The sequence below is a fragment of the Oricola thermophila genome, assembly GCF_013358405.1.
Lineage (GTDB): Bacteria > Pseudomonadota > Alphaproteobacteria > Rhizobiales > Rhizobiaceae > Oricola > Oricola thermophila.
Window position 1 is genome coordinate 1,070,450 of the sequence record NZ_CP054836.1, and the last position, 57,671, is coordinate 1,128,120.

Annotated in this window: 45 protein-coding genes, 4 tRNA genes and 1 pseudogene (2 of these 50 running past the window's edge); 27 read left to right on the forward strand and 23 right to left on the reverse strand. The window is 63.7% G+C overall.

Translation table 11 applies throughout. The features are described 5' to 3' along the window. Together HTY61_RS05170 and HTY61_RS05175 are read left to right on the forward strand one after the other, a co-directional pair. A protein-coding gene (locus HTY61_RS05170) for a 4-oxalomesaconate tautomerase (protein WP_175275791.1) crosses the window boundary here: on the forward strand, positions 1-811 show its 3' portion. It extends 245 nt beyond the left edge of the window; 811 of the gene's 1,056 nt are visible here — the last part of the coding sequence; the start codon falls outside the window, past its left edge; its stop codon occupies positions 809-811. A gap of 131 nt (positions 812-942) precedes the next feature. Then, positions 943-1,230 carry a hypothetical protein gene (locus HTY61_RS05175; protein WP_175275792.1) on the forward strand — a complete coding sequence of 96 codons (288 nt, stop codon included), beginning with the start codon at positions 943-945 and terminating at the stop codon, positions 1,228-1,230. Between the two features lie 43 nt (positions 1,231-1,273). Here the strand turns inward: HTY61_RS05175 and HTY61_RS05180 are convergent, their stop codons facing one another. The 3 genes from HTY61_RS05180 to HTY61_RS05190 form a co-directional block, all read right to left on the reverse strand. After that, on the reverse strand, positions 1,274-1,927 hold the full coding sequence (locus tag HTY61_RS05180; RefSeq protein WP_175275793.1) for a YiaD family glycine zipper/OmpA-like lipoprotein: 654 nt from the start codon (positions 1,925-1,927) through the stop codon (positions 1,274-1,276). 91 nt (positions 1,928-2,018) lie between these two features. After that, a complete protein-coding gene (locus HTY61_RS05185; RefSeq protein WP_175275794.1) occupies positions 2,019-3,533 on the reverse strand; it encodes a hypothetical protein in 1,515 nt (504 codons plus the stop codon). Positions 3,534-3,587: 54 nt separating this feature from the next. After that, positions 3,588-4,406, reverse strand: coding sequence for a TrmH family RNA methyltransferase (locus HTY61_RS05190; RefSeq protein ID WP_175275795.1), 819 nt, complete (start codon positions 4,404-4,406; stop codon positions 3,588-3,590). 170 nt (positions 4,407-4,576) lie between these two features. Here HTY61_RS05190 and HTY61_RS05195 point away from each other — a divergent pair. The 13 genes from HTY61_RS05195 (at position 4,577) to HTY61_RS05255 (ending at position 21,688) form a co-directional block, all read left to right on the forward strand. Next, positions 4,577-4,661 (forward strand) — tRNA-Tyr (locus tag HTY61_RS05195). 23 nt (positions 4,662-4,684) lie between these two features. Then, a tRNA-Gly gene (locus tag HTY61_RS05200) sits at positions 4,685-4,758 on the forward strand. Between the two features lie 446 nt (positions 4,759-5,204). Then, positions 5,205-7,790: an autotransporter outer membrane beta-barrel domain-containing protein gene (locus HTY61_RS05205; protein ID WP_175275796.1), complete on the forward strand. Its 2,586-nt coding sequence runs from the start codon at positions 5,205-5,207 to the stop codon at positions 7,788-7,790. A gap of 202 nt (positions 7,791-7,992) precedes the next feature. Further along, positions 7,993-10,056 (forward strand): autotransporter family protein, encoded by a 2,064-nt coding sequence (locus HTY61_RS05210; protein ID WP_175275797.1) that lies wholly within the window; start codon positions 7,993-7,995, stop codon positions 10,054-10,056. A 202-nt stretch (positions 10,057-10,258) separates the two neighbouring features. Then, positions 10,259-12,472: an autotransporter outer membrane beta-barrel domain-containing protein gene (locus HTY61_RS05215; protein ID WP_175275798.1), complete on the forward strand. Its 2,214-nt coding sequence runs from the start codon at positions 10,259-10,261 to the stop codon at positions 12,470-12,472. A gap of 199 nt (positions 12,473-12,671) precedes the next feature. Continuing rightward, positions 12,672-13,193 (forward strand): CoA-binding protein, encoded by a 522-nt coding sequence (locus HTY61_RS05220; protein ID WP_175275799.1) that lies wholly within the window; start codon positions 12,672-12,674, stop codon positions 13,191-13,193. A 110-nt stretch (positions 13,194-13,303) separates the two neighbouring features. Beyond that, a complete protein-coding gene (locus HTY61_RS05225; protein ID WP_175275800.1) occupies positions 13,304-14,587 on the forward strand; it encodes an O-acetylhomoserine aminocarboxypropyltransferase in 1,284 nt (427 codons plus the stop codon). Between the two features lie 159 nt (positions 14,588-14,746). After that, a complete protein-coding gene (locus tag HTY61_RS05230; RefSeq protein WP_175275801.1) occupies positions 14,747-15,031 on the forward strand; it encodes a hypothetical protein in 285 nt (94 codons plus the stop codon). A gap of 83 nt (positions 15,032-15,114) precedes the next feature. After that, a complete protein-coding gene (locus tag HTY61_RS05235; protein ID WP_175275802.1) occupies positions 15,115-16,215 on the forward strand; it encodes an NAD(P)/FAD-dependent oxidoreductase in 1,101 nt (366 codons plus the stop codon). Positions 16,216-16,367: 152 nt separating this feature from the next. Further along, complete coding sequence (locus HTY61_RS05240; RefSeq protein WP_175275803.1) at positions 16,368-17,003, forward strand: ATP-dependent Clp protease proteolytic subunit; 636 nt, start codon at positions 16,368-16,370, stop codon at positions 17,001-17,003. Positions 17,004-17,273: 270 nt separating this feature from the next. After that, positions 17,274-18,560 carry an ATP-dependent Clp protease ATP-binding subunit ClpX gene (gene clpX / locus HTY61_RS05245; RefSeq protein WP_175275804.1) on the forward strand — a complete coding sequence of 429 codons (1,287 nt, stop codon included), beginning with the start codon at positions 17,274-17,276 and terminating at the stop codon, positions 18,558-18,560. Between the two features lie 239 nt (positions 18,561-18,799). Further along, complete coding sequence (lon, locus tag HTY61_RS05250) at positions 18,800-21,229, forward strand: endopeptidase La (RefSeq protein WP_175275805.1); 2,430 nt, start codon at positions 18,800-18,802, stop codon at positions 21,227-21,229. A gap of 183 nt (positions 21,230-21,412) precedes the next feature. Continuing rightward, on the forward strand, positions 21,413-21,688 hold the full coding sequence (locus HTY61_RS05255; RefSeq protein WP_175275806.1) for an HU family DNA-binding protein: 276 nt from the start codon (positions 21,413-21,415) through the stop codon (positions 21,686-21,688). 109 nt (positions 21,689-21,797) lie between these two features. On the opposite strand, the pseudogene HTY61_RS05260 reads toward HTY61_RS05255, so the two are convergent. Both HTY61_RS05260 and HTY61_RS05265 read right to left on the reverse strand, forming a co-directional pair. Beyond that, a pseudogene (locus HTY61_RS05260) lies at positions 21,798-22,625 on the reverse strand (D-alanyl-D-alanine carboxypeptidase family protein); the annotation flags it as partial. A 180-nt stretch (positions 22,626-22,805) separates the two neighbouring features. Then, entirely contained in the window at positions 22,806-23,771 is a 966-nt protein-coding gene (locus tag HTY61_RS05265; protein ID WP_175275808.1) for a LacI family DNA-binding transcriptional regulator, read from the reverse strand. 104 nt (positions 23,772-23,875) lie between these two features. On the opposite strand from HTY61_RS05265, the gene HTY61_RS05270 reads away from it, so the two are divergent. Beyond that, positions 23,876-24,886, forward strand: a complete 1,011-nt coding sequence (locus HTY61_RS05270) for a phosphotransferase (RefSeq protein ID WP_175275809.1) — start codon at positions 23,876-23,878, stop codon at positions 24,884-24,886. Further along, positions 24,883-26,193, forward strand: coding sequence for a phosphopyruvate hydratase (gene eno, locus HTY61_RS05275; protein ID WP_175275810.1), 1,311 nt, complete (start codon positions 24,883-24,885; stop codon positions 26,191-26,193). Before HTY61_RS05270 ends, eno begins: the two co-directional genes overlap by 4 nt. Before the next feature lie 42 nt (positions 26,194-26,235). On the opposite strand, the gene HTY61_RS05280 is transcribed toward eno, so the two are convergent. From HTY61_RS05280 to HTY61_RS05320, 9 genes are all read right to left on the reverse strand, one after another. Then, complete coding sequence (locus HTY61_RS05280) at positions 26,236-27,861, reverse strand: FGGY-family carbohydrate kinase (RefSeq protein ID WP_175275811.1); 1,626 nt, start codon at positions 27,859-27,861, stop codon at positions 26,236-26,238. A 12-nt stretch (positions 27,862-27,873) separates the two neighbouring features. Continuing rightward, positions 27,874-30,255: an aldehyde dehydrogenase family protein gene (locus tag HTY61_RS05285; protein WP_175275812.1), complete on the reverse strand. Its 2,382-nt coding sequence runs from the start codon at positions 30,253-30,255 to the stop codon at positions 27,874-27,876. Between the two features lie 10 nt (positions 30,256-30,265). After that, the gene (gene deoC, locus HTY61_RS05290) at positions 30,266-31,225 is read right to left on the reverse strand and encodes a deoxyribose-phosphate aldolase (protein ID WP_175275813.1); all 960 of its coding nucleotides are present in this window, start codon (positions 31,223-31,225) and stop codon (positions 30,266-30,268) included. Further along, positions 31,218-32,189: a ribokinase gene (gene rbsK, locus HTY61_RS05295; protein ID WP_175275814.1), complete on the reverse strand. Its 972-nt coding sequence runs from the start codon at positions 32,187-32,189 to the stop codon at positions 31,218-31,220. The genes deoC and rbsK overlap by 8 nt, the downstream gene beginning before the upstream one ends. Before the next feature lie 3 nt (positions 32,190-32,192). Beyond that, positions 32,193-33,299 (reverse strand): aldose 1-epimerase family protein, encoded by a 1,107-nt coding sequence (locus HTY61_RS05300; protein ID WP_175275815.1) that lies wholly within the window; start codon positions 33,297-33,299, stop codon positions 32,193-32,195. Beyond that, complete coding sequence (locus HTY61_RS05305; protein WP_175275816.1) at positions 33,296-34,306, reverse strand: ABC transporter permease; 1,011 nt, start codon at positions 34,304-34,306, stop codon at positions 33,296-33,298. The genes HTY61_RS05300 and HTY61_RS05305 overlap by 4 nt, the downstream gene beginning before the upstream one ends. A 14-nt stretch (positions 34,307-34,320) precedes the next feature. Then, a complete protein-coding gene (locus tag HTY61_RS05310; protein WP_175275817.1) occupies positions 34,321-35,298 on the reverse strand; it encodes an ABC transporter permease in 978 nt (325 codons plus the stop codon). A gap of 9 nt (positions 35,299-35,307) precedes the next feature. After that, the gene (locus tag HTY61_RS05315; protein WP_175275818.1) at positions 35,308-36,804 is read right to left on the reverse strand and encodes a sugar ABC transporter ATP-binding protein; all 1,497 of its coding nucleotides are present in this window, start codon (positions 36,802-36,804) and stop codon (positions 35,308-35,310) included. Positions 36,805-36,900: 96 nt separating this feature from the next. Further along, entirely contained in the window at positions 36,901-37,947 is a 1,047-nt protein-coding gene (locus HTY61_RS05320; RefSeq protein WP_175275819.1) for an autoinducer 2 ABC transporter substrate-binding protein, read from the reverse strand. Positions 37,948-38,168: 221 nt separating this feature from the next. Here HTY61_RS05320 and HTY61_RS05325 point away from each other — a divergent pair, with 221 nt between their 5' ends. Then, positions 38,169-38,906: a DeoR/GlpR family DNA-binding transcription regulator gene (locus HTY61_RS05325; RefSeq protein WP_246272937.1), complete on the forward strand. Its 738-nt coding sequence runs from the start codon at positions 38,169-38,171 to the stop codon at positions 38,904-38,906. A gap of 186 nt (positions 38,907-39,092) precedes the next feature. Here the strand turns inward: HTY61_RS05325 and HTY61_RS05330 are convergent. Then, positions 39,093-39,168, reverse strand: a tRNA-Val gene (locus HTY61_RS05330). Between the two features lie 188 nt (positions 39,169-39,356). On the opposite strand from HTY61_RS05330, the gene HTY61_RS05335 reads away from it, so the two are divergent. Continuing rightward, positions 39,357-39,433: transfer RNA gene (locus tag HTY61_RS05335), tRNA-Asp, on the forward strand. Between the two features lie 51 nt (positions 39,434-39,484). On the opposite strand, the gene HTY61_RS05340 is transcribed toward HTY61_RS05335, so the two are convergent. Beyond that, entirely contained in the window at positions 39,485-40,765 is a 1,281-nt protein-coding gene (locus HTY61_RS05340) for a polysaccharide biosynthesis/export family protein (protein WP_175275821.1), read from the reverse strand. Positions 40,766-41,115: 350 nt separating this feature from the next. Between HTY61_RS05340 and HTY61_RS05345 the strand changes: the two genes are divergently transcribed. Further along, positions 41,116-41,496: a hypothetical protein gene (locus HTY61_RS05345; RefSeq protein ID WP_175275822.1), complete on the forward strand. Its 381-nt coding sequence runs from the start codon at positions 41,116-41,118 to the stop codon at positions 41,494-41,496. Next, the gene (locus HTY61_RS05350) at positions 41,496-42,581 is read left to right on the forward strand and encodes an NAD(P)/FAD-dependent oxidoreductase (RefSeq protein ID WP_175275823.1); all 1,086 of its coding nucleotides are present in this window, start codon (positions 41,496-41,498) and stop codon (positions 42,579-42,581) included. The genes HTY61_RS05345 and HTY61_RS05350 overlap by 1 nt, the downstream gene beginning before the upstream one ends. A gap of 20 nt (positions 42,582-42,601) precedes the next feature. Here the strand turns inward: HTY61_RS05350 and HTY61_RS05355 are convergent, their stop codons facing one another. Both HTY61_RS05355 and HTY61_RS05360 read right to left on the reverse strand, forming a co-directional pair. Next, positions 42,602-44,005: a polysaccharide biosynthesis/export family protein gene (locus HTY61_RS05355; protein WP_175275824.1), complete on the reverse strand. Its 1,404-nt coding sequence runs from the start codon at positions 44,003-44,005 to the stop codon at positions 42,602-42,604. A gap of 12 nt (positions 44,006-44,017) precedes the next feature. Continuing rightward, complete coding sequence (locus HTY61_RS05360; protein WP_175275825.1) at positions 44,018-44,890, reverse strand: glycosyltransferase family 2 protein; 873 nt, start codon at positions 44,888-44,890, stop codon at positions 44,018-44,020. Between the two features lie 335 nt (positions 44,891-45,225). On the opposite strand from HTY61_RS05360, the gene HTY61_RS05365 reads away from it, so the two are divergent. Continuing rightward, a complete protein-coding gene (locus tag HTY61_RS05365; RefSeq protein ID WP_246273008.1) occupies positions 45,226-46,410 on the forward strand; it encodes a glycosyltransferase in 1,185 nt (394 codons plus the stop codon). Here HTY61_RS05365 and HTY61_RS05370 read toward each other — a convergent pair. Next, complete coding sequence (locus tag HTY61_RS05370; protein WP_175275826.1) at positions 46,391-47,536, reverse strand: glycosyltransferase family 4 protein; 1,146 nt, start codon at positions 47,534-47,536, stop codon at positions 46,391-46,393. The genes HTY61_RS05365 and HTY61_RS05370 overlap by 20 nt on opposite strands. Before the next feature lie 318 nt (positions 47,537-47,854). Here HTY61_RS05370 and HTY61_RS05375 point away from each other — a divergent pair, with 318 nt between their 5' ends. Together HTY61_RS05375 and HTY61_RS05380 are read left to right on the forward strand one after the other, a co-directional pair. Beyond that, complete coding sequence (locus HTY61_RS05375) at positions 47,855-48,838, forward strand: glycosyltransferase (protein ID WP_175275827.1); 984 nt, start codon at positions 47,855-47,857, stop codon at positions 48,836-48,838. 195 nt (positions 48,839-49,033) lie between these two features. Continuing rightward, positions 49,034-49,960, forward strand: coding sequence for a hypothetical protein (locus HTY61_RS05380; RefSeq protein ID WP_175275828.1), 927 nt, complete (start codon positions 49,034-49,036; stop codon positions 49,958-49,960). Positions 49,961-50,044: 84 nt separating this feature from the next. On the opposite strand, the gene HTY61_RS05385 is transcribed toward HTY61_RS05380, so the two are convergent. After that, positions 50,045-51,157, reverse strand: coding sequence for a glycosyltransferase family 4 protein (locus HTY61_RS05385; protein WP_175275829.1), 1,113 nt, complete (start codon positions 51,155-51,157; stop codon positions 50,045-50,047). 167 nt (positions 51,158-51,324) lie between these two features. Between HTY61_RS05385 and HTY61_RS05390 the strand changes: the two genes are divergently transcribed. After that, on the forward strand, positions 51,325-52,113 hold the full coding sequence (locus HTY61_RS05390; RefSeq protein WP_246272938.1) for a glycoside hydrolase family 16 protein: 789 nt from the start codon (positions 51,325-51,327) through the stop codon (positions 52,111-52,113). Positions 52,114-52,208: 95 nt separating this feature from the next. Here the strand turns inward: HTY61_RS05390 and HTY61_RS05395 are convergent, their stop codons facing one another. Continuing rightward, a complete protein-coding gene (locus tag HTY61_RS05395) occupies positions 52,209-53,330 on the reverse strand; it encodes an acyltransferase family protein (RefSeq protein WP_175275830.1) in 1,122 nt (373 codons plus the stop codon). Positions 53,331-53,350: 20 nt separating this feature from the next. Next, complete coding sequence (locus HTY61_RS05400) at positions 53,351-54,850, reverse strand: oligosaccharide flippase family protein (protein ID WP_175275831.1); 1,500 nt, start codon at positions 54,848-54,850, stop codon at positions 53,351-53,353. A gap of 295 nt (positions 54,851-55,145) precedes the next feature. Here HTY61_RS05400 and HTY61_RS05405 point away from each other — a divergent pair, with 295 nt between their 5' ends. Both HTY61_RS05405 and HTY61_RS05410 read left to right on the forward strand, forming a co-directional pair. Next, positions 55,146-56,402, forward strand: coding sequence for a polysaccharide pyruvyl transferase family protein (locus HTY61_RS05405; protein WP_175275832.1), 1,257 nt, complete (start codon positions 55,146-55,148; stop codon positions 56,400-56,402). 510 nt (positions 56,403-56,912) lie between these two features. Beyond that, a complete protein-coding gene (locus HTY61_RS05410) occupies positions 56,913-57,635 on the forward strand; it encodes a Crp/Fnr family transcriptional regulator (protein ID WP_175275833.1) in 723 nt (240 codons plus the stop codon). On the opposite strand, the gene HTY61_RS05415 is transcribed toward HTY61_RS05410, so the two are convergent. Next, positions 57,632-57,671, reverse strand: partial view of a hypothetical protein gene (locus HTY61_RS05415; protein WP_175275834.1) — the end only. The gene runs 1,433 nt beyond the window's last position; 40 of the gene's 1,473 nt are visible here — the last part of the coding sequence; the start codon falls outside the window, past its right edge — the gene reads right to left on this strand; the stop codon is at positions 57,632-57,634. The two genes, HTY61_RS05410 and HTY61_RS05415, sit on opposite strands and share 4 nt — an antisense overlap.

Here is a 57,671-nt window from a genome sequence, read left to right on the forward strand (position 1 = left end):
CGTCGACCAGGCGATCGTCACGGACGCCCAGAACTGCGGCAACATCCTTGCCGGCGTCGGCCCCTTCGCCATCGAGCGCGGCCTGGTGGCGGCTCAGGACGGCACGACCGACGTGCGCATCTACATGGAGAACACGGGCCAGCTGGCCATCGCCACGGTCTCGACGCCCGGCGGAAAGGTGAACTACGAGGGCGATGCGCGCATCGACGGCGTGCCGGGCACCTCGGCGCCGCAGCCGATCATCTTCGAAGACACGGCCGGTTCGTCCTGCGGCGCGCTGCTGCCGACGGGCAACGAGAGCGACACCATCGACGGCGTCGAGGTGACGATGATCGACAATGGCATGCCCTGCGTGATACTGGCGGCCGAGGCCATGGGCATCACCGGGCAGGAGACGCCGCAGGAGCTGGAGGCCAACGAGGAGCTGCGCGCAAGGCTCGAGGCGATCCGGCTGAAGGCGGGGCCGCTGATGAATCTCGGCGACGTGAAGGAAAAGTCGGTGCCGAAAATGACCATGGTCAGTTCAGCCCGCAATGGCGGCTGCATCTCGACGCGGACCTTCATCCCGCATCGCTGCCACAAGGCCATCGGCGTTCTCGGCGCAGTTAGCGTCGGCACGGCCTGCCTGCTCAAGGCCGGTCCGGCGGCGCGGCTGGCAAATATCCCCGACGGCAATCCCAAGACGCTGTCGGTCGAGCACCCCACCGGAGAGTTCTCCGTGGTGGCGACGCTGGACGGCGACGGCAACGTGGAATCCGCCGGCGTGCTGCGCACCGCGCGCAAGCTGATGGACGGTTTCGTCTTCGCCTGAGCGATCTAGCGCCCGCATCGGTCGGCCCCGCGCGGGCCGATGCGAGGGCCGGGTAGGGGCGCCCGCTTGCCGGGCCTCGCGGCGCGGGCTAAGCAGGTTCGGGCCGCTTCCCCGACGCCAGGAGACTTGCCATGTGGTTTTCCCGCTTTCTCGCCGAACTTCTCGAAACGCTCAACCCGGCGATCGCCGCCGTCCTCGTCGGGGCCGGGAGCTACCTGGGCTACAGGATGGCGTGGCTCGGCGGCGAGAACCTGACCTTCGGCGCGGGCATGGGGCTGGTCGGCGGGGTGGTTGCCGCGGCGCTTGTCTGCGGGCTGATCGCCAATCTTTCGCTGATCGAGCAGCACCTGGCGCTGATCGCCGACGACATCGAGGAAATGCGGGCGAGGGACGCCGGCGAACTCGATGGCAAAAGGTAAGGGCGGCCGGAGCCGCCCTTTTCGTTTCGCGACGCGGAGCCGGTCAGCTCAGCGGAACGATCTGGATCTCGACGCGGCGGTTCTGCGCGCGTCCGGCCTCGGTCGAGTTGTCGGCGACCGGGCGGCTCTCGCCGAAGCCCTGGGCGATCATGCGCTGCGGGTTGACGCCACGGCCGGCCAGGTAGTTGGCCACGGAGTTGGCACGGCGCTGGGACAGCGCCTGGTTGTAGCTGTCCGAACCGGTCGAATCCGTGTGGCCGTACACGTTGATCAGCGTCTGGTTGTACTTGTTCAGCACGATGGCGACCGAATCGAGCGTCGCGTAGAAGGCCGGGATCACCTGGTCCTGGTCGGTGGCGAAGGTGATGTTGGACGGCATGTTCAGCACGATGTTGTTGCCGACGCGCGTGACCGAGACGCCGGTCGATGCGAGTTGCGCGCGCAGCTCGGCTTCCTGGCGGTCCATGAAGTTGCCGACCGCGCCGCCCGCCAGCGCGCCGACACCGGCGCCGATCAGGGCATTGCGGCGATCGTCGCCGCCGGCGGCAAGACCGGCGATGGCGCCGAGGCCGGCGCCGATGGCCGCGCCGCCCGCGGTGTTCGACACCTTCTGCTGGCCGGTATAGGGGTCGGTCGTCGTACAGGCCGCCGTGAAGGCCAGCATGCCTGCCATTGCCGCGATTGCCGCCTTGTTCATGTTGGGTTCCTTTCCGTCAGAAACTGGTTCGCAGTGTGGCCTTCCGGGCCGCATCGCGCGACCCTAATGCCACAATTCGGGCCAAATTGGGTCATGAAGCGTCCCCGGAAGGGGCCGCCGGTTTGCGCACAAGAATTCTTATATCGCCGATTCGCGTTTCTTGTTGATAGAGTTCCCCGATTGCATCCGTACTTGCAATGGCCGTCCATGCCGGATTTTCCCCGCGCGTGAAGCGCTCGGAAACGAGCACGATGTCGGGTTGGCGGCTTGTTATCGCATCGGCGAATGCGCGGCGCTCCTTGTCGATCTCAACGCGGATTCGCGCGCGATCGGCAGCGCTCATGTCCGGCCTTCTGGCCATCAGGATGTCGCCGTAGGACTGAGCCGGCATCGCGGCGTTCGGACCCACATAGGAGCCCCCGGCAAGCCTTACCAGCGGATGGCTGTCGGCGTAGCTCGGCGAGATGCTGACATAGCTGGCGCCGGGATGGCGATCACGCAGATAGGCGAGCAGGTGCGGATCGGATGCCTCGCCGCGCAGGAAGACCATCGAAGTCAGCGTGAAGGCGCTCCCGACGAGGAAAACGGCGAAAGCCTTGAAAAACGGCCGGGGGGTGCCCCGGGCCGGCTTGTCGTCATTGCGGCGACAGTCGTCCGCCACCAGCGCGAGGAAGGCAAAGCCGAGCATGACCATTGCAGGAAGCGCGTGATAGGTGAAGGTCTTGCCCATCACGACCGTGCCGGCGAGATGGCCGATGGCGGACAGGGTCAGCATAACCGTTTCCGCAGGCCAGTGGGCCGGCGTCCTCCACGCGGCGAGCGCGACGACGATTGCCGCGGCGCATGCGCGAAACAGGATGTCGGCTTCCGGCGTGCGAACCGGAAGATAGACTGTCCGGAGGGTTTCGTTGAGCAATCCGAAATAATCGGCGTGAAAACGCAGGACGTACGCGCCATAGGCCAGCGCAATGGCGCCGCCGATCAGATTCTCGACATGGAAGAACGGACGCAGCGAACGCTGATGCAGCGCCATAGCGGCGACAGGTACGACGACGGTGAGCACGTAATAGGGCTTGTTCAGCACGATGAGGCTGCAAGACACGCCGCCGGCCACGATCATCCACGGGCTGGCACGAAACCGGCCGACTTTCTCCCATCGCGCGGCCTGCAACGCCAGCCAAGGCATCAGCGCCATGATGGCGAAATGTTCGCGCTGGAGGAAGGTTTGCAAAGGGAAGAGAACAAACATCAGGACCCATGCCAGGGCCATGATCCGCCATTCGGTCGGTCGAAGCCGTCCGCCGGCGCGCAGGATAAGTGCCGAGAGGACGAAGGACAGCCAGAAGACGAGCGCGAACTGAAGATGGAGGAAGCTTTCGCTCGAAAGGCCCGTCAACGCCGAGGCGAATGCCGGGCCGGTGTAGATCCAGACGGAGAAGGGCGGATTGTATTCGAGAATGTCGCGGTAGAGGATTTCGCCGTCGAGCGTTCGCTCTGCGACGGTGAGGAGCCAACTCGCGTCCGGCGTCATGCCCAGGCTGGCGGGCAGCCAGAGCGCGGCGAGAAAAGCCGCGACGACGGTCGACCAGCGGGCAGGGGCGTTCATGGTCTGTCGCTCCTTATGCTCGCGCACGCAAAATCCCGATAGCCTGAGATCCACCTAGCCGCCCGCGCCGCCGGCAAGGTGCGATCTCGCGATATAAAGCGACAGCGCCGCCGCATTGGACACGTTGAGGGAGCGGATCGCTCCCGGCATGTCGAGGCGGGCGAGGTAATCGACGGTCTCCCGCGTCTTCTGCCGCAGCCCCTTGCCCTCGGCGCCGAGGACGAGCGCGATCCTCGTGCCCCTCGCGGTGCGCTCGAGGATCTCGGGTCCCTCGGAATCGAGGCCGACCGTCAGGTAGCCGGCCTTCTTCAGCGTTTCCAGCGATTCGGCGAGATTGCGCACCTCGATATGGTCGATGTGTTCCAGCGCGCCCGAAGCCGCCTTGGCAAGCACGCCCGACTCGACCGGGCTGTGGCGCGCGGTCGTGACCAGCGCGCCGGCGCCGAAGGCAACGGCCGAGCGCATGATGGCACCGACATTGTGGGGGTCTGTCACCTGGTCGAGGACCAGGACGAGGCCGGTGTCGCCCAGCGCGGCAAGCGGCTTCGGCTTCAGCGGCCAGGTCTCGAGCGCGGCGCCCTGATGGACGGCACCTTCGCCGGCGAGCCGGTCGATCGCCTTCGGCTCGACGGTCTCGACGGGGCAGCGTTCCAGCGTCTCCGCGTCCAGATCGAGGCGGGCCAGCGCATTGCGCGTCACGAGCAGGCGCTCGGGGCGCCGCCGCGGGTTGCGCATGGCCTCGCGCACCGTGTGCAGGCCGTAGAGCACGACACGGCCGTCCCCGGGGGACGGGGGCTTCGTGTCGCGGTGGGCGCGGCGCAGGCGCGCATAGTGGCTGTCCTTGCCGGTCCGGGTGGTTTTTTTCTCGCTCATGGGGTGGCCATAGCCCATTTGAATCGCCAATGCGATCACCATATTGACGGAAAGGCGCCTCCCGGGGCGTCGCGGCGGGGAAAATGCAACACAACGTGTTGACAGGAAAAAACGGTCCCGCCATAAGGCGCATCGCGGCCGCAAGGTCGCAGTGCTCCGGCCCGGAACATGGAGGGGTGCGTGAGTGGTTAAAACGGACGGACTGTAAATCCGTTGCCTATGGCTACGTTGGTTCGAATCCAACCCCCTCCACCACCGGCCGGCAGACGATCCCGCGAGCGGGTATAGCTCAATGGTAGAGCAGCAGCCTTCCAAGCTGAATATGCGGGTTCGATTCCCGCTACCCGCTCCAATGCCTTCCCAAGGAAACAACGGAAATTCGATGGGCTGACCTGGCTTCGGTCGATCGGCACAGGTCGGCTTCCGGTGCGGCAATCGGGTGCGGCCGGCCAGGGCGTGCGCAGCGGCAGGCCCGCGAGCCGCCCGAGATCCGGACCGTGATCGCGCCGGATGTACGCCCTGGCGTGTCGGTCATCGGGAAAATGCTGGGCCGGAGAGGGCCTTCCTTCCCGCCACCTGTCTTCGCACTCTCCGTCAACACGGAATCCCGCCTTTTCGGGCGACACCAGGTCCTGCCACCCGTTTCGCGAGTGATTTTCCATGCCGGAAGGCTGCCCGCGGCACCAAGCCGGTTGTGCTGCAAATGCGGTTCCATCAGGGGTTGCATTGGTCTATGCGGTTGAGGCATTCTTACTGCGGGCATCAGGCGTTCGATCAAACTGTATCCGGATGGGGCGAATGAACCTTGATTTGAAGTTGTGGCCTGCATCGGCCCTTTGCGCGCTGATGCTTCCGGGGGCGGCGATGGCCGCCGATTTCACCATTGTCGACGGGCAGACGGAGACGATGACGCAAACGCTGTCCGACCCGGGCGACGTCGGCACCGTCGAGGCCGGCGGCACGATATCGACGGCGGGAGATAACCACCACGCTGTCCGCATGAATGAGAACGGTCAGTCGCTTGCCAACCACGGAAGGCTCGAAACGTCGGGCGGTCGGTCGTCCGGCATCTTATCCGGGGGCGATGATGCGGTGATCTCCAATTCCGGCGTGATCGAAACCTCGGGCGGAGAAGGGCACGGAATCACTTCCGGGGGCGATGGTGCGGAGATCGGCAATTCCGGCACGATCGAAACGTCGGGCATATTTGGCTATGGTATCCGGTCTTCCGGTGCCGATGCGGAGATCGAAAATTCCGGCGCGATCGAAACGTCGAGATTATACTCGGACGGCATTTGGTCTCATGGTGCAAATGCGGTTATCGGCAATTTCGGTACGATCAGGACTTCGGGCCTTTCGGCGGAAGGCATCTGGTCTGATGGCGCCAATGCGGCGATCGACAATTCCGGCGTGATCGAAACGTCGGGTGATATCGCGGAGGGCATCGATTCGTCGGGCGCCAACGCAACGGTGTCCAATTCCGGCACGATCTCGACGTCGGGTTATAACGCAGACGGCATTTGGTCTCATGGTGCAAATGCGGTGGTTCTCAATTCCGGCACGATCGCAACCTCGGGCGACTGGGCGATGGGCATCTACCATTTCGGCGCAGATTCGGTGGTTCTCAATTCCGGCACGATCGAAACGTCGGGCATATCTGGCTATGGTATCCGGTCTTCCGGTGCCGATGCGGAGATCGAAAATTCCGGCGCGATCGAAACGTCGGGATTATACTCGGACGGCATTTGGTCTCATGGTGCAAATGCGGTTATCGGCAATTTCGGTACGATCAGGACTTCGGGCCTTTCGGCGGAAGGCATCTGGTCTGATGGCGCCAATGCGGCGATCGACAATTCCGGCGTGATCGAAACGTCGGGTGATAGCGCGGAGGGCATCGATTCGTCGGGCGCCAACGCAACGGTGTCCAATTCCGGCACGATCTCGACGTCGGGTGATAACGCAGACGGCATTTGGTCTCATGGTGCAAATGCGGTGGTTCTCAATTCCGGCGCGGTCGAAACGTCGGGCGATCTGGCGTATGGCATCTTGTCCGAGGCGGCAGATGCGACGATCGGCAATACCGGCACGATCGTCGTGACAGGCGCTGGTGCAGCCGGTGTTCTCAGCACCGCCGACGGTGCCACGGTCACCAACAGCGGCACGATTGCCAGCGAGCAGGACAACGCCCTTGAACTGCAGGGCAGCAATGCGACGGTGAACCTGCTCGCCGGTTCGGTGATCCGGGGCGGGATCGAGTTCGGTCAACCGGGCACCGCGACGCTCAACATCGGCCCCGGCCTGAACACCGCACTCACGGTGACGGGCATGCCCGCGACCGTCGATGCGGGCGGGCGGCCCCTCGTGGTGAGCGGCGGTGTGGTGGCGGTCGTCGACCCGGTCGGCTTCGCGGCCGCCCCGTCCATGATCGCCGGGGCGACCGGTGCCCTCGCCAATTCGCTCGACCGGCGCATGCGCGGCCCCGTCTCCTCCTCGGCCCCGTCCTTCGTGACGTCCTACTTCCCCGTCGCCGGTGGCGGCGAAGGGGCGTCCGCCGCGGGCTGGTGGGGCGATGTCTTCGGCGGCGTGAGTAGCCGGTCCGCCAGCGGCAACGAGGCCGGCTACGGCCAGCTGCATGGCGGTGCGGTCGTCGGCTTCGACCGGGAGGTGTCGGCCTCGACCAGGGCGGGCCTGTTCGCGGGCGGCCTGGCGGGGCGCTTCGCCGAGGACAACGACGCGACGGTGGTGGACATGGCCGGCATCTTCGGCGGCGCCTATGCCCGCCACGATGCGGGGGCGTTCTTCGCCGACCTGTCGGTGACCGGCGGCGTGACCTTCAACGACAGCGACCGGCAGGTGCTGAACAACCTGGCGCCCGGCGGCATCGAGACGGCCACGGCCAGCTACTCGGGCGTCTTTGCCAGCCCGTCGCTGACGGTCGGCAGGAATTACGAGGTTGCGGGGGCGACGTTCACGCCGAGCCTGCGCGCGCGCTATGCCGGCATCTACCTGGACGGCTATACGGAGACGGGTTCGGCCGCGGCGCTGACGGTGGACAGCCGCGTTCACCACGTCTTCGACCTGCGCGCGCAGGTGGAGACCGCGCTGGTCGACCGTGACGACGCGGGCGACATGCAGCGCGTGTCGCTCCGGGCGGGTGTGGACGGCATCTTCCACCGGGGAGACGATGTCGATGCCGACCTTCTCGGCACCGGCATATCCTTCGCGTCCGGCACGGATGAGGATGTCGCGCGCGGCTTTGTCGGCGTGGATGCGGCGCATGTGATGCCGGGCGGGCGGACGTTCAATGCCGGTTTCGAGGTCGGGGCGGGTACCGACAGCGTCGTGACGCTGGACCTGCGCGCCGGGCTGCGAGGCCGCTTCTGACGATACTCGCTGCGCGTGGATGACAACGAATAGAAAGCGGGCCTTCCGGCCCGCTTTTTCGTTGTCGGCGCTGTCTTGCGGGCCCCTCCTGTTGCGGTTGCATCTCGCGGGGGTTCAATTGTGGGTTGAGATATATTATAAGGACGCGTCATTTTGACTGCGGGCATCAGGCGTTCGATCAAACAGCATCCGGATGGAGCGAATGAAGCTTGATTTGAAGTTGTGGCCTGCATCGGCCCTTTGCGCGCTGATGCTGCCGGGGGCGGCGATGGCCGCCGATTTCACCATTGTCGACGGGCAGACGGAGACGATGACGCAAACGCTGTCCGACCCGGGCGACGTCGGCACCGTCGAGGCCGGCGGCACGATATCGACGGCGGGAAATTCCGAGGACGCTGTCTGGATGCAGGATGACGGCCAGTCAGTGTCCAACGATGGCAGGATCGGAACGTCGGGCTATGATAGCTATGGCATTTGGTCTGAAGGCGCCGATGCACTGATCTCCAATTCCGGCACGATCGAAACGTCGGGCGAAGAAGGCTATGGCATCTACTCTGAAGGTGCCGCTGCGGAGATCTTCAATTCTGGCACGATCGAAACGTCGGGCGAAGAAGGCTATGGCATCTACTCTGAAGGTGCCGCTGCGGAGATCTTCAATTCTGGCACGATCGAAACGTCGGGTGATGAGGCGGTTGGTATCGCGTCTTTCGGCGCCGATGCGGTGATATCCAATTCCGGCACGATCGAAACGTCGGGCAGGTGGAGTGATGGCATCCGGTCTAGAGGCGACGCTTCGGTAATCTCCAATTCCGGCATGATCGAAACGTCGGGCGAAGAGACTTGGGGCATCTGGTCTTGGGGTGACGATGCCGTGATCTCCAATTCCGGCATGATCGAAACGTCGGGCGAAGATGGCCATGGCATCTACTCTGATGGTGACGCTGGGGTGATTTCCAATGCCGGCACGATCATCGTGACCGGCAACGGCGCGAATGGCGTTATGTCTTGGGGCGACGGTGTCACGGTCACCAACAGCGGCACGATTGCCAGCGAGCAGGACAACGCCCTTGAACTGCGGGGCAGCAATGCGACGGTGAACCTGCTCGCCGGTTCGGTGATCCGGGGCGGGATCGAGTTCGCCGACCCGGGCACCGCGACGCTCAACATCGGCCCCGGCCTGAACACCGCACTCACGGTGACGGGCATGCCCGCGACCGTCGATGCGGGCGGGCGGCCCCTCGTGGTGAGCGGCGGTGTGGTGGCGGTCGTCGACCCGGTCGGCTTCGGTGCCGCCCCGTCCATGATCGCCGGGGCGACCGGTGCCCTCGCCAATTCGCTCGACCGGCGCATGCGCGGCCCCGTCTCCTCCTCGGCCCCGTCCTTCGTGACGTCCTACTTCCCCGTCGCGGGTGGCGGCGACGAAGGGACGTCCGCGGCCGGCTGGTGGGGCGATGTCTTCGGCGGCATGAGCAGCCGGTCCGCCAGCGGCAACGAGGCCGGCTACGGCCAGCTGCATGGCGGCGTCGTTGTCGGCTTCGACCGGGAGGTGTCGGCCTCGACCAGGGCGGGCCTGTTCGCGGGCGGCCTGGCGGGCCGCTTCGCCGAGGACAACGACGCGACGGTGGTGGGCATGACCGGCATCTTCGGCGGCGCCTATGCCCGCCACGATGCGGGCACGTTCTTCGCCGACCTGTCGCTGACCGGCGGCGTGACCTTCAACGACAGCGACCGGCAGGTGCTGAACAACCTGGCGCCCGGCGGCATCGAGACGGCCACGGCCAGCTACTCGGGCGTCTTTGCCAGCCCGTCGCTGACGGTCGGCGGGAACTACGAGGTTGCGGGCACGACGTTCACGCCGAGCCTGCGGGCGCGCTATACCGGGATCTATCTCGACGGCTATACGGAGACGGGTTCGGCCGCGGCGCTGACGGTGGACAGCCGCGTTCACCACGTCTTCGACCTGCGCGCGCAGGTGGAGACCGCGCTGGTCGACCGTGATGACGCGGGCGACATGCAGCGCGTGTCGCTCCGTGCGGGGGTGGACGGCATCTTCCACCGGGGAGACGATGTCGATGCCGACCTTCTCGGCACCGGCATATCCTTCGCGTCCGGCACGGATGAGGATGTCGCGCGCGGCTTTGTCGGCGTGGATGCGGCGCATGCGATGCCGGGCGGGCGGACGTTCAATGCCGGTTTCGAGGTCGGGGCGGGTACCGACAGCGTCGTGACGCTGGACCTGCGCGCCGGGCTGCGAGGCCGCTTCTGACGATACTCGCTGCGCGTGGATGACAAGGAATAGAAAGCGGGCCGTTTGGCCCGCTTTTTCGTTGTCGGCGCTGTCTTGCGGGCCCCTCCTGCTGCGGTTGCATCTCGCGGGGGTTCAATTGTGGGTTGAGATATATTATAAGGACGCGTCATTTTGACTGCGGGCATCAGGCGTTCGATCAAACAGCATCCGGATGGAGCGAATGAAGCTTGATTTGAAGTTGTGGCCTGCATCGGCCCTTTGCGCGCTGATGCTGCCGGGGGCGGCGATGGCCGCCGATTTCACCATTGTCGACGGGCAGACGGAGACGATGACGCAAACGCTGTCCGACCCGGGCGACGTCGGCACCGTCGAGGCCGGCGGCACGATATCGACGGCGGGAGATAACCACCACGCTGTCCGCATGAATGAGAACGGTCAGTCGCTTGCCAACCACGGAAGGCTCGAAACGTCGGGCGAATGGGCGATGGGCATCTTATCTGGGGGCAATGATGCGGTGATCTCCAATTCCGGCGTGATCGAAACCTCGGGCGGAAATGCGTCCGGAATCACTTCCGGGGGCGATGGTGCGGAGATCGGCAATTCCGGCACGATCGCAACCTCGGGCGACTGGGCGATGGGCATCTACCATTTCGGCGCAGATTCGGTGGTTCTCAATTCCGGCACGATCGAAACGTCCGGTAATTCGGCGTACGGTATTGCGTCCGAGGGGGTAGATGCGGAGATCGAAAATTCCGGCGCGATCGAAACGTCGGGATTATACTCGGACGGCATTTGGTCTCATGGTGCAAATGCGGTTATCGGCAATTTCGGTACGATCAGGACTTCGGGCCTTTCGGCGGAAGGCATCTGGTCTGATGGCGCCAATGCGGCGATCGACAATTCCGGCGTGATCGAAACGTCGGGTGATAGCGCGGAGGGCATCGATTCGTCGGGCGCCAACGCAACGGTGTCCAATTCCGGCACGATCTCGACGTCGGGTGATAACGCAGACGGCATTTGGTCTCATGGTGCAAATGCGGTGGTTCTCAATTCCGGCGCGGTCGAAACGTCGGGCGATCTGGCGTATGGCATCTTGTCCGAGGCGGCAGATGCGACGATCGGCAATACCGGCACGATCGTCGTGACAGGCGCTGGTGCAGCCGGTGTTCTCAGCACCGCCGACGGCGCCACGGTCACCAACAGCGGTACGATTGCCAGCGAGCAGGACAACGCCCTTGAATTGCAGGGCAGCAATGCGACGCTGAACCTGCTCGCCGGTTCGGTGATCCGGGGCGGGGTCGAGTTCGCCGACCCGGGCACCGCGACGCTCAACATCGGCCCCGGCCTGAACACCGCACTTACGGTGACGGGCATGCCCGCGACCGTCGATGCGGGCGGGCAGCCCCTCGTGGTGAGCGGCGGTGTCGTGGCGGTCGTCGACCCGGTCGGCTTCGCGGCCGCCCCGTCCATGATCGCCGGGGCGACCGGTGCCCTCGCCAATTCGCTCGACCGGCGCATGCGCGGCCCCGTCTCCTCCTCGGCCCCGTCCTTCGTGACGTCCTACTTCCCCGTCGCGGGTGGCGGCGACGAAGGGACGTCCGCGGCCGGCTGGTGGGGCGATGTCTTCGGCGGCATGAGCAGCCGGTCCGCCAGCGGCAACGAGGCCGGCTACGGCCAGCTGCATGGCGGCGTCGTTGTCGGCTTCGACCGGGAGGTGTCGGCCTCGACCAGGGCGGGCCTGTTCGCGGGCGGCCTGGCGGGCCGCTTCGCCGAGGACAACGACGCGACGGTGGTGGGCATGACCGGCATCTTCGGCGGCGCCTATGCCCGCCACGATGCGGGGGCGTTCTTCGCCGACCTGTCGCTGACCGGCGGCGTGACCTTCAACGACAGCGACCGGCAGGTGCTGAACAACCTGGCGCCCGGCGGCATCGAGACGGCCACGGCCAGCTATGCGGGCGTCTTTGCCAGCCCGTCGCTGACAGTCGGCGGGAGCCACGAGGTTGCGGGCACGACGTTCACGCCGAGCCTGCGGGCGCGCTATACCGGCATCTACCTGGACGGCTACGCGGAGACGGGTTCCGCCGCGGCGCTGACGGTGGACAGCCGCGTTCACCACGTCTTCGACCTGCGCGCGCAGGTGGAGACCGCGCTGGTCGACCGTGACGACGCGGGCGACATGCAGCGCGTGTCGCTCCGGGCGGGTGTGGACGGCATCTTCCACCGGGGAGACGATGTCGATGCCGACCTTCTCGGCACCGGCATATCCTTCGCGTCCGGCACGGATGAGGATGTCGCGCGCGGCTTTGTCGGCGTGGATGCGGCGCATGTGATGCCGGGCGGGCGGACGTTCAATGCCGGTTTCGAGGTCGGGGCGGGTACCGACAGCGTCGTGACGCTGGACCTGCGCGCCGGGCTGCGAGGGCGGTTCTGAGCATTGCCGCGGCGAAGCGGCAGCGGGAAGACATTTGCCGGCTCCGCTTGCCATTCTGCCGGTGGACCGCGTTACCGGGCATTCCGGCGAGGGAGGTTCCGGAGCCGGAAAAAGGCGGAAACGGGGCCATGCAGGAGCCGGCGTGACCGCGACGCTAAGCGCAGGCGACAAAATGCCCGACCGGTGGTATCGGTCGGGCATGAACCACGACTCCTATTCCGACGATTACATCCGCTCCATCCTGACCTCGGTGAAGACCGTCGCCGTGGTCGGCGCCTCGGCCAACGAGGTGAGGCCGAGCTTCTTCGTGATGAAATACATGCTCGACAAGGGCTTCGACGTGTACCCGGTAAATCCCGGCCATGCCGGCAAGGAAATTCTCGGCCGGCCGGTCGTTGCGTCGCTCGCGGACCTGCCGGAGCCGGTGGACATGGTGGACATCTTCCGCGCTTCCGCTGCCGTTCCCGGCATCACAGACGAGATCCTGGCGATGGACACGCTGCCGAAGGTCGTCTGGATGCAGCTTTCCGTGCGCGACGACGCGAGCGCAGCGCGGTTGGAGGAAAGGGGCATCCGGGTTGTCATGGACCGATGCCCGAAGATCGAATACGGCCGGCTGTCCGGCGAGATCGGATGGACCGGGGTGAACTCGGGCAAGATCAGTGCCCGGCGCCCCGAACTGCGCTCCGGTTTCCAGAGCTTCGGCATTCGCCGCCAATGATCGCGGGCAAATCCGTTCCCGCGAGAGGCGATATATAGGAAAATTCCTCTTTGACAGGGCAGGCGTTCCCCGTCACAACCTCGCTCGACTTTTCAGGAGGAAAGAGGACCATGTCCCAGCGTACACCCGGTTTCGACACACTGGCCATCCATTCCGGCGCGCAGCCGGACCCGGCGACGGGCGCGCGGATCACGCCGATCTACCAGACCGCGTCCTATGTCTTCAACGATGCGGATCACGCCGCCTCGCTGTTCGGCCTGCAGGCCTTCGGCAACATCTACACCCGCATCATGAACCCGACCCAGGCCGTGCTGGAGGAGCGCCTTGCAGCGCTGGAGGGCGGTACTGCCGCGCTCGCCGTCGCCTCCGGCCATGCCGCGCAGCTGATCGTGATGCACACGCTGATGACCTCGGGCGACAATTTCGTCGCCGCGCGGCGCCTCTATGGCGGGTCGATCAACCAGTTCGGCCATTCCTTCAAGAATTTCGGCTGGGAGGTTCGCTGGGCCGATGCCGCCGACCCGGAGAGCTTCGCCAGCCAGATCGACGAGAAGACCAAGGCGATCTTCATCGAGAGCTTCGCCAACCCGGCCGGCTTCGTGACCGACATCGAGGCGGTGGCGAAAGTCGCCCATGACGCCGGCATCCCGCTGATCGTAGACAACACCATGGCCTCGCCCTACCTGGTGCGTCCGATCGAACACGGCGCCGACATCGTGGTGCACTCGCTGACCAAGTTCCTCGGCGGCCACGGCAACTCGATGGGCGGCGTGATCGTCGATGGCGGCACGTTCGACTGGTCGGCTTCCGACAAGTACCCGATGCTTTCGAAGCCGCGCGCCGAGTACAACGGCATCGTGCTGCACGAGACCTTCGGCAACTTCGCCTTCGCCATCGCCTGCCGCGTGCTCGGCCTGCGCGATCTCGGCCCGGCGATCGCGCCGATGAACGCATTCCTGATCCTGACCGGCATCGAGACGCTCGGCCTGCGCATGCAGCGCCACTGCGACAATGCCAAGGCCGTGGCGAAACACCTGAAGGACCACCCGAAGGTCGCCTGGGTGGAATATTCGGGACTCAAGGGCCACCCGAACCACGAGTTGCAGAAGCGTTACAGCCCGAAGGGCGCCGGCGCGGTATTCACCTTCGGCGTAAAAGGCGGCTACGAGGCGGGCGTGAAGTTCGTCGAGGGGCTGGAGATGATCTCGCATCTCGCCAATATCGGTGACACGCGCACGCTGGTCATCCATCCCGCCTCGACGACGCACCGCCAGCTCTCCGACGAGCAGCGCGAGGCGGCGGGCGCGGGCAACGACGTGGTGCGCCTGTCCATCGGCATCGAGAACGTGGACGACATCATCGCCGACATCGACCAAGCGCTGGCCAAGGCCTGAGGCCGCTTCGGCAGGAGTTCGCGCGGCGCGGGCCCGGCGACCCGCGCCGTCTCACTTTTCGGGGACAGGCAGCGGGCTTTCGGACGGATTGATCTGCCACAATGGGCATGCCGGCGGAAGCTGCTAGGCTTTCGCCGGTTGTTCATTCCGGAGGTTCGCATGCCACGTTTCGCTTCGATCGCCGCGGCAGCGGCACTGATCCTCGCTTCGCCCGCCTTCGCCCAGTCATCCGATCCGGCCTGGCTGGACAGGCTGGCGGATCAGCTTGCCGACCAGGAGGGCTGCACGGTGGACTACTACGTCAATATCCGCGAGGGCGAGCTTGCCGGGCGCAAGACCTTCGAGGCCCGCGCCCAGTGCCGCGACGGCCGGCAGTTCGATGCTGCGCTGACCGAGCCGGAGACCGTGTTCACGATCCGGGAATGCGGCGTGCAGGTCTGCTGACACTGCCGGTGCCTCGTCCGGGCCTCTTGCATCAAGGCGCCGGAACGGTTCAATTCCGCCGCAGCAGATAGCAGGGGCTTGCCATGAGAATATCCGTCGTAGGCGCCGGCATCGCCGGCCTGTCCGTGGCCTGGGCGCTGTCGAAGCGGGGACACCAGGTCATGCTGTTCGAGCAGGGGCCGGTTCCCAACCCGATGGGCGCATCGGGCGACCATCACCGCATCATCCGGCGCGCCTATGGCGCCGGTTCCGGCTACGGCGCGGCGATCTCGGAGGCCTACGAGGCCTGGAACGAGCTGTGGGCCGATCTCGGGCGAAGCCATCTCGACCCGCGCGGCTTCATGGCCGTGAGCCGCGAGCCGGGCGACGAGGCCGAGGACTACCTGAACGGGTTGCGGGAGGGCGGATGGCCATGCGAGGTGCTCGATCCCGGCGCGGCCGCGGAACGCTGGCCGTTTCTCGATCCGGACACGATCCGCTACGCCTTCCACTCGCCGGAGGGCGGGGCGCTGCTCAGCCGCCGCATCGCCTTCGACATGGCCGCGTGGATGCAGGCGAACGGCGTGATGCTGCGCCAGAACATGAAGGTTGCCGAGGTCGATCCGGCGCACGCCACGGTGACCACGGAGGACGGGCGCAGGATCGAGGCGGATTACGTCGTCGTGACCGCCGGTGCATGGGTGACGAAGCTGTTCCCCGACCTCGCCACCGACCTGACGGCGTATCGCACGGCGGTCGTCTATCTCGACCCGCCGGCCCATCTCAAGGACGCCTGGGCCGGGGCGCCGGTGATCCTCGATGTCGGCGGGGAGACGGACGGCTACATTCTGCCACCTTCGGGCGATGGCGGGCTGAAGTTCGGCTCCGGGCTGCACAAGCGACCGAACGCCGATGCCGATGCCAATCGTGAACCGGAGGAGGGCGAGGGCGAGATCGTGCGCGATCTCTTCGCACCGCCGATGCGCGACATCGGACAATACCGGGTCCTGGACGTCGTCACCTGCGCCTATACATTCACCCCCGACGAGCGGTTCTTCGTGCGGGAGCAGGACAATTGCCTCGTCGTCTCGGCCTGCTCGGGCCACGGCTACAAGTTCGGCGCGGCCGTCGGACGCCGGGTCGCCGATTTCGTTGCCGTGCGCGACTTTGCCGCGTTGCGGGCATGGATGCGCGCCGAGGGCTGATTGTTCACAGTTTTGCCGTATTAAGGTTTACACGACGGCGTGACTTGCGAAGTGTCGCATGCGCGCCCTATCTATGGGGCGAACAGAGCCGATTCCCCAGCGCAATGCCCCTTGCGCGTCACGAACGAAATCCCCGAAAGGTTACAGAGCACATGGGCAATCCGATCGATACCGCAATGAACCTTGTTCCGATGGTCGTGGAGCAAAGCAATCGGGGCGAGCGCGCCTACGATATCTTCTCGCGCCTTCTCAAGGAGCGTATCGTCTTCATCACCGGACCCGTCGAGGACGGCATGGCTTCGCTCGTCTGCGCGCAGTTGCTGTGGCTCGAGGCGGAGAATCCGAAGAAGGAGATCTCGATGTACATCAACTCGCCGGGCGGCGTGGTTACATCGGGCCTCGCGATCTACGACACCATGCAGTTCATCAAGCCGCCGGTTTCCACGCTGTGCATCGGCCAGGCGGCGTCCATGGGCTCGCTGCTCCTGGCCGCCGGCGCCAAGGACATGCGCTTCTCGCTGCCGAATTCGCGCATCATGGTCCACCAGCCTTCCGGCGGCTACCAGGGCCAGGTGACGGACATCCTGATCCACGCCAGGGAAGTCGAGGCACTGAAGCGCCGGCTCAACGAGATCTACGTCAAGCATACCGGTCGCAAGTACGAGGAGATCGAGAGCGCGCTGGAACGCGACAACTTCATGACCGGCGAGGCCGCCAAGGATTTCGGCCTGATCGACCGAGTCATCGAGTCGCGCGACTCGATCGAGGCGGAAGGCAAGGAGTCGTAGCACCCGTCCGCGCATCGCCTGGTGCCGGCCGGCTCGGTCCGGACGGCGCAGGCGGCGGAAATGTCCGTACCGGACCCGAACCGCACCGGGCGTAAGGGAACCGTAAGGATATTGTCGAATCGTTGCACACGGCGCGGATATGTGTACGAATATGAATTGAAGCCTTTGTGACGGTGTGTGTGGGTCGTTCTGGCCGCGTCGCAAGATCAAAGTCGGGATTGCCGGCAGCCCGCAAGGAACGGGCCAGGCAATCCGCTGAAAGGAAAAGGCATGAGCAAGGTTGGCAACAGTGGCGGTGGCAACGGTGGCGACACCAAGAACACCCTCTACTGCTCTTTCTGCGGGAAGAGCCAACACGAGGTGCGCAAGCTGATCGCGGGGCCGACGGTCTTCATCTGCGATGAGTGCGTCGAACTGTGCATGGACATCATCCGCGAGGAGAACAAGTCCTCGATGGTCAAGAGCCAGGAGGGTGTTCCGACCCCGCAGGAAATTCTCGCGGTCCTCGACGACTACGTGATCGGCCAGCCGCATGCCAAGCGGATCCTGTCGGTCGCGGTGCACAACCACTACAAGCGCCTGGCGCACTCGGAGAAGAACGACGACGTCGAGCTGGCGAAGTCGAACATCCTGCTGATCGGCCCGACGGGCTGCGGCAAGACTTTGCTCGCCCAGACCCTGGCACGCATCATCGACGTCCCCTTCACCATGGCCGACGCCACGACGCTGACGGAAGCCGGCTATGTGGGCGAGGATGTCGAGAACATCATCCTGAAGCTGCTGCAGGCCTCCGACTACAATGTCGAGCGCGCCCAGCGCGGCATCGTCTATATCGACGAGATCGACAAGATTTCCCGCAAGTCGGACAATCCCTCGATCACCCGCGACGTATCGGGCGAGGGCGTCCAGCAGGCGCTTCTGAAGATCATGGAAGGGACGGTGGCCTCCGTTCCGCCACAGGGCGGCCGCAAGCACCCGCAGCAGGAATTCCTGCAGGTGGACACGGCCAACATCCTGTTCATATGCGGCGGCGCCTTCGCCGGCCTCGACAAGATCATCGCCGACCGCGGCCGCAAGACCTCGATCGGCTTCGCTGCGACGGTGGACTCGCCCGAGGACCGCAAGACCGGTGAACTGTTCCGCCAGGTCGAGCCCGAGGATCTGCTGAAGTTCGGCCTGATCCCGGAATTCGTCGGCCGCCTGCCGGTCCTGGCGACGCTGGAGGATCTCGACGAGGACGCGCTGGTCAAGATCCTGACCGAGCCGAAGAATGCGCTGGTCAAGCAGTACCAGCGCCTGTTCGAGATGGAGGAGGTCAGCCTGATCTTCCACGAGGACGCGCTGCGCGCCATTGCCCGCAAGGCAATCGAGCGCAAGACGGGCGCCCGCGGCCTTCGCTCGATCATGGAGGCGATCCTGCTCGACACGATGTTCGAGCTGCCGGCCCTGGAAGGCGTCCGCGAGGTCGTGATCTCGGAGGAGGTGGTTTCGGGGAGCGCCCGGCCGCTGTACATCTACGCGGATCGCGCCGAGGACAAGGAAAATGCCTCGGCCTGACCGCGGGCAGACATGATTGCATCGAAAAGGCCGGGGAACCGGCCTTTTTCCGTTGTAGCGGCGCATTCTCCCATTGAAGTGGCGATGCAACGGGGCGAGACTTGTTTGTGATTCCGCCCGTCCGGACCGTTGAAATCCGGCCTGCGGGGAGCCACTTACTGGGGGAAACCTCGCACCGGGGCCGAAGGGCACGGAAAGAGGCAGCAATAGCCGACAAGGCATCGAAAGGAAGAAAACGTATGGCTGAAGCCGATAAGAAAACAGCAGCGGGCGGCGCTGACGGGCTCTATGCCGTCCTGCCGTTGCGCGACATCGTTGTTTTCCCCCACATGATCGTGCCGCTTTTCGTGGGACGCGAGAAGTCGATCAGCGCGCTTGAGGACGTGATGGAGAACGACCGTCAGATCCTGCTGGCGACGCAGAAGGATGCCGGCGACGACGACCCGGCTCCCGAGGGGATCTACGGCTACGGAACCGTCGCCAACGTGCTGCAGTTGCTGAAGCTGCCCGACAACACCGTCAAGGTGCTCGTCGAAGGCGTTTCGCGCATGCAGATCCGGGGCTACTCCGACCGGGACTCCCATCTCGAGGCTTACGCGGTTCCGATCAGCGAGCCCGAAGAGGACGCGGTGGAACTGTCCGCGCTTTCGCGCTCGGTCGTCCACGAGTTCGAGAACTACGTCAAGCTGAACAAGAAGATCTCGCCGGACATCGTTGCCGCGGTGACGCAGATCGAGGAGCCCTCCAAGCTCGCGGACACGGTTGCCTCCCACCTGTCGATCAAGATCTCGGAGAAGCAGGACATCCTCGAGACCGCCAGCGTCAAGGAACGGCTGGAGAAGGCGCTCGGCCACATGGAGGCGGAAATCTCCGTCCTGCAGGTCGAGAAGCGGATCCGCAGCCGCGTCAAGCGCCAGATGGAGAAGACGCAGCGCGAGTACTATCTCAATGAGCAGATGAAGGCGATCCAGAAGGAACTCGGCGATGGCGAGGACGGCCACAACGAGATTGCCGAACTGGAAGAGCGCATCTCCAAGACGAAGTTCACGAAGGAAGCGCGCGAGAAGGTCGAGGCGGAGCTGAAGAAGCTCAAGCAGATGAGCCCGATGTCGGCGGAAGCCACCGTCGTGCGCAACTATCTCGACTGGATGCTGTCCATCCCCTGGAACAAGAAGTCGAAGGTCAAGTACGACCTCGACGTGGCCCAGGAGGTTCTCGACGCCGATCACTACGGCCTGGAGAAGGTCAAGGAGCGCATCGTTGAGTATCTCGCCGTGCAGAAGCGCCAGCACAAGCTGAAGGGGCCGATCCTCTGCCTCGTCGGCCCGCCCGGTGTCGGCAAGACCTCGCTCGGCAAGTCGATCGCCAAGGCGACCGGCCGCGAGTTCGTGCGCATGGCGCTCGGCGGCGTGCGTGACGAGGCCGAGATCCGTGGTCACCGCCGTACCTATATCGGCTCGATGCCCGGCAAGGTCATCCAGTCGATGAAGAAGGCGAAGAAGTCCAACCCGCTCTTCCTGCTCGACGAGATCGACAAGATGGGCATGGATTTCCGCGGCGACCCGTCATCGGCCCTGCTGGAGGTGCTCGATCCGGAACAGAACTCGACCTTCATGGATCACTATCTCGAGGTCGAGTACAACCTGTCCGACGTGATGTTCATCACCACGGCGAACACGCTGAACATTCCGGCGCCGCTGATGGACCGCATGGAGATCATCCGCATCGCCGGTTACACCGAGGACGAGAAGGTGGAGATCGCGCGGCGGCACCTGCTGCCCAAGGCGATCCGAGACCACGCCCTCCAGGACGGCGAGTTTGCGATTACCGACGACGCCCTGCGTGAGGTCATCCGCACTTACACGCGCGAGGCCGGCGTGCGCAACCTGGAACGCGAGCTGATGACGCTTGCGCGAAAGGCCGTCACCGAGATCCTGCGGACGGACAAGAAGACGGTCGAGGTCACGGCGGAAAACCTGGACGACTACCTGGGCGTGCCGCGTTACCGCTTCGGCCAGATCGACGGCGAGGACCAGGTCGGTGTCGTCACCGGTCTTGCCTGGACCGAGGTCGGCGGCGAACTGCTGACGATCGAGGGCGTGATGATGCCCGGCAAGGGCAAGATGACGGTCACGGGCAACCTGCGCGACGTGATGAAGGAGTCGATTTCGGCTGCCGCATCCTATGTGCGTTCGCGCGCCGTCGATTTCGGCATCAAGCCGCCGCTCTTCGACAAGCGTGACATTCACGTCCACGTTCCGGAGGGCGCGACGCCGAAGGACGGTCCGTCGGCGGGTATCGCCATGGCGACGGCCATCGTCTCTGTCCTGACCGGCATTCCGGTGCGCAAGGATGTCGCCATGACCGGCGAAATCACCCTGCGTGGCCGCGTCCTGCCGATCGGCGGTCTCAAGGAGAAGCTGCTCGCGGCACTGCGCGGCGGCATCAAGACGGTTCTCATACCCGAGGACAACGTCAAGGATCTCGCCGACATCCCCGAAAACGTGAAGAGCGAGATGGAAATCATCCCGGTCGGACGCATCGGGCAGGTCCTGGAGCACGCCCTGACAAGGGTTCCGGAGCCGATCGAGTGGAACGAGGAGCTCGAATCGGTCGGCGGGAAAGTCGCCGCTATCGAGGACGATAGTCTGCCGAATGTGGCTCACTGAGCCGCAACACTCCCGAAAACTTGTAAACGCCGCAGAAATGCGGCGTTTTTCCTTGGATTTCCGGGGTTCTTGGCGCCATTTCACTTCGGCTGGACCGCGAATCCCTCTATGGTCCGCCTGTTCACGGTCGGCTTGTCGGATCACGGCGGGAGCCTACCGATTCGATTGAGAAGGATTATGACAATGAATAAGAACGAACTCGCAGCGGCAGTCGCCGAAAAGACGGGAATGGGCAAGGGCGAAGCGGCTTCGGCTGTCGATGCCCTGTTCGAAACGATCACCAGCACGCTCAAATCGGGCGGTGACGTGCGCATTCTCGGTTTCGGCAACTTCTCGGTGAGCCAGCGCGCCGCCACGACAGGCCGCAACCCGATGACGGGTCAGCCGGTCGAGATCCCGGCAAAGCGCGTTGCAAAGTTCTCCGCCGGCAAGGGCCTGAAAGACGCCCTCAACGGCTAAGAGGTCCATCGCGACTTCATGCGAACCGCGATCGCCTTGATTGGCGATCGCGGTTTTTCGTTGCATGGAGGAGGTATCAGCGGCGGCGCGAGCGGTTGAAGCTTGCCGCCAGCAACTGCGCCATGTGGGCGTCCCGGGCGGTGCCGGTCTTGCCGCCCATGACGACGGCGACCAGGGAGCGGCCGTTCCGGCGTACCGAGGCAGCCAGATTGTAGCCGGATGCGCGGATGTAACCGGTCTTTATGCCGTCCGCGCCGGAAACCATTTCAAGCACACGATTGTGCCCGCGGATCTGCTTGCCGCGGAACTCGAAGCTGCGCAGCGAGAAATAGCCGTAGTGATGCGGGAAGTCGCGCCGGAGCGCGAGGCCGAGAAGCGCCATGTCGCGCGCCGTCGTGGTCATGCCGGAATCAGGCAGGCCGGAGGCGTTGGTGAACACCGTGTCGGTCATGCCGAGCCGGCGCGCCTTTGCTGTCATCTGCCGCGCGAAGTTTTCCTCGCTGCCGGCGAGATATTCCGCCACGGCGGTTGCCACGTCATTGGCGGACTTGACCACGAGCGCGCGGATAGCGGTGTCTACGTCGATCGTGCTTCCGGCCTTCAGGTAGAGTTTCGAAGCCGGCTTGCGGGCGGCGGTGGCGGAGACGGGGATTTGCGTCGTTTTGGAAACCCGCCCGCTGTCGATCGCCTCGAACAGCAGGTAGAGCGTCATCATCTTGGTGAGCGACGCGGGGTAGCGCTTCCTGTCGGCCGCGACCGAATACAGTATCGAGCCGTCCTTCGCGTCGACGACGATGGCGGCGTACTTGTCCGGCTCGGCTTCCGGCTCGGCGATCTCCAGCACACCGGATGTGGTACACGCGGCAAGAAACGCGGACAGGATCAGCGATTGCAGAATGAGGAGAACGGACCTTCGGAGGCGAGGCGGGAATATCATGCGCGGCTCATCGGAGATGTCGGATTGTTACGGCCTGTAGTGCGCCAATAGCATGAACGAAGCGTAATTTCCGGCAAAAGAGGAAAATTCGTAGCCGCCATTCTGCACATGCGGGCGGGTCGAGATGTGCGCAGCATCACGCAGGCGGCGGCTCATGCCCTCCTTATCCGCTCGCCGGGGTCAATTCGCGCTGCCACGGACGACGAATTCCGCCTTAAACCCGTGGTCCGGACCATCCGGTGCGAGTTCGCCGGCCAGCAGGGCGGCGGTGCGGCCGGCGAGCGCTTCCACGGGGACGGAGATTGACGCGATGCCGTCGCGAATCCACGGATAGGAGGCGGTATCGCCATAGCCGACAAAGCTCACCCGCTTCCCACCCTCAGTGTGCTCGAGCCAGGTGGCGAGAGCGCCGCTTGCGATTTCGAAGCCGCCGCAGACGAGCGCATCGGCGCCAGCCTCGCAGAGACGGGTTGCGCCGGTTCGTCCGAGTTCGTGCGTCGGAGCGCCGGTCACCTCGAGCGTCGTATCGAAGGGCAGTCCCGCGCGTGCGAGACCGGCCCGGTAGGCTGCGCGCCTGTTGTGGCCCGAGGAGAGAGAGGGAACTGCGCCGACATAGCCAATGCGAGCGTGACCGGCCCGGGCCAGCTGGAGAACCGCAGCCGTGAGCGCGTCCGAGTCATCGACCAGGATCGCGGGGCCCTCGGTCCGGCGGCGAATCAACTGGATGGCGCGCATGTCCGCGGGCAGGGCGGGATCGACCTCGCCGGGCGCGGGGACCATGACCACGCTACGGGCCTGCACCTCGCGTAGGCGCCGCAGGGCCTCGGCTTCAAGTCGGATATCGTCATTCGTCAGGTGGATGATCAGATGCAGGGCCCGCCTGTCACATTCAAGCGCGAGAGCATTGGCGTAGCGGGCATAAAACTCGTTGGTGATGTTGGGGAGTAGCAGGCCGACGATGCGCGTGTCTTCGCCGCGCATGGCCGCGGCCGCGCTGCTGCGCACATACCCCAGTTCCTCGGCGCGTTTCAGCACCGCCTCGCGCGTTTCCTTCTGCACGTTGGGGTGGTTCGACAATGCACGGGATACCGTCATGTGGGAAATGCCGAGATCCCTTGCGATGGACTTGATCGTGACGCGTGTCATTCGGCCCCTCTTTTCCCTTGTCCTTGCAATTCGCGGTTCGCTGCTTGACAGGGTTTCGGTGCAGTCGATAGATGTTCACGTGAACATAGCAGGGAGAATTCGCCGTGCAAACGGAATTGCGCGAGCGCGCGGAGCAGCTTCTGGCCGAGATCGGCCTCGCCCGGCCGGAGGAAATTCGCGCGATCGAGCCTCTGAGCGGCGGGGTCGCCAGCGACATCGCCCGCGTCGATCTGCCCGGACGCAGCGTTGCGGTGAAGTTCGCACTGCCGAAGCTGAAAGTGGCCGCCGACTGGCGTGCGCCCGTGCATCGCAACCGCGCGGAATATGAATGGTTGCGCGTTGCCGCGCAGGTCGCCCCCGAAACGGCGCCGCGGCTCTACGGACGTTCCGAACGCCTGCATGGGTTCGCGATGGAATTCATTTCCGGCGGCGATGCCTGGCTGTGGAAGGCCGGGCTTCTTGCCGGGCGCCGGGATGACGGCGAGGCGGCGGCGCTTGGCGCGCTCCTGGGGCGTATACACGCGGCATCGACCGCGGCCGGGTTCGACCGGGCGTCGTTTGCGAACCGTGACGATTTTCATGCCCTGCGGCTGGATCCCTATCTTCTCCACACCGCCAAGGCGTATCCCGAACACGCCGGGCGGCTGAACCGATTGGCTTCCTCGCTCTACGAGGCCGATGCAGTGCTGGTCCACGGCGATGTCAGCCCCAAGAACATCCTCTTCCGGGGTTCGGCACCCTCTCTGCTGGACGCCGAATGCGCGACCATGGGTGATGCAAGTTTCGACCTGGCGTTCTGCCTGAACCACCTGACGATCAAGGCGCTGCATATGCCCGCGATCCGGCCCGACCTGCTGGCTTCCGTCGGCCGGCTCTGGGCTGCCTATCGCCCGCATGTTGCCTGGGAAGATCCCGCTGCGCTCGAGGCGCGGGTCTGCGACCTGCTGCCGGCGCTGATGCTGGCCCGCGTGGATGGCAAGTCGCCGGTCGAATACCTGGACGAGACGGAGCGTGCGCGCCTGCGGGCGCTGTCGCTCGACCTGCTGCGCACGCCGCCGAGGACCCTTGCCGAATTCACAGATCAGATCACCCGTCGCCTGGAGGAAACCGCGTGACCGAAATCCAGTCCATCACCGCCCGCCGTGTCTGGGACAGTCGTGGCAGGCCCACGGTCGAGGCCGATGTCAAACTCGCCAACGGCGTTCTGGGCCGTGCGATCGCTCCCGCAGGGGCATCGCGGGGCACGCGTGAGGCAATCGAGCGGCGCGATGGAGGAACGCGGCTCGGTGGACGTGACGTGCAGGGAGCACTGACCTCGGTCCGGGACCGGATCGCTCCGGCACTGGCTGGAATGGAGGCCAACGACCAGGCGGCGGTCGATGCCGCGATCCTAGCGCTCGATCCTTCGCCGCTCAAGGATACGCTCGGGGGCAATGCTACCGTCGCAGTTTCGCTGGCCGTCCTGCATGCCGCTGCTGCCGATGCCGGCAAGCCGCTGTGGCGGCACGTGGCCGACGAATTTGGCCGTACGCCGAGCCTGCCGTTGCCCGAAATCCAGATTTTCGGCGGCGGCGCCCATGCCGGGCGCCGTGTCGATATACAGGACTTCATGGTTATGGTCCCCGGCGCCTCCAGCTTCGACGAGGTCTTGGAGGTGACGTCCGAAATCTACTTTGCCGCCGGCGAGATCATGGCGGCGAAGGGCCGTGTCGCGGGCGTTGCAGACGAGGGCGGCTGGTGGCCGGTATTCGACAGCAACGAGGAAGCGCTCGAGACGCTGGTCGCCGCGATAGAGAAGGCGGGCGAGAAGCCGGGCGAACGGGTGGTGATCTCGCTTGATATCGCGGCCTCGGAATTCGGCGGGGAAGGGCGCTACCGGTTGGCGCTGGAAGACCGCGAGATGGATAGCGCGGGGCAGATCGAGATGCTGGGTCGCTGGCTGGATGCCTATCCGATCGCCTCTATCGAGGATCCCCTGGCCGAGGACGACCCGGAAGGCATGGCCGAGTTCACCCGCCGTTTTGGCGATCGTGTGCAGATTATCGGCGACGACTACCTGGTGACCAATGCAGTACTGGTGCGCGAGGCTGCGGAGCAGGGCGCCTGCAACGCGGTTCTGATCAAGGTCAACCAGGCCGGAACGGTTAGCGAAAGCATTGAGACTTTCCGCGCAGCGGACGGGCTGGGATGGGGGAGTGTCGTCTCGGCCCGTTCGGGCGAGACGGAGGACGTGTCCATCAGCCACCTGGCAACGGGGTTGGGGGGCGGCCAACTCAAGGTCGGCTCGTTCTCGCGTTCCGAGCGAATGGTGAAATGGAACGAGTGCCTGCGAATCCAGGACGAACTCGGAGAGGCTGCATTTGTCGGCGGGGCGCCGCTGGCTCGCACCTGGTGGGGCGCCAGAAGGAAGGCGGGCGTCTAGCGGCCCGTTTGCAGGGACCGACAGCTTCCCCGCCGGCGGGTATCAGAACGCGTCCTGACGCAGCCTGCGCTCCATGTCCTGCAAGGCGGTGAAGGCGTCGTAGCGTCGCGCGTGAAGGGGTGCCTGTTCCCGGTCGGGCGTTGTTGCCTGGTCCATGCGTGAAAGCGCACTCATGGCCGTGCGCAGATCCGGCTGGTGGCCGGCGGCCACGGCCGCCGTCATGGCGGAGCCGAGAAGCACCGGTTCGGGCGAGGCGCAGGTCGCGATCGAAAGGCCGGTTGCATCCGCGAGGATCTGGCGGACAAGCGGGCTGCGGCCCGCACCGCCGCTGATGACGACCTGTTTCAGGTCGGCGCCCTTGTCCCGCAGGGTTTCCGCGATCTGGCGCAATCCGTATCCGATGGAAGCGACGCCGGCGAGGTAGAGGCGCACGAGGCTTTCCTCGTCCTGGGCCATGTCCAGGCCGGCGATGACTGCACGGGCATCGGGATCGGCGAAGGGCGCGCGGTTGCCGAGGAACTCGGCGACCACGTGCAGGCCACCCACGATCTCGCCGAAGGAACGCTGCCGCAGCAGCGCGGTGGCGCGTCGTTCCAGCCAGGCCGTCAGGCCCATGCCTTCCGCCTGCGCCTTCTTCCCGGTTTCGGCCGCGAGGCCGTGCTGGCGCACAAGGTGGTCTATGGCCGCTCCTGCCGCCGACTGGCCGCCCTCGTTCAGCCACAGGCCGGGCACCAGCGCGGAATGGTATGGTCCCCACACGCCCGGGACGAAGGCCGGTTCCGCGCCGACATTGAGCGTGCAGGCGGAGGTGCCGAAAACGTAGGCCAGGCGCTGCTCAAGCGTTCCGTCGAGCCCTTCGGCGCCAAGCGTACCCAATGCACCGGCATGGGCGTCGATCAGGCCCACGGCCACCGCGGTACCGGGGTTGAGGCCGAGTTCGTCCGCTGCCGTGTCGCGCAGGCTGCCGGGAATTGCGGTGCCGGGCGGGCAGATGCGGTTGCCGATCCGCTCGAAGCCTTCATCCGCCAGCCGGCCGAGGCCGACCTGGCGAAAATAGTCGGGATCCCAGCGATCCTCATGGGCGAGGTAGGTCCACTTGCAGGTCACGGTGCATGTGGAACGCCACAGGCTGCCCGTGGCCCGCCAGGTGAGGAAATCGGTCAGGTCGAGGAAGTGTCCGGCGCCGTCGAAGGTACGCGGCAACTCCTCGGCGAGCCAGAGCAGTTTTGGCGTCTGCATTTCCGGCGAGATGCGTCCGCCGACGTAGTCGAGCACGCCGGCGCCGGTCTCGTTGATGCGCTTCGCCTGCGGCGTGGCTCGGTGGTCCATCCAGACAATGATGTTGCGCGCGTTGTCGCCCTCGGCATTGACGGCGAGGGGGGCGCCTTGCCGGTCGAGAACGACCAGCGAGCAGGTGGCGTCAAATCCGATACCCGCGACGTGCTCCGCCCCGATGCCGGATTGGCCAACCGCCTTGCGCACGCATGAGGCCACGGCGGCCCATATGTCGTCGCTCGACTGCTCCACGTGCAGCGGCTTCTCGCGCCATATCCGTATGGGATGGCTCTCCGCTGCCAGCAGCGTTCCCTTCTCGTCGAACACGCCTGCACGAGCGCTGCCGGTGCCGACATCCACGCCGATGAAATACAAGCCGTTACCTCGTTCCATGCCGGAGTTCGGTCAGGCGCCGTACGGTACCCAGATCGTCTTGATCTGGGTTGCGCGTTCCATCCAGTCGCGGCCGCGCGCAACGGAATCGTCGCTCCAGTCGAGCGCAAGCCCGCCATTGGTCCAGACCTGCTTCAGGTTGCCGGCGGAGAGCTCTTCCACCTGCGACGCGCCGTCCTGCGTGCCACAATACCAGATGCCGTCCACGGCGTCGTGTTCGGCGATCGTTTTTGCCAGCACGTCGCGTTCGCCCGTAACCAGGTTGACCACGCCGCCCGGAAGGTCGGAGGTGTCGAAGACCTGGAACAGCGGTTGCGCGATGAGCGCATGCGCGCCCGACGGCACCGCCACGACGCGGTTGCCGGTGGCGATCAGCGGCAGCACCATCGACATCAGCCCGAGAAGCGGCGCCTCGTCCGGGGCGAGCACGCCGACCACGCCGACCGGCTCCTTGAGCGAAAGCGTCAGGTGACGCGGCTTGGTGGCGTGGATGGCTCCGTCATCCTTGTCGGCAAGGCCGGCATAGTAGAAGCAGCGCTCGATCGTCTGGCGCACCTCCCGCTCGGCCTGTGCCGCCGAGGCACCAGTCAATTTCCTGATCTGCCCGGCGATCTCGTCGGCGCGCGCCGAGAGGTTCTCGGCGATGAAATAGATCACCTGCGCGCGGCCATGCGCGTTCGCGGCCCACGCCTTTGCCTTGAGCGCGGCTTCCACGGCATTGCGCACGTCCTTGCGGTTGGACAGGGGCGCGAGACCCAGCACGTCGCCCTTCGGCCCGCGCACGACATAGCTCGCGCCGCCATCGGGCCGTGCCTGCTTGCCGCCGATGTAGTTTTTCATGGTGCGGTCGACCAGCGCATCCGCCGAACCGTCCGTCACCGGTGCAGCGGAAAAGTCCGTCGCCGCCGGTTTCCAGACCTTGGCCGCCTTTCTGGTCTTGCGCTTCAGGTAGCCAGCCATGCCTTCCCGGGCGCCTTCGCGTCCGTAGCCGCTTTCCTTCATGCCGCCGAAAGGCGCGTTGGCATCGAACATGTTGGTGGCATTCACCCACACGATGCCGGCCTTGACCCTGGCCGCGAGCTCGGTGGCTACGTTGATGTTTTCCGACCAGATCGAGGCCGACAGGCCGTAGGCCGTGTTGTTGGCGAGCGCTACCGCCTCGTCGATGGTCCGGAAGGTTGTCGTGACCGCGATCGGGCCGAATATCTCGACCTGCGAGACGGTCGCGGCGGGATCCGTTTCCGGGAAGAAGCCGGGCGCGATGAAGTGGCCGTTCTCGGGGAGGGGGCAGGATGCCTGCTCAAGGCGGTAGCCCTCGTCGTCCGCGCCCCGGAGAAGCCCTTCGATGCGCGCCTTCTGACCGGCGGAGACGATGGCCCCCATGTCGGTGGTCTTGTCGAGCGGGTCACCGACGCGCAGATGGCTCATGCGCTCGCGCAGCTTGTCAAGAAACCGCTCGGCGATGCCTTCCTGGACGAGCAGGCGCGAACCTGCGCAGCAGACCTCGCCCTGGTTGAACCAGACGCCGTCGACGACGCCCTCGACCGCAGCGTCAAGATCGGCGTCGGCGCAGACGATGAAGGGCGACTTGCCGCCAAGCTCGAGCGAGAGCTTCTTGCCCGATCCTGCCGTCGCGCGCCGAATTTCGCGGCCGACGGCGGTCGAGCCGGTGAACGCGATCTTGGCAATGTCCGGATGGCGCACGATGAGGGAGCCGGTCTCGGCCCCGCCATGCACGATGTTGACGACACCCCTGGGCAGGCCGATCTCGACCAGAAGCTCGGCAAAGGCGATGGCTGTCAGCGGAGTCAGATCGGCAGGTTTGAGCACGACCGTATTGCCGGCGGCGAGCGCCGGCGCGATCTTCCATGCCAGCATCAGCAGCGGGAAGTTCCACGGGATGATCTGCCCGCAGACGCCCAGTGCCTCATGGTCCGCAAACTCGGTTTCCGCCGCAGCGGCCCAGCCCGCGTGGTGATAGAAATGGCGGACGACCAGCGGGATGTCGGCCGTACGGCTCTCGCGGATCGCCTTGCCGTTGTCGAGACTTTCCAGCACCGAGAAGAAACGCTCACGCTTCTGAATCTCGCGCGCAATGGCGTAGAGGTACCGGCTGCGCTCGAAGCCGGAGAGCTTCGACCAGGCGGGAAACGCCTTGGCGGCTGCGGCGACGGCGGCATTCACCTCTGCTTCGCCTGCGGCAGGGATGCGTGCCAATGTCTCGCCATTGGCCGGGTTCTCCACGGCGATATCCGCGTTTTCGGCGCCGGAAAAGCTGCCGTTGATGAAGTGGCCGAAAGCGCGCCCGCGTGCTTCCAGCCAGGCGACCACGTCGGTGGTGGCCTCCGGTGCCGGACCGTAATCCATGGTTTGCATGATGTCCTTGATGTTCATCTGACGGGCCTCAGCTTAAGGCGTGGTGCTCGGCGCTAGCATAGCGGCCGGTGACGTTGTGTTCGAGCTGGCGCTCGATGTCGGCGAGCAGGGACGATGCGCCGATGCGGAAAAGGTGCGGCTCCATCCACGGGCCACCCAGCTCCTCCTTCATGAGGGCCAGCCAGTTCATGGCATCCTTCGCGGTTCTCAGCCCGCCGGCGGGCTTGAAGCCGATATTGTGGCCGGTGAGGTCACGATAGTCGCGCAGTGCCCTTACCATGGTCAGCGAGACCGGCAGGGTCGCGTTCTCCGGCTCTTTGCCGGTGGAGGTCTTGATGAAATCGGCACCCGCCTGCATCGCCACCATGGAGGCGCGGTAGACATTGGTGAGGGTACCGAGTTCGCCGGTCGCGAGGATCGCCTTCATGTGTGCCTCGCCGCAGGTCTCGCGCATGGCGCGGATCTCGTCGTAGAGCGCCTGCCAGTTGCCGAGGAGAACATGCTCGCGGGTAATCACGATGTCGATCTCGGCGGCGCCCTGTTCGACCGCGTAGCGAATCTCGGCAAGTCGCTGGGGAAGTGGCGTCAGGCCGGCTGGGAAACCGGTTGCGACGGAGGCAACGGGGATTCCGGACCCCTCCAGCGCCTTCACGGCATGGGGCACCATGGTGGGGTAGACGCAGACCGCGCCCGTCGTCAGGCCGATGTCGCCGACGCCCAACGCATCAAGGATATCCTGGCGGACCGGCTGGCGCGCCTTGTTGCACAAACGCCGGACGCGACCGGGCGTGTCGTCGCCGGAAAGCGTGGTCAGGTCGATGCACTGTATGGCACGCAGCAGCCAGGCGGCCTGATGCTTCTTCTTTACCGTGCGCCCGCTGGCGATCAGCGCGGTCCGGCGTTCGGCCGCCGAGCGGTTGATCTGCACATCCTCGAACCAGCCGCGCTCGAGCGGCGTGCCGGGATTTCGTTCATGACTTTCAGACATTGGATGTCCCTTGTGATGCAGCGGGGTTCAAACCCTGGCAGAAAGACGCGAATTCCTCGGCGGAGGCGTAGGACTTCTGCGTTCCGCGCCGTCCGACCGAATGGGCCGCGTAGCGCGCCGCCTGCCTGAGCGCCTCTTCCGTGTCGCCGGTCGCGGCGAAGAAATGGGCGAAGGAGCCGATGAAGGCATCGCCCGCGCCGGTGGTGTCGACCGGAGTCACGCGCACCGGGTCGATTGGCGTGACCGTATCGGCCGTCACGAGCCGTGCGCCGCGCCCGCCAAGCGTGACAATGATCGTGCCGATGCCCTGTTCGATCAGGCTGCGGGCGGCAGACGCGATTTCCTCCTCGCTACCGGTCGGCATACCGGAAAGTAGCGCAAGTTCGCTCTCGTTGGGAACCAGGAAGCTGAGACTGCGCAAGTCACCGACATTGAGCTCCGGCGTGGCCGGTGCGGGGTTGAGTATGGTCGGCACGCCCCATTCGGCCGCACGCTTCACCGTGTGGCGCACTGTTTCTAGCGGCACTTCGAGCTGCATGAGGATGAGATCGGCCTCACGCAGCGTTTCCTCTGCCGCGTCCACGTCGGCGGGAAGAAGGTCGGCATTGGCGCCCTTCACGATAAGGATGGAGTTCTCGCCGGACTCCTCCACGAAAATGGGCGCGACGCCGGATGACTTTCCTGCCACCTTCGCAACATGGCGCGTGTCGATGCCGTGCTCTTCGAAATTGCGCAGCGTATTGTCACCGAACAGATCATCGCCGACCTTCGTGACTATGCTTACCTGCGAGCCGAGCTTGGCCGCGGCAACCGCCTGGTTGGCTCCCTTGCCGCCGCAGCCGATCTCGAAGCTCGGCGCTTCCAGCGTCTCGCCGGGGGCGGGCATCCGGGTGATGTAGGTGATCAGGTCGACCATGTTGGAGCCGACGACGGCGATCCGGCCGGCACGTTCTTGAATGTCCATGGCTCAGTCCTTCCTGAAGGTCTTGATATCGGCAATGGCGGCAGCGGCTTCCGAGCGGTCCAGATAGCCGAGATGCACGGGAAAGCGGACGGTCTCTCCCGAGGCCAGCATGCGCACGTGGCCCTTGGCCTTCTCCGCCGTGTATCCCTCCGGCTCGCAGGTCGAGGGCAGGGCAAAGGCCGCAACCTGCGCGTCGCCGTCATTGAGGATCCAGCGCACGCAGTGCGGGAAGTCATCCGGGTTGTAGGCCACGGAGAAGGCGTCGCCGTCCGGTAGTTCCATGGCAAGGCGCGTGCGGCCCGTATCGTCGCGTTTCAGCCCGCGGATGTAGAAGACCTGCTCGGGGCTGTAGAGTTCCGGCTCGTCAAGCGTCTGCATCCGCGCCGGGTTCGTCTTGAGGTCCTCGAGAAGTGCGAGGAATTCCTGAGACGGCGTGACGTGGCCCGGGATCGCCTGGCGCACGACGGTCGCTTCCGGCGTGTAGCCTGCCGGCTGGTGGATCGTCGCTCCGGCCACGAAGTCGAAATTGGCGTGGAGCATGTACATCAGCTCCATCGGGTGGGCGGAAAGGTTCTCCACTTCCATCGCGACATCCAGCAGCCCGCTATTCGCGGCAAGCCGCACGGTAGGCCGCGCGACATAGTGCGGGCCGAAGCCCATCACGTATTCCACGTGGCCGCCGACGGTCACATAGGCGTCGTCGCCCGAGCCGCCGAAGACGAGATGGGCGCTGTCCATGCGCTGGACGGGCATTTCACCATGCAGGGGGTGGGTGTCTTCCGGGCCGGGCGTACCGTTGCGCAGAACGCCGGCGTGATAGGCGAAGGCACCGTAGGTGGAGAGGATCGAATCCCCATGGCGCGGATAGGGGAACTCGTTGCCCATGCCGAGGTTGCGCCCGTCGAATACCGCCTCCCAGATCATTTGGCCGAGCCATGGCAGGATCGTCACGCGGCCGCGGGCATTCTCGATGCGCAGGCCCTCGACGGAAGAGGGATAGCGGAATGTCGTGATTCTGAAGGCGTGGTTCTCGACCAGAGTCCTTTCGCCGGTAGCCGGGAAGAAATCCGGAGAAAGGTGGAGCTTCGTTTCGCTGCCTGCAGTGCTCATTTCCGCGACCTCAGATAGTTGATTGCGATGACGAGCACGAGGAAGCCGCCCCAGACCGCATCGATCATGAAGTTGGAGGCGCGCATCATCTGCATGCCCGAGGAAAGGAACATGAGCGCGACGAGCGCCAGCAGCACGCCGAGCACCTTGCCCTTGCCGCCGGCGGGATTGGTGCCGCCGAGGACAGCGATCAGCACTGCCTGAAGCAGGTAGGATGCACCGAAATCCGCCTTGGCCGAGTTCGTGCGGCCGGAAAGCAGGATGCCCGCGATCGCCGCCATCACGCCCGTCAGCGCATAGCTGTAGAGTATCATCCGCGAGCTTCTGATGCCGGCGAAAACGGCCGCGCGGGCATTGGTACCGATCAGCATCAGGTTGACGCCGAGATGGGTGCGTCGCAGCAGCATCGCGACGATGCCGGCCACGAGAATCAGCACCCAGAAAGGCGTGGCGATTCCCAGCAACTTGCCGGTGCCGAGCCAGTTCCATGTCTGCGGGAAGCCGACGATCGCCGGGCCGCCGGTCAGAACCAACGCGAGGCCGGCGAAGACCTGGCCCGTGCCGAGCGTGGCAAGGATCGGAATGATGCGCAGGCGCGAGATCAGAACGCCGTTCATCAGACCGGCCGCCAATCCGACGGTCAGCGCGATCAGGACGCCCATGATCGTGTGCAGTATCACGCCCGATCCGCCGGCCGCGATGGCCTCGGCCACTGCCGGGTGGCGGAAATAGACGCCCGCGGTAATGGCGGCCAGGTTGGCGATGCCGACGATGGAGAGGTCGATGCCGCCCGTCAGCATGGCCACCATCATGGCGATGGAAAGGATGCCGAGCTCCGGCATCACGTAGGTGATGGATTCGAAATTGTAGTAGCGCAGGAACTTGTCCGGATTCATCGCGGACATCAGCGCGAAGATGACCAGCGTAGTCACCGCGAGCTGGATGATCGAGGCGTCTTCGCCGAGCAGACGGCGATGGAGAGGCTTGTTTTCGGCCTTGGCGGTCATTCTTGTTCCCCCACTCAAGCCAGTTTCTTGCGGTCGCGCCAGGCCGTGATTGCCGTGGCGAGGATGATGATTGCGCCCACGACCACGCGCTGCCAGGTGGTGTCCACCTTCATCAGGATCAGCGAGTTCTTGACCATGACCAGCGTGAACACGCCGATCATGGTGCCCAGCACCGAACCGCGTCCGCCGAAGATCGACGCGCCGCCGAGCACAACGGCCGCGATCACGTCGAGCTCAAGGCCCATGAAGTCGCGCGGATTGGCCTGCCAGATCATCGAGCTGTGCAGGAGGCCGGCGAAGCCGGCCAGTAGGCCCGCCGTGCAATAGACGAAGAAGATCGTCCGCCGCGTGTTAACGCCAGCTCGGCGTGCCGCTTCGGGATCACCGCCATAGGCATAGACGGAGCGCCCGGTCATGGTGTGCTTGAGCACGAAATGGATGACGATGGCGATCGCCACATAGACCAGCAGCATAGCCGTCAGGCCAACATTCGCGCCGTTCGACGCCGTGGCGGTGACGAGCTCCTTGCTGCCAAACGCCATGAGTTCGTCGGGCATCTTGTTGATGTTGACGATGGAGGTGCCGAGAAGCCCCAGCAGCAGCCCGCGCACGATGGAAGCCGTGCCCAGTGTCACGATCAGCGGGATCATCTTGAAGCGGTCGATGATGAAGGCGTTGAAGGCGCCGAGTGCTACGCCGATCACGCAGGCCGCGATGAAAGGCAGCAGAACGCCGTCATATTCGAGCGCGACCATCGTGCGCACGGTGATGTAGAGTGCTGCAGCCGCGATGGCCGGGAACGACACGTCAATCCCGCCTGAGATCATGATCAGCAGCACACCCAGAGCCATTATACCGATGACAACATTGGCCTTGGCGAGGCTGAACAGGTTGCCGACGCCCCAGAATGCGGGGTTGACCAGTCCGATCAGCACCATCACCAGGACGAGGACGATGGCGATCACGGCTTCCGTGGATTGTAACCTTTTCATCTGCCTGCCCTATTTCAGCGTTTTCAGGCTGTTGTTGATTTCTTCCTCGCTCATGCCCGGGCTTTCGAAATGGGCGACGAAGCGGCCATCGTGCATGACGTGGATGCGGTTGCAGTTGCCCGTGAGCTCCGGCACGTCGTCGGAAATCATCAGGACGGCCAGGCCTTCTTTCCGGGCGAGATTGCGGATGATCTTGTGGATCTTGGCCTTGGAGCCGACATCCACGCCCACGGTCGGACCGTTAAGGATCAGGATTTTCGCGCCGGTCAGGAGCCAGCGGCCAAGCATGACGCGCTGCGCGTTGCCGCCCGAGAGGTTGCCGACGGCGGTATCCGCCGACGGGGCGGCAATCTCCATGGAGGCGAACATCTCCTCCGTCTTCTCGCGCATGGCGCCACGGTCGAGGAAGAGGCCCTTTCTCAGCCGGTCCATGATGGAGACAACCATGTTGCGTTCGATTGACTGGGTTAGGAACAAGCCCTCGCTCAGTCGATCCTCGGGCACGTAGGCTATGCCGAGATCTATGGCGTCCTGCACCGAGCGCGGGAACACGTCGCGCCCATCGATCCTGAACAGGTCGGCGCTTGCGTTCTCCATGCCGAAGAGTGCTCGCGCCAGCTCCGTGCGGCCCGATCCGATCAGACCCGAAACGCCGACGATCTCGCCGGGACGCAAATCCAGGTCGATGCCCTCGATCATGCCAGGCACGCAGAGGTTCTTCACTTCGAGCGCGGGCGTTGCACCAGGGGAGATGTTCGCGACGTAGGGTTCTTCCTCCAGTTCCAGACCCGTCATGGCGCGCGTGATAGCGGGTTCGTCGAAATCCGACATCGGGCCTTCGGCGACCTTCTTGCCGTTCCGGAACACGGTCAGCCGTTCGGATATCTCGAGCATCTCGCGCATCTTGTGGCTGACGAACAGGACCGCGATTCCCTGCGCCTGCAGGTCGCGAACGATGGCAAAGAGCGAGTCCACCTCGTGTCGCGTGAGTGCGGTGGTGGGCTCGTCCATGATGATGAGGCGGGCCTTGGCGAGGATTGCGCGGGCAATGGCGACGATCTGCTTGCCGGAGGTCGGCAGCGTCTCGACATCGGCGTCGATATCAATATCTACATCGAGCTTCGTCAGGACCTCGCGCGCCATCCTGCGGGCGCGCGCCCAGTCCATGCGACTGCGGCCTTCGAGAATATAGGTGTTGAGGGCCAGGTTTTCGGCGACCGTCAGGTTTCCGAACAGCGAGAAATCCTGCCAGATGACCTGGATTCCATTCTGCACGGCCTTGATCGGGTCGAGCCTCGACACCGGCCTGCCGTCAATGAAGATCTGGCCTTCTTCCGGCGTGTAGACGCCGGACATGACCTTGATGATGGTGGATTTTCCGGATCCGTTCTCGCCCGCAAGGCAGTGGATCTCGCCGGGGCGGATGCTCATGGACACATCATCCAGGGCACGCACGCCACCGAAACGTTTGCCGATGTTCTTCAGCTCGATCAGGTATTCGGACATTGTCTTCCCGGCAGGCTCGGACTGGACGCTGCGCGGTTGTCGCGCAGGCAGGGCAGGCGCCCGCCGGAGAAGGCGGACGCCGGCTTCTTGGGACGATCAGAAGTCGTACTTGTCCATGTTTTCGGCGGTCACGCCGACCCAGCCTGCGCCGTAGAGCAGGTTCGGACGGCTTTCGTCCGGCGTGATGAGGGAGGTGTAGCCCTCAAGGCCGAGATCGAGACCAGCCTTGATCTGGTCGGTCTTGCCCTCGAGCACGGCAACGGCCAGCATGTTCATGGCGTAGCCGGCAACGGCCGGATCCCAGAACTGGATGTACTGGATGTCGCCGTTGGCGAGGTATTCGCCCGCCACGGACGGCAGACCGGTGCCCGCGAAGAAGACCTTGTCCTTCAGGCCGCTCTCGGCTATCAGGCGGCCTGCGCCAGCCGATGTCGGCATGGGGGCGCCAACGATACCCTTGATATCCGGGTAGGTGGTCATCGCCTCCTTCAGCTTGGTGTAGTCGGTCGCCGCATCGTCATAGGTTTCCAGACGGTCGCCGACCATTTCCATGTTCGGGAAGTGCTCCTTCTGGTAGGCGACGGCACCGTCGATCCACTCCATCTGGCTCTTGGACGTGAGGGAACCGACAGTCGCGACATATTTGCCTTCGCCGCCCATGAACTTGCCAAGCTCCTTCATGAGATTGGCGCCGTAGGCGAGATTGTCGAAGGCTTCCAGGTCGAAGTCGGTGTTCTGGAGGTTGGACGCCTCGTGCGAGATCACGACGATGCCGCGGTCGCGGGCCTTCTTCAGGACCGGCTCGACGGCTTCCACCGAGAAGGGAACGACCGTAATTGCGTCGACGCCCTGCGCGATGAGGTTCTCGATGATCTGCACTTGGGCAGCGGCATCGGCCTGGCTCGGACCGACCATCCACACGTCGTGGCCGGTGTCGCCCTTGAACTGCTTCACGCCGTCGCGCATGCGGTCGAACCAGGCAATGCCGTCTACCTTGACCACTGTGGCGATGGTGTACTTCTTGTCGCCCTTGGTGGCGATCAGGTCCTTGTTGACGTCGGTGGTGTCAACAATGGGCTCCGCCATGGCGGACGAAGCCATGAGCGACAGGGCAACCGAAGCTGCCGCCAGCAAAGTTTTCATAGTAGCTCCTCCTTGGCCCGGAACACCTGCGGACATGCGATGCAGGCAGGGCATTTGGTGATATTATCGCTTCAATATCCGGTGGGAATATTGATCGATATGGCGAGTTATGATCATTTCCTATCATAACTGCAACCCCCGGGATCGTGTTTGCACTTGAAAAAAGTGGCCCCGGATGTGCATCTGCGACATACAGTTGCATGGTTGGAGAGAGGGGACAGGTGGCCAGACCATCCGGACGGGCGTCGCGTATCGACGCACTGAAAAGGTTGTGCGAGGGCGGCGCGATCGTGCACATCGCCGATGCCGCCAAGCAGCTTGACACTTCGGAGATCACCATCCGGCGCGACCTCTGCGACGGGGAGAACGGCATTGTTTGTCTCGGCGGTTACATCATGTTCGCCGAGGAGAAGGGCGAACGCTATTCGCTGACCCATGCCCAGGGTACCAATACCATCGCCAAGCGCCGTGTCGCGCAGGAAGCCGCGAAGCTGATCGAGCCCGAGGACACGGTTTTCATCGACGCCGGTTCCACGCTGGAGCATCTCGCGCCCCACGTGCCGCAGAACGCGAATGTCACCGTCGTAACCCAGGCGATGAACATCGCGGAATCCGTGGTCCGGCTCGAGGGGGTGACGCTGCTCATGGTCGCCGGCGTCTACCATGCGGAAAGCGGAACCTTCTCTTCGGAAACCGCGCTGCAGATGCTTCGGGAGATCAACATCACCAAGGGCTTCTTCTCCGCCGCCGGCATTCACGAGACCGAGGGCGTGACCTGTTTCCATTTTCACGAGGTGGCGGTGAAGAAAGCGGCAATCGCGCGATCGCAGCGCCGGTTCCTCGTTGCCGATGCCACCAAGTGGGGCAAGCTTCGTCCGGCGACTTTCGCCCACCTGTCGGATTTCGAGGCCTGGATCGGGCAGGATGAATCGGTCGCCGGGTCGTCGGATCCGGCTTAGGCGAGCGCTCACGGGCCCGTGACTTGGAACCAGTTCGTCTCAGCCATGGCGGGCGCAGGCACTCGCGAGGCGGAGTGCCCATGTCACCGACGCCGATACCGGAATCGCGATACAGCGGCACTTACGGCCTTAGTCCGATGATGCGGGGTGGCCAGCATCTCGAGATCGGGAAGTCGATGAGGGGGATGGTGGGCGGTGAGAGACTCGAACTCCCGACATCTTCGGTGTAAACGAAGCGCTCTACCAGCTGAGCTAACCGCCCGGACCGTCGCGCGTATCTAAGCGGGATCTCTTCCCGAAGCAAGCTTTTGTCTTTCTCCGGGCCCCTTGTTTTTTCCCTGTGAAAAACTTTGTCAGAAAATCGTACCGCGAGGCGTTCCGCGCGCTTGACAGGGTAAGGGCAACCGCTTAATTGACCGCTCACACTTCGGCGGTCGAGCCGAAGGAAGCGCGGGTGTAGCTCAGCTGGTTAGAGTGCCGGCCTGTCACGCCGGAGGTCGCGGGTTCGAGCCCCGTCACTCGCGCCATTTCTTTCATGACATCGTTGAAACTGGCCTCTCCCTGCGGGGAGCTGCGCGTCATTCCGACACGGCAAGTTCCGCTTTCCTTATTGCGGTCTGTTCGGCAACGCCTGCGCGCGCCGTTTCGCCTTCCCGGAATGTCACCCTGACAACGTCGCCGCGCATCAGTGGCGTCGATTCGTCGACGATGCTTGTGGTGAAGCCGTCGCCGTCGCGTCGAATCAGGATGTAGTCGGGAACACGGCCGAATGCGTTCCGCGTCGCAGTGGCCTCCGAGCGGTACCGGTCCAGCAGGGCACGGGTCGCGCGCAGGGCGATCTCGTTCTCGCCAAGCGCCAGTTCCACCTCGCGCAATTGCCGCACGCTCTGCATGTCCAGCTCGATCCTGAGTTCAGCATGGTCCCTGTCGGCCGCAAGGCGGTTCTGTCGCGCGCGAAACAGCGCGGTCCGGAATTCCAGCGAATCGCGCCGGGCCGATGTCAGCAACCGCTTCAGGTCGCTCAGCGTCGATTCGGATGCGAATCCCTTTCGGGCGAGGGTTTCCCTGGCCCCGAGTTGCTGTTCGATCAATCCGATCTCCTCGTCGTGCAACGCAATGGCCTTCTCGACGGAGCTGATTTCCTGTTCATAGCCGAGCTTCTGGGCTTCGTAGGTGGATTCGCGCGACTCAAGCGTGCGCAGGCGCATCTCGAAAATCGCGCGTTCCGCCTCCAGGATGCCCTCTGCGCCGACGGGTGCGGCATCTTCCTCGAAGGGGGCGGTGTCGAACGGATGGCCGGCGAGTTCCGCCGCAAGCCGTGCGCGTCGCACGCGCAGCGAGAACTGCTCAAGTTCCAGCTTTGCCAGTTCCTCTTCCAGCCGCGTGCGCCGGTCATCGGTCAGGTCGTCCCGGATGAAGCCTCCCGCGTCGAGAACGAGGTCCAGCACCGTCATTCCCGGATCGAAGGGAAACGGGCCGGTCCGGATCGCGTCTCCGGTAAGATAGACCGGTGCGAACTCCGCGATGGTGACCGAGGACAATATGACCGGGAGCTGCGATTCCAGCTTGTCGCGCAGGATTTCTCCGATTTCGGTCGCGCTTTTCCGCGATACGTCGATCCTTCCCAGCAACGGATAGTACAGTGTGCCTCCATCCCCGACCCGGAAACGCCCGGACAACGCACGCGTCACGCTTTCGTCGCCGTAAACCGTGATTTCCAATATGTCGCCCGGGCCTACGGGAGCGGTCCGCGCACTGTCGGCCAGAACCGGCATCGCGGCACAAGCCAGCATGGCGGCGGCCGAGATCAGTGTGTTGACGCGGGTTCGAAACGGGGATCGGTACGGGCGACTGGACATCGGCTCCTCCTGGCCGCGCGGATGGTGACAGCCGTGCAGCGGAGCGGCAATCCGGGAATTCGCTTGACGCGAGACGACGCTGCACAGCTTTTGCAGGAGGCGTTACGTCAAATGGTCTATCCCGCACGGCATGTCCTGTCCGGGGCCTCCGGACCGAACTGCCGCAGTGCAGCGAGCGCGGGGCGGGCACGACTGCCGGCGGCCGTTCCGGGATCGTCGAATGGACGCGCGGCCTACGCCTATTCGGCATTTTGCGCTCGGGCGGCAGATCGGTCAGGGTATCCATATTCCCGGATGGGGCGCGTGCCCGTCGCGGGCATGGTGCAAAGAGCAACGCAGAAAACGGTTCCATGAACGTCTTTTCGAGCTTCAGGGTCAGAAACCGGTCGAGAGACCGGTCGACAGACGAGAACCGGTTCGAGAGCCTTCGCCGGTTTATCAACCGTCTCGAAAGCGAGGCGGCAAGGGAACTGGACGGCCTCAGGAAACGCTACGACCAGGTGAGCGCGGATGCCGCTTTTGCCTCTGTGGCGGAGGAAAACGAGGGTGGCGAGGCGGAAGGTTCCAGCAGGATCAGCGCCCTGACCGAGACCATCATGAACTATGCCGACCGCGTGAAGCACCTTGAGCGCCAGCTTGCCTATTTCAGGCAGCTCGAACAGGACGTACTGGTTGCCGCTCAGGAGATCATGTATCCGGTCTCCGATGAGAAACATTCCGCGGACAGGTAATGCCGGAAAAGGTTGATTGCGTCGTCATCGGCGCCGGAGTCGTCGGCCTGGCGGCGGCGCGAAGCCTTGCCATGGCCGGACGCGAGGTTCTAGTTCTCGAGGCCGACCGCGTCATCGGCAACGGTACCTCCAGCAGGAACAGCGAAGTGATCCATGCGGGCCTGTACTACCCGCAGGGAAGTCTCAAGGCGCGGTTCTGCCGGGCCGGTCGCGACATGCTCTATGCCTATTGCATGGAAAGGGGCGTGCCGTTCCGCAGGATCGGGAAGCTGGTCGTCGCGACCGACGAGACCGAGACCGCCACGCTCGAAGTGATTGCCCGCCATGCCGCGGGCAACGGCGTGGAGGACCTCGAAATGCTCGGGGCGGATGATGCTCGCCGGCTCGAACCGGCGGTTCGCGCCACGGCGGCGCTCCTGTCTCCGAGCACGGGGATCATCGATTCGCATGCCTACATGCTTGCCCTGCAGGGCGATGCCGAGGCGCATGGCGCACTGGTCGCATTCCGGGCTCCCGTGGAGGGCGGGGAAATCCGGGATGACGGCATGCTCCTCCGCGTCGGCGGCGCCGACCCAGTAACGCTCCATGCCCGCCAAGTCGTGAACGCCGGAGGATTGGCCGCCCACAAGATCGCCGCTTCCGTATCCGGACTGCCGGCGAAGGCGATCCCAGCCATTCGCTATGCGAAAGGAAATTACTTCGCGCTTGCCGGAAAGGCGCCGTTCCGACGGCTCATTTATCCCGTGCCGGTCAAGGGCGGCCTGGGAATTCACCTTACCCTCGACCTTGCTGGGAAGGCCAGGTTCGGGCCGGACGTGGAGTGGATCGACGGGATAGACTATTCGGTATCAGGCGAGCGTGCGGAGCAGTTTGCCGCAGCGGTGCGGCGCTACTGGCCTGAACTACCCGAAGGTGCGCTGCAACCCGATTATGCGGGCATCAGGACCCAAATCGCCGACATGGCGGTCCCGGATTTTTCGATCGAGAACTCCACCGGCGTACTCGTCAATCTCTTCGGAATCGAGTCTCCGGGCCTGACCTCGTCGCTGGCGATCGCACAATACGTTCGTGGCCTTGTCTGCTGACGCGGCCGGCAGGTCGCCGGTCAGTTGATCTCTTCCGCAGCGATCCCTGCATTTCCGTCGATTGTCATGTCGAGGGCAGGCGACGGGCGAAGCTGCGGGGCACCGTATCCGAAGGCATCCAGCGGAATCTCAACCTCGATGACATCGCCGGGGCGCACTGCGTCCGTTTCGCCGGCCTGAAAGCGTTTTGTCGAGCCGTCGGTTCCGGTGCGGACGATCATGTAGACCGGGCGGACCTTGCCGACTGCGCCGGCGGCGGTCTGCGGCGCCACGCGCTGGGACTCGCTCAGCAATTGCGCCGTTGTCATGGACCGTGCCTCGAGTTCTTCCAACTGGGCCTGGGTGTCGCGAAGCTGTGCCCGGACCTCGTTCTTGCGGTTGATGCTAAGTTCGAGGATGGCGATCTCGGTCTGGCTCTTCTCCTGCCGGGCGCGCATTATGCTCGTCTCCGCGGAGAGCCGGTCGCTCTGCGCGCGGACGAGTGCACGCTCGGCTTCCATCTTGCGGGTTTCGGCGGCAAATCCCTTCTTTGCGAGGGCTGCCACGTTTTCCATTTCCTTCTGGGACAACGCAACCTGCCGGTCCTGGAATGTGAGGTGCGATTCCAGCGACTCGACAGCCTTGTCGAGATAATCCCTCAGTTCCTCCAGCGCGCGGAGCTGGGTCTGCATTCCCTGTCGACGCGCCTCGAATATGGATCGCTCCTGGTCCATCAGCAAGGCGATGGCGGGATCGTCGGCCCGGGAAGTGAGTTCGGGCGGAAAGGCAATGGAGTCCGCGTCATCTATCTCCGCCTCCAGCCGGGCTTTCCGCGCAAGAAGGCTTGCCCGGCTCGCATATTGAACCGCCAGCTCCCCGCGGCCGGAGATGATCTCTCGTTCGGGCCTGGCGCCCTGGTCGCCCCTTCGCAGGCCGCCGCTGATACTCACTGCCTGCAGGACATTCAGGCCGGGCCGATACGGAAAGGCACCGGGGTTCTCGACGTCCCCGACGATGTAGAACGGCCGGAACTCGATTATCTCCGCCGACACGTCCGGTCGCCTCCCGAGGCCCATGCGCTGCATCAGCGCCACGCTGACCTTGGAGGCCAGCTCAGTCGGGGAAAGCCCGCTGGCGAGGATTCTGCCGGCGAAGGGCAGCGATATGGTGCCGTCCGCGCCCACCGCGAAATCGTCATTGAGCGCGGTCCACTCGAAGATCTCGTCACGGCTCGCACGCCATTCGTAGACCTTCAGGCGTACCTTGTCCTGAGGACCGAGGATGTAGTCCTGCGCCGATGCGGCCGTGGCGATGCAGGTAATCGCGAAAAGCAGGAGCAGCAGCCCGCCGAGAAGGCGGAAGAACTGGACCGTGCCGATGTGCTGCAACGAAATCGCGACAGAACGACGGCCGCGTCGGCGTTGATTGGTCAGTTGCCGCGCCATGTGCTGCTCCCGCTAGAGTTCGACAATGTATTCGGGTTCCACCCGGCCTCGGGCCAGATGCAGCATCCCGAGAAGGTTTCCGCGCAGTCGGCCGCGGCGATCCACGTAGCTTTCGGGCTTGAGGCTGCGCACGGTGTTCATCAGCACGTTGCGCAGAAGCAATGGCAGCAGGTAGTTGGCCGGAACGCTGCCCTTCCGGATGAGGTAAACCGGATTGACGATCTGCGAATAGCCGAAGCGTTCGCCGCTGACACGCCCCGATTTCACCCCAAGGTGAACGCCTATCAGCCGGTTGTCCCGCACGACGCGGCCGCGGCTGCGAAGCTGGCTGGTGAAATCCGTATCCTCCTGCCAGCCGTACAGGACGAGGCGTTCGTCGAAACGCAGATCCTGCACCATGCTGGCGCGTATCGACATGTTGCACCCATAGGCGCCGACGAGGTCCTCGACCGGTTCCTTCGGCGGCTTGATGTCGCGGGCGTCCTGCAGTGCCTGAATTCCCTGCTCCCAGGTCAGTCCCTCCGTCGTCGCGCCATCCCTGATGACGCGGCCGGTAATCGCAGCCCAGTCCGGGTTGGCGGCGACTGCCTCTTCCAGATGGTGCAGGTAGCCGTCAGCCGGTATGAAGTCGTCGTCGAAGAACGTGATCAGGTCGAAGCGGCCCACCGCATATTCGAGGGCGGTGTTTCGCTGCGCGGTCAGCCCGGTTCTTCCAAACAGCGTCGTTACGGGGAAGGAGAAGGAGCCGAGATCGCCGATGTGCGACGAATCCGGCGCGGAAATCACGACTTCGTCGGGCAGGCGAACCTGCTTCTCCAGACGGGAGAGCAGGGGGGCAATCTGTTCCTTCCGCCCCAATGTCGCGATTACAACAACGAGTTTCATACTGCAGTCGTCCACCAGTCATGATGACAGGTGGCCACGCGGCCACTGCCAGCGATTTTTCACGAGGAGGATACCAGTTGGCTGCCGTGGTGCAGCATAGCAATAAGACCGGCACGGGCCCGTTTCATACGATGGACGGTGTATGCGGCGGCACATGCGGGGGTATCCGTCTCCGCAGGAAGGCGTAGCCTCACACCCACGCATGCCGGGTTTCACCCGGAAAGCGCTCTTGCGACATTGCCATCCGGAACGCAGCCTCGGGGAGCCTGCCGACGAGATCGATCCCGGCAGGGTGTGGAGGCAAAGTGCTGAATACAGTTCCGAGAAAACTCGACCTGGCGCCCGAGTCCGATGGCAGTGTCAGTCTGCATGCCCCGGACCGCTCGGCCAGGGTGGCGATCGTTCACGACTGGTGTCCGGATTTCCGGGGCGGCGAACGGGTCTTGTCCCGCATGTGCGGCCTTTTTCCGAATTCGGAAGTGTTCACCCTGTTCGATTTCCTGCCTGAAGAGATCAAGGAGGAGTTCTTCCATGGGGTTCGGTTCCATACCTCCTTCGCGAACCGTCTTCCGTTCGTCGAGAAATACTACCGGGCGCTGTTCTTTCTCGGTCCATTCCTGATTGAGCAGTTCGATGTCACCGATTACGATCTCGTCATCTCGTCCTCGGCAGCGTTTTCGCGCGGGGTTCTTACCCGTCCCGATCAGCCGCACCTGTGCTATGTGCACAGCCCGGTCCGCTACGCCTGGGACGAGCAGTTCTCCTATCTCCAGCAGGGGCGGCTCGGTTTCGGCCCCAAGGGAATGCTGTTCCGCTACATGCTGCACAATCTGCGCATGTGGGATACGCGGACTGCGCACGGTCCCAGCATGATGATCGCCAATTCAAGCTATGTGCGCTCGCGGATCCGGAACATCTACGGACGCAATGCGGAGGTCATCCATCCTCCGGTCGCGTGCCAGGAATTCGAATGCGTGACCGAGAAGGACGACTACTATGTGTCGGCCAGCTTTCTAGCCCCGTACAAGCGTACCGACCTTGTGGTCCAGGCGTTCACGGAAATGCCGGACAAGCGACTCGTGGTGGTGGGCAGTGGCCCGCAGCTGAAGGAACTCCAGGCGATGGCCGGACCGAATGTCGAGTTCGCGGGTCATCTGTCGCGCCGGGACTACATCCGGACGCTTTCGCATGCGCGCGCAATGGTCTTTGCCGGATGCGAGGATTTCGGGATCGCCCTGGCCGAGGCCCAGGCCGGCGGAACGCCGCTGCTCGCCTTCGGGCGTGGCGGCGCCCGCGATATCGTTCGTCCGCTCGGCAAGAGCGAGGACCCCACCGGCATCCTGTTCGATACGCAGTCGGTCGATGCGGTCAAGGACGTTGTCGCGCGCTTCGAGCGCGATTCCGGCATGATCCGTCCGGAAGCCTGCACGCTGAATGCGGGGCGTTTCTCGGAACAGAGATTCGACCAGGCCGTCCTGAGGAGCGTCGGGGCCGTGCAGGCTACCTTCTCGGACTTCTAGCGGCCGCCTGGGCAATCGGCGCGGCCCGGTCGGCAGACGGAGCGGCCACGCCGTCGAGCTGGGCCATGAGTTCGAGATATTGTTGCGCGGTGGCGGTCCACCGGTAGCGGCGCGTCCGTGCCCAGCCTTTCATGATCATCTGTTCCCGAAGGCCCGTTTGCCGACGGAGCCTCATGAAATGCTCAAGCCATTCCTCGGGATTGTAGGGCGAGGCATAAAGCGCGGCGTCGCCGCAAACCTCCGGCATGCTCGCGGTATCCGAAACGACGACCGGACAACCGATCGCCATCGCTTCCAGGGGAGGGAGCCCGAAGCCCTCGACGAAGGAAGGAAATGCCAGGCAGAGGGAATCGCGCAGCAGGGCTGCAAATTCGCCGTCGCTTATCCGTCCGAGCCAGCTCACATTGGCCGCCACCGGGGACAGGCCGCTGTTGTTGTACACGTGCCTGTCGATATTGCCGAGCACCGCGATCCGGAAACCGGCGCCTTCCAGCTTCCGGGCCATTCCGAGTATAAGGCCGACATTCTTGTGCGGAATGTTGCTCCCCATGAGTACGATGGTATCGGGGCCGGCGGCTGCGCGCGTTACGTCGGAATGGGTCGGTTGCCAAGCGGATGCGTGTTCATGGCCGTTCGGCGCCACGACAACCTTGCTGCGTTGGCAGATTCCGTGGCGGTCGATTTCTCCGGCGGAATGGTTCGATACCGTGGTGATTACGCGGGCCGTTCTGCCCAGGAGCGGCAGGAGCAGGTGATAGAAAGACCTGAAGGCGACGGAATAGCTGTGCGGATAGTTCCGCGTGTTGACATCGTGGATGCAGACGACCTGCTTCCGCTTCACGACCGGTCCGGTGTTGCACAGGCTGATCAGGCCGCCACGGGCATACAGGGGCAGTACGAACTGCTCCCATGCATGGCCGGTCATCGTGCCGACCTTGCGAATGCGGATCGAGTTCAGTCGCAGCGTGTCTTGCGCATCCGGCGGTGCCAGGATCTCGATGACCGGGCTCTCATCCCGTTCGCCCGCAAGCCGGTCGAGCGCCTGGATGACTTCCCGGGCATAGCGTTGCACGCCGCTTGTCGACTGGCCGAGGAATCTTCCGTTAATCGCCCAATACCGCTGCATGAATTTCCGTCGAAGTAATTGATGTAATGGAGCTTTTGGTTCGAATTGCCGCCGCAGCGGCAGCTTAGCACGCGTGCTGCCGGCGCGGTGACCTGACCAAAAGCCCAATCGCTACGTCTTTCGGGAGCAGGGATTCTCCGCATCCCCCATCCGCCGGTGCATCGCGGGCATGAAAGCGGATGCCTTACCTCGATTGAAGGACCGGGCCCCGGCGGCTCGCGATGGTAGGATGCACCGCAATCCCGCCAAACCGGCGCGGTTCGTCCGGCGCTACCGGAGCGAATCTTGTGCACGGCGGTCAAGCCCGAGGAGCATCGAGTGGCCAGTGTCGACGTCATCGTCCCGTCCTACAATTACGCCCGGTATCTTCCGGACTGCGTGGGAAGCGCGCTTTCCCAGCCGACCGATGACCTGCGTGTGCTGATAATCGACAACGCGTCGACCGACGAAAGTCTCGATGTTGCGCGCCGACTCGCGCGCGAGGATGACCGTGTCGAAATCGTCAGCCATGAGACCAACCTGGGTCCGCATGCATCATTCAACGAAGGCATCGACCTTGCGCGCGCCGACTACATGATCGTGCTCTGCGCCGACGACATGCTGGCGCCCGGTGCGCTCGGCGCGGTCGTCGATCAACTCGAGGCCCGGCCTGATGCCGCATTCGCTTTCGGACCGGAGCTGAACATGGGTGAATTCGAACGGCAGGGCGTGACGGAAGGGGGAACACGCTGGTCTGTCGCGAGCGGTGGCCGATTCATCGAGCGTTGCTGCCATACCCTTGGTGTTGGTGTCGGTTTCGGTTCAGTGGTCGTAAGGACCTCTCTGCAGAAGAAGGTCGGACACTATGATGCGTCGCTTCCCTATACCGACGACCTCGACATGCTGCTGCGCCTCGCGCTGCACGGTCCGGTTATCGAGTGCAGCGCGCCGATCGGAATCAGGCGCGAGCACGACGCGAACATGTCGAAGATATTCCTGCGCAAGCGGGTTGCCGACCTTCGCGAGCGCGAAGTCACATTCGACCGCTTTTTCGACAGGGCTTCCGGCGTGCTGGCCGATGCCGGGCGCATGAGGTCGGTGGCACGGCGGCGCATCGCAGAGGCGGCATATCTGTCGGCTGCATCTCACATGCTGCGCGGCTACCGTGCCGAGGCGGCCGAACTGTACCGCTATGGCCTGAACGTAAAGCCGTCATCGATGGTGCTTCCGCCCCTGGGGCATATCCTGCGCAAGCCCAACGCGCTGAAGCGCGCAGGTTGGGTGCTCGTCGAGGCTTTGACGCCCGGAAGCAAGACGTCCTGACGAACGCCGGTCGCCGAACGGTCCATTCGGGTTGCCGGTTCCCGCATACTTCCAACGGATGATGCGCCGGCTACGGATTTGCCCAATAGGTGCGCCGGCTTCTGCCGGCTACCTCCCATTGGCCCCTATAATTCGGCGCCATCCTCATAGAAGCTTGGATACGTGCCATGAAACTTGCGGATATGGGAGGCTTGCATGCTGGCTGTACATTTTGATCCGGCAGCGACCGATGAAGATCGCCGTTCGAAACTGTATGACGGGGATATCGTGATCCTCTCGCCCACGCCCGGTTCGAAGGCGTTGATCGAACTTGCCCGTGAAATGCTCGAGGAGGCGTTCAAGCCGCACGATCCGCGATATGTCGATCAGCACATGACGGCCGAGGAAGTCGCGGCCATCCTCGCGGTGTTAAAGCCGAAATTCATTCACCACCCGGAGTGCAAGAAGCTCATTCCGCAGATCATGGAAGAGCACGACGTCGACGTGGACAAGCTCTATTTCGACGTGCCCCGCCTGCGTTCGGCCTATCCGGAGGGTTTTCTTTCCTCGGGAATTGCCTACGCGTTCCATCCGCACCGGGATACCTGGTACTCGGCGCCGAATTGCCAGCTCAACTGGTGGATGCCGGTCTATCCGATCCAGGCCGAGAACTCGATGGGGTTCTATCCCCGCTATTTCGACGAGCCGGTGGAGAACAATTCCGAGATCTACAACTACTATGAGTGGAACACCAAGAACCGTGCCAGCGCCGCGAAATACGTGAAGAAGGATACCCGCGAGCAACCGAAGCCGCAGCAGGACCTCGATCCGACGACAGTTCGCTTCCTGCCTCCGCCCGGCGGTATCATTCTTTTCTCCGGTGCCCAGCTGCACGAGACGGTGCCGAACCTGACCGGCGTGGCGCGGTACAGTATCGACTTCAGAACGGTTCATCTCGATGATGCGAGCCGGCATCGCGGCGCGCCGAATGTGGACGCCCGCTGCACCGGCACGACGATGCGCGACTATCTGCGCGCTTCCGATCTGACACATCTGCCAGAAGAGGTCATCGCCCTGTATGACGATGACACTGCGGATGCCGAGAAGGTGCTCTATTTTGGCGAACGCCTGGCAAAGGTGTAGCCAAGGTCGCTGTATTCCTGCCATCCCAATGCGTACACCCCGCCGGCAGACAGTCGGCGGGCGATGTCTGCACGGAACTGACCGTCAGACCCGGTCGTTCGTTGCCCGGTCGGCCAGCAACTCCTGCGACAGCTCCACGTGCCGTCGGACGTAGGTCTGGCAGCCGAGTTTCCCGCCCAGGATGCGCCGCTGCGCGTTGCGCGCCAGTTCCAGCGCCTTGTCCGGCCGGTCCATCATCCGGTCGATCGCGGCGGAGATTGCTTCAGGATCCCGCGGCGGCACGTAGCGGACCTCCGTGTCGTCGAAATATGCGTCCAGTCCACCGACCCTGGAGGCGATGACCGGCACTCCCATCAGGGCCGCTTCCTGCATGACGGTGGACCCGCTGACATGCAGATTGGGCAGCAGCGGCATTACGAGAGCATTCGCGTCACGATAGGCCTGGAGTAGTTCGCCATTGTTGGCGACCGACCGGATATGCGCATTTTCGATTCCGTGGACGAGGGCGGGATCGGCGGTTTGCGAGATGATCGTCAGCTCGACATCCTTCTTGCCGCGGACCGCCGAAATGACGGTCCTCCAGTCCCGGTGGCGGTCGTTGCCGACACACAGGACGCGAAATGGCAGACCGGGTTTCGTGACGGGTTCCTCGTGATACTCGGTCGGAATGCCGAACTTCACCAGTTCCGTGCGCGTTTCCGGGAATATCTCTCTCGACGCTGCCAGATTGAGCGGCGAATGCACTGTCAGGATGTCGACCTTGCGCATGAGGTGCCGGATGATCGCCTGCCGCAACGCGCCGAGCCGGGGCCAGTCATCCAGGAGCCATACCGTCTGGCCCAGAAGCCTCGGCCTTTCAGCCCCGGCGGTCAGTGCCATGAGTGCCGCAGCTCCGAGAAACTGGGATTCCGTGTGCGTCCAGACAATGTCGGCCTCCATCATCGCCTTTCTGTTCCGGATTGCGTGGACGAGATCGAATCCGAGCACGAAGCGGGTGCCGAGCCGGACCAGCTTCTGCGCGATGTTTTCCGGCGCGGATTCCGAGAAGGTTATGCTGCATCCCATCTCTTCCGCGCGCCCGTATCCGTAGGGAGTAGGATCGTTAATGCCTACGAGACTGCCTTCCTCCCATTTGACGCGCCAGCGCCGGGCATCGTGGGCATGGGCTAAATGTACGAATACGGCTATCTTTGCCACGTGAGGATGCCACCGGATTGGAACAACGGAAACGGGCGATGCCGGCGGCCGACACCGGATTGAAGTACCGGGAACCCCGGTTGAGGCCGGACCGGGTTGCCTTGGCAAGCCGGTGCCGCAAATCCGCAATGTCGCGGACGATCAGGCCCAGACAGGGAGATTTCACAGTGTCGCACCACGTCATGGCACGGGCGGCGATTGCAGCGGCAGCGACGCTGGCATTCGCGGTTCACTCCGATGCGGCGGAAATCGATCTGAGCAAATTCAGGATCGCATTCGCCGAGGAATTCGATTTCATCGACGTTTCCCCCTGGGGGGAAAACGGCAGTCGCTGGATCGCTCATACGCCGTGGAACGGGGACTTCGGGGATGCCCGCTTTGCCGATCCCGCGCCGGATCACCCATTTACCGTGAAGAATGGCATTCTCCGGATAGAGGCGCGCAGGAATGCCGAGGGCATCTGGGAATCCGGCCTTCTGGCTGGCGTCAATCGGGACTGGGAAGGTTTTACGCGGCGATACGGCTATTTCGAGGCGCGCATGAAGCTGCCGCCCGGTGACGGGGTCTGGCCCGCCTTCTGGCTGAACTCGCGGGAAGGTGTCGAACTGGATGTCGTGGAGTATTACGGTCACGATGACGACCAGTTTGCCTCGGTGTGGCATATCTGGGCCGATGAGGACGAGGGCGGTCACAGGAGCGACGCCAAGTGGACGGCAGTCGAGCCTGGCTCGCTGACGGACAGGTTCAACACCTACGGTGTCCTCGTGGAACCATTCAAGGTGACGTTCTTTTACAATCGCGAACCCATTTGGCAATTCGAAGCTCCATGGGACGTCAACCCTTCCTTCTTTCCGCTGGTCAACCTTGCGCTCGGCTCCGGCTGGCCGATCGACGAGACGCCCGACCCCTCCTATCTCTATGTCGACTATATTCGCGTATACGAGCCGACGGACTAGCGCTGACGGTACCGTCTCACGGGCGGCGGCACAAAAGGTTGCGGGCTGCATCCCTTCCCCGAAGGGATGGCTCTCCTGGCCGGCGGGTGCAGTCGTCATCGGCCGAGGCTCGGCAGGGGGTGTGTGCGGAACATTGCCTGGCGGAGGAGATTTCGGAGCATCGGTTCCGGCCCGACCATGATGAGCCAGCTGCTCGACAGGATGATGAACAGCGAGAGCAACAGGACCCATCCGCCGTCGATCCCGAGGGCGAAGAGGCTCGGTACAAGAACCATGCCGAGGGCGTAGTGATTGAGATAGAGGGGATAGCTGAGCAGGCCCAGCTTCTTGACCGTATTCCTTCGCTCCGACAGCTGCTGCGCGATCCGATGGCGGTAGACGATGCTTCCGAGGATTGCCAGCAAGCCGGCGAGCCACAGTGCAATAGCGAGTGAAATGCTTGCATGAATGGCTTCCATAGTGATTCCGATCTCCAGCATGCCGAAAGCCGCGAAAAGACCGGGGATGGCGAGGCCGACGCTCCGGTCGTCTTCCATGAAGCGGACATAGAGCAAAATCCCGAGTGCAAAGAAGACGCCGTGGCGCAACAGGAATACCTTGAAGGGAAACCGCTCGAGGACCTGGTAGGCATACAGGCCGTCGGGATGATGCCGGGAGCAGGCGGCCACCGCGAACACCGTGAGGTAGGCGACGCTTGCAATGCCTATCATTGCCGCGATGCGTTTCAGGGGGAGTTTCGGCACGAGGAGCATGCAGGCGAAGATGAGGCCGTAGAACACGGCCTCCACGACAAGGCTCCATACGACGCCGTCAATGTAGGGGCCTTTTGGTGACAGCACGACCGAGCGGAAATATGCCGCGATCATGGAGAACATGTCCTCGCCATGGGCTACGCGCGCGACCAGGGCGACGAGACTGCATATCCATAGCGCCGGAAGGATGCGCAGCGCCCGTTTCTTCAGAAACTCCATCGGTCCTGCGGTTTTCATGCTCATGGCGATGACGAAGCCGGAAATGACAAAGAAGACCTGCACGCCCACTGCGCCAGGACCAGCCATGATCCCGAGCAGAGGGAACGCAGCCTCTTCGGCTGATCTTGCCTCTGCGGCGGCGGTTCGGTTGAAGACCGCGAAATGGTTTGACATCACCAGAAGCGCCGCCGCGATGCGGATCAGGTCAAGACCATCAATGTGAGACTTCAGATGCTTTCCGGTCATCTCCAGCCTCCGTGTTTCGCTTACGTCACATCCTGTTCCGCGGCCAGATGAGCGGCGGTCGAGGAGGGCGGTGACGGTGAAGCCCGGCTCGCACGAATGTGGGCCATGGCATTGAAAATCTCTTTGCGCATCGGATGATCGGTCATCCACAGCCCCGCGAGCCAACCGGCGCCAGCTGCACAGACCGCGGCAACGGTCTGGCTGATGGAAAATTCGAAGGGAACATCGCTCGAAACGGCGATGGCAAGCGGGACGGCCACGGTCGTCGATGCTACAGCAAGACTGCGCCAAGTCGCGACTCCGATGTCGCGCCAACGCATCGACAGCCGCCGGCAGACGACGTTGATTGCGATGAACGCACGGAACGGTATCACGAACATGAGGCTCCACGCGGTCATCTCGAGACCGCCGATCAGCGCGGCGAGGGTGATCGCGACCATAACAACGGGAAACGTTATCAAGGCGCGGATGAAAACGTCCCTGACATGCCCGATTGCCATCAGCGCCGGATCGTTCAGTGCGAAGCTGAAGGAAAACAGCGATGCGATCGCGACAATTCGCACGATGGGTATGGAATCGTGCCACTGGTTGCCGAGGACGATGTCGACGACGGGGGAAGCCAGAACGGCAAGGACAAGCAAGGCCGGCCACTGCAGAACGGTTATGATTTCCAGCCCGTGCAGGTAAGCCTTCTTGACGCTGCGCCCTTCGCGGGCCTCCGAGGCAAGTGCGGGCAGGATGACGGGCACGGCCCCGCCTATGAAAATCTTCTCGGGGATCTGACTGATCGTGAGCGCGCGGTTGTATATGGCGGTCGCTTCCATGGACACGATCTTGCCCAGCAACGCATAGGGCAGATGTTCGGCCATCATGAAGAGCAGGTAGGACCCGCCATTGTAGCCACCGAAGCGAACCATTGCGCGGGCGCGGCGAAGCGACGGCCGATACATCCAGAGATGCGGCCTGAAACACACGGCCATCGCACTGGCGACAATGGAGGCGACCAGCCAGCCGAGCGCGAAGCTCATGTAGCTGAAGCCCTTGATCGCGAGGGTCACGGTAACGACCGCCGAGGTCAGTGCCAGCGTTGTATTGAGCACCGCAACCTTGCCGAACGCCATTTCGCGCCGGAGAAGGGAGATCACGTGGGTCGACAGTGTGTCGATCAGGATGCAGCCCGATATGACCTTAAGGTAGCGATCGAGCCCCGGCTCGTTGAACAGCTGGGCGAGCGGTCGCGAACTGATTGCCAGCGCCAACGCTATGACAAGGGTCAGGACGAGGATCACACCGAAGGCAGCGCGGATGTCTTCCCGGGTCAGTTCAGGTTTCTGGATCAGGAACTGCGAACTCGCGAATTCGCGAAAGGCCAGGGCTATTCCGATGATGGACATTCCGATTACCGACACACCGATCTCCACCGGCGTGAGTATTCGCGAAACCAGTGCCAGCATCGCGAAGTTCACGGTAATGGTCAGATAGCGTTCACCGGTACTCAGCAGCAGTGCGCGTCTTATCATTATCTACTGCTCCGTCCGGCCCCCAGAACGTCACTGCTGACTACACGCAATCGGTGTCGCCCGTTCTTCTCCCTCTTCCTTCAATGTCCCGAATATTCCGGGGGGCGTCACCATCCACAATCGTCGGCTGGCAACCGACTAAAGCGGTATGCGGGGCATGTGGTCATCACAATGTGCGGCTTCGCGACCAATACGGACAGCGCTAGCTTGTGACCGGCCGCCGGTTTCACCGGCCGGCCGGTTCGTGCTCGGCAGGTAACAGGTGCCAGTTTGCACGGCAACGGAGTGTTCGGCCATGAAGATATTGCTTTTCGGACTGTTCGGGTGCGGAAATCTCGGCAACGACGGTTCGTTGGAAGCCATGGTCACGAGCCTGCGGCGCAGGTTGCCGGATGCAGAGATCGTCGTGACCTGCTACGATGCGGCCAACGTTGAACCTCGCCTTGATGTTGCAACTCTGCCGCTGGCGCGTTCGCATACGCTTTCGCCGCGTGTCAGTCGGCTGGACAGGATGCTTCTCAGGTTTCCCAGCCGGATAGTCGACCTGTTTGCCGCGGTCAGCGCTCTTGGCCGATCCGACATGATGATCGTTCCGGGCACCGGATTTCTCGACGACTACGGCGAACGGTTCTACGGCATGCCGCTCACCATATTTCTCTGGACGCTTGCCGCTCGCCTGGTCGGCACCAAGATCGCGTTCGTCAGCATCGGCGCCGGGCCGATCAGGAACCGGCTCAGCCGGTTCCTGATGTTGCAGGCTGCCCGACTGGCCCACTACCGATCCTATCGCGACGAGATTTCGCGAAGCTTCATGAAGTCGTATGGCCTCGATACGTCCGGCGACGGGGTATTCCCCGATCTGGTATTCGGGCTGCCCGCTCCGGGGAGGGCGAGTCCGCAGAGAGCGCCGGGCGAGAAGCTGACGGTCGGCGTGGGCGTGATGAACTACAGCGGCTGGAAGCGCTTCGGACCGGAGGGTGGCGCTATCTACACGCGCTATGTAGACAAGCTGGTCGCGTTCGTCGCATGGCTGCTGGACCAGGGACATGATGTCAGGCTGCTCACGGGCGAAATGAACGATCAGGTGGCGGTGGATGACGTCATGAAGGGCGTTCTCGCCATGCATCCGGACACTGCGCGGTCGCGGATAGGTTCCGAGCCCGCCTATTCGCTCGAAGACGTGTTGCGGCAGCTTTCCGGCACGGATATCGCGGTTGTCAGCCGGTTTCACAATGTTGTGTGCGCGATCATGACCGAGGTTCCGGTAGTGTCGCTGAGTTACGCGCCCAAGAATGACGTATTGCTGGAAAGCGTGGGACTTGGGGAATTCAGGGAGGATATCGAACAGTTCAAGGTTGAACGGCTGAAATCCCGGTTCCTGGCCTTGGCCGCGGAGCGGGAGGCCCATGCTGTCATCCTGCAACGGAGGTTCTCGGATTTTCGAGAGAGTCTGCTGTCGCAGGAGGACGCTATCTTCGCAATGGTTTCTGCAGCCGCGCCGATGGAGGTGGGCGCTTCGGGCACACTGGCGCGCAAGGCGGCGCCAGACTGACCTGCAAGAGCGCGTTCGCCTCCGGTTTCAATAATTCGCATTCGCTGATGCTTATTCGGCTCCGCTTTGCGGACGCGCGGGGCCGAGGGTGCCTATTGTCCCGGCATCTGTACGGCGCGACAACGATGGCCGGTCGCTGCTCCTGTTCGCTCCCCCCGTAATCGAACCGATGCAGGCACGTTCCGATATGTGAGATTTTGCACAGGCAGGATGGTTTGATCCTGTCATTTCATTGCATGTGCAAATCAAATCGAGTGTCGCGGTGTTGCGTCACAGTAAACCCAATTCAAGTAAACAATAGACCGAGATTATAATAACCGCAAAGTCTATTGTATAAAATCTGCATAACTGTGCCAATTTGATACACGCTTGCCGCGAATGCGTAGCGTTCACCAATGTCTAAGGTTCGGTTTGACTTGTGAAAAATTATCTTGTTAACAAAAAAGTAGCAATATTCATCTCCGGGGGCTGGTCGGCCAAATCATGAATCAGGAAAACAAAACTCGGGGAATGATCGAGGGAATGCTCGCGGAAGGCGGACTCGCGCAGTTGCTTGGTATCATGGCGCCGGAGCAGGAGCTGGATGACGGGGAAGTGGCCTCCATCCGGCAGATTCAGCCGACAGTGAAGCGCTACGCACCGCGCGATGAGATAAGTGCCCAGGGAGACCCCAGCGATACGACCTATATCGTCATATCCGGTTGGGGATGCACGTATATCGACCTGCCGGACGGGAGCCGACAGATTGCCGATTTTCAACTCAGGGGCGACATTATCGGCCTGCGCGCGATAGGAGCGAACTGGGAAGAGTCGTTTCACGCCATTTCGGACATGGAGGTCCTGGAACTGCCGACCAGCGACCTGAACCGGACATTGAGCGCGACACCAAGTCTTGCCGTGCGCTTTCTTTTCGCCCTTGCTCGCAATTCGGCGATCCGCGGCGAGCACATAGTGAACATCGGGCGCAGAAATGCTGCCGTCAGGCTTGCGCATCTCATGCTCGAGCTCGGCACGCGGCTTGAAAGCGTAGGACTGGCCGAAGCGGACGGATACGATTGTCCCTTGACCCAGTACGATCTCGCCGATGCGCTGGGGCTGACGCCGATTCATGTCAACCGCATGCTTCGCGAGTTGCGCCAGTCGGATCTGCTGAGTTTTCGCAACGGCAGGGTGAAATTCGTGAACCGGGATGCCCTGGTGTCATTCGCCCATTTCGAGCCGGACTACCTCTAGCCGGCAGGTCTGGCCCACGGCACGATCGTGCTGTCC

Excerpts from the sequence above, each read along its gene's own strand:
- HTY61_RS05175 (WP_175275792.1), top strand. The coding sequence starts at position 943 with ATGTGGTTTTCCCGCTTTCTCGCCGAACTTCTCGAAACGCTCAACCCG.
- HTY61_RS05180 (WP_175275793.1), bottom strand. The coding sequence starts at position 1,927 with ATGAACAAGGCGGCAATCGCGGCAATGGCAGGCATGCTGGCCTTCACG.
- HTY61_RS05185 (WP_175275794.1), bottom strand. The coding sequence starts at position 3,533 with ATGAACGCCCCTGCCCGCTGGTCGACCGTCGTCGCGGCTTTTCTCGCC.
- HTY61_RS05190 (WP_175275795.1), bottom strand. The coding sequence starts at position 4,406 with ATGAGCGAGAAAAAAACCACCCGGACCGGCAAGGACAGCCACTATGCG.
- HTY61_RS05205 (WP_175275796.1), top strand. The coding sequence starts at position 5,205 with ATGAACCTTGATTTGAAGTTGTGGCCTGCATCGGCCCTTTGCGCGCTG.
- HTY61_RS05210 (WP_175275797.1), top strand. The coding sequence starts at position 7,993 with ATGAAGCTTGATTTGAAGTTGTGGCCTGCATCGGCCCTTTGCGCGCTG.
- HTY61_RS05215 (WP_175275798.1), top strand. The coding sequence starts at position 10,259 with ATGAAGCTTGATTTGAAGTTGTGGCCTGCATCGGCCCTTTGCGCGCTG.
- HTY61_RS05220 (WP_175275799.1), top strand. The coding sequence starts at position 12,672 with ATGAACCACGACTCCTATTCCGACGATTACATCCGCTCCATCCTGACC.
- HTY61_RS05225 (WP_175275800.1), top strand. The coding sequence starts at position 13,304 with ATGTCCCAGCGTACACCCGGTTTCGACACACTGGCCATCCATTCCGGC.
- HTY61_RS05230 (WP_175275801.1), top strand. The coding sequence starts at position 14,747 with ATGCCACGTTTCGCTTCGATCGCCGCGGCAGCGGCACTGATCCTCGCT.
- HTY61_RS05235 (WP_175275802.1), top strand. The coding sequence starts at position 15,115 with ATGAGAATATCCGTCGTAGGCGCCGGCATCGCCGGCCTGTCCGTGGCC.
- HTY61_RS05240 (WP_175275803.1), top strand. The coding sequence starts at position 16,368 with ATGGGCAATCCGATCGATACCGCAATGAACCTTGTTCCGATGGTCGTG.
- clpX (WP_175275804.1), top strand. The coding sequence starts at position 17,274 with ATGAGCAAGGTTGGCAACAGTGGCGGTGGCAACGGTGGCGACACCAAG.
- lon (WP_175275805.1), top strand. The coding sequence starts at position 18,800 with ATGGCTGAAGCCGATAAGAAAACAGCAGCGGGCGGCGCTGACGGGCTC.
- HTY61_RS05255 (WP_175275806.1), top strand. The coding sequence starts at position 21,413 with ATGAATAAGAACGAACTCGCAGCGGCAGTCGCCGAAAAGACGGGAATG.
- HTY61_RS05265 (WP_175275808.1), bottom strand. The coding sequence starts at position 23,771 with ATGACACGCGTCACGATCAAGTCCATCGCAAGGGATCTCGGCATTTCC.
- HTY61_RS05280 (WP_175275811.1), bottom strand. The coding sequence starts at position 27,861 with ATGGAACGAGGTAACGGCTTGTATTTCATCGGCGTGGATGTCGGCACC.
- HTY61_RS05285 (WP_175275812.1), bottom strand. The coding sequence starts at position 30,255 with ATGAACATCAAGGACATCATGCAAACCATGGATTACGGTCCGGCACCG.
- deoC (WP_175275813.1), bottom strand. The coding sequence starts at position 31,225 with ATGTCTGAAAGTCATGAACGAAATCCCGGCACGCCGCTCGAGCGCGGC.
- rbsK (WP_175275814.1), bottom strand. The coding sequence starts at position 32,189 with ATGGACATTCAAGAACGTGCCGGCCGGATCGCCGTCGTCGGCTCCAAC.
- HTY61_RS05300 (WP_175275815.1), bottom strand. The coding sequence starts at position 33,299 with ATGAGCACTGCAGGCAGCGAAACGAAGCTCCACCTTTCTCCGGATTTC.
- HTY61_RS05305 (WP_175275816.1), bottom strand. The coding sequence starts at position 34,306 with ATGACCGCCAAGGCCGAAAACAAGCCTCTCCATCGCCGTCTGCTCGGC.
- HTY61_RS05310 (WP_175275817.1), bottom strand. The coding sequence starts at position 35,298 with ATGAAAAGGTTACAATCCACGGAAGCCGTGATCGCCATCGTCCTCGTC.
- HTY61_RS05315 (WP_175275818.1), bottom strand. The coding sequence starts at position 36,804 with ATGTCCGAATACCTGATCGAGCTGAAGAACATCGGCAAACGTTTCGGT.
- HTY61_RS05320 (WP_175275819.1), bottom strand. The coding sequence starts at position 37,947 with ATGAAAACTTTGCTGGCGGCAGCTTCGGTTGCCCTGTCGCTCATGGCT.
- HTY61_RS05340 (WP_175275821.1), bottom strand. The coding sequence starts at position 40,765 with ATGTCCAGTCGCCCGTACCGATCCCCGTTTCGAACCCGCGTCAACACA.
- HTY61_RS05345 (WP_175275822.1), top strand. The coding sequence starts at position 41,116 with ATGAACGTCTTTTCGAGCTTCAGGGTCAGAAACCGGTCGAGAGACCGG.
- HTY61_RS05350 (WP_175275823.1), top strand. The coding sequence starts at position 41,496 with ATGCCGGAAAAGGTTGATTGCGTCGTCATCGGCGCCGGAGTCGTCGGC.
- HTY61_RS05355 (WP_175275824.1), bottom strand. The coding sequence starts at position 44,005 with ATGGCGCGGCAACTGACCAATCAACGCCGACGCGGCCGTCGTTCTGTC.
- HTY61_RS05360 (WP_175275825.1), bottom strand. The coding sequence starts at position 44,890 with ATGAAACTCGTTGTTGTAATCGCGACATTGGGGCGGAAGGAACAGATT.
- HTY61_RS05370 (WP_175275826.1), bottom strand. The coding sequence starts at position 47,536 with ATGCAGCGGTATTGGGCGATTAACGGAAGATTCCTCGGCCAGTCGACA.
- HTY61_RS05380 (WP_175275828.1), top strand. The coding sequence starts at position 49,034 with ATGCTGGCTGTACATTTTGATCCGGCAGCGACCGATGAAGATCGCCGT.
- HTY61_RS05395 (WP_175275830.1), bottom strand. The coding sequence starts at position 53,330 with ATGACCGGAAAGCATCTGAAGTCTCACATTGATGGTCTTGACCTGATC.
- HTY61_RS05400 (WP_175275831.1), bottom strand. The coding sequence starts at position 54,850 with ATGATAAGACGCGCACTGCTGCTGAGTACCGGTGAACGCTATCTGACC.
- HTY61_RS05405 (WP_175275832.1), top strand. The coding sequence starts at position 55,146 with ATGAAGATATTGCTTTTCGGACTGTTCGGGTGCGGAAATCTCGGCAAC.
- HTY61_RS05410 (WP_175275833.1), top strand. The coding sequence starts at position 56,913 with ATGATCGAGGGAATGCTCGCGGAAGGCGGACTCGCGCAGTTGCTTGGT.